This is a genomic window from Meiothermus sp. QL-1, from assembly GCF_003351145.1.
Taxonomy (GTDB): domain Bacteria; phylum Deinococcota; class Deinococci; order Deinococcales; family Thermaceae; genus Meiothermus.
In genome coordinates, this window is the sequence record NZ_QQSV01000008.1 from 55,669 (window position 1) to 106,616 (window position 50,948).

General features: G+C 66.9%; 49 protein-coding genes (1 of these 49 running past the window's edge). 26 read left to right on the plus strand and 23 right to left on the minus strand.

Annotated elements, in window-relative coordinates:
• Positions 1–92, plus strand: partial view of an acyl-CoA carboxylase subunit beta gene (locus DV704_RS09100; protein ID WP_114799264.1) — the end only. It extends 1,567 nt beyond the left edge of the window; only the last 92 of its 1,659 coding nucleotides appear in the window; its start codon lies off the left edge, out of view; its stop codon occupies positions 90–92.
• On the opposite strand, the gene dnaE is transcribed toward DV704_RS09100, so the two are convergent.
• Complete coding sequence (gene dnaE, locus DV704_RS09105) at positions 89–3,814, minus strand: DNA polymerase III subunit alpha (protein ID WP_114799265.1); 3,726 nt, start codon at positions 3,812–3,814, stop codon at positions 89–91. The two genes, DV704_RS09100 and dnaE, sit on opposite strands and share 4 nt — an antisense overlap.
• A gap of 49 nt (positions 3,815–3,863) precedes the next feature.
• Here dnaE and asnS point away from each other — a divergent pair, with 49 nt between their 5' ends.
• The 5 genes from asnS to DV704_RS09130 are packed head-to-tail and all read left to right on the plus strand — an operon-like array spanning position 3,864 to position 9,164.
• Positions 3,864–5,189 (plus strand): asparagine--tRNA ligase, encoded by a 1,326-nt coding sequence (asnS, locus tag DV704_RS09110; protein ID WP_114799266.1) that lies wholly within the window; start codon positions 3,864–3,866, stop codon positions 5,187–5,189.
• 20 nt (positions 5,190–5,209) lie between these two features.
• Positions 5,210–5,959, plus strand: coding sequence for a triose-phosphate isomerase (gene tpiA, locus DV704_RS09115; protein ID WP_114799267.1), 750 nt, complete (start codon positions 5,210–5,212; stop codon positions 5,957–5,959).
• Between the two features lie 10 nt (positions 5,960–5,969).
• Positions 5,970–7,124 (plus strand): pyridoxal phosphate-dependent aminotransferase, encoded by a 1,155-nt coding sequence (locus DV704_RS09120; RefSeq protein WP_114799268.1) that lies wholly within the window; start codon positions 5,970–5,972, stop codon positions 7,122–7,124.
• Between the two features lie 10 nt (positions 7,125–7,134).
• Positions 7,135–8,169, plus strand: coding sequence for a pyruvate dehydrogenase (acetyl-transferring) E1 component subunit alpha (gene pdhA / locus DV704_RS09125; RefSeq protein WP_114799269.1), 1,035 nt, complete (start codon positions 7,135–7,137; stop codon positions 8,167–8,169).
• Positions 8,166–9,164, plus strand: a complete 999-nt coding sequence (locus tag DV704_RS09130; protein ID WP_114799270.1) for an alpha-ketoacid dehydrogenase subunit beta — start codon at positions 8,166–8,168, stop codon at positions 9,162–9,164. Before pdhA ends, DV704_RS09130 begins: the two co-directional genes overlap by 4 nt.
• A gap of 112 nt (positions 9,165–9,276) precedes the next feature.
• Here DV704_RS09130 and DV704_RS09135 read toward each other — a convergent pair whose 3' ends face one another.
• The gene (locus tag DV704_RS09135; protein WP_114799271.1) at positions 9,277–9,681 is read right to left on the minus strand and encodes a thioesterase family protein; all 405 of its coding nucleotides are present in this window, start codon (positions 9,679–9,681) and stop codon (positions 9,277–9,279) included.
• 37 nt (positions 9,682–9,718) lie between these two features.
• On the opposite strand from DV704_RS09135, the gene hisG reads away from it, so the two are divergent.
• A complete protein-coding gene (gene hisG, locus DV704_RS09140; RefSeq protein WP_114799272.1) occupies positions 9,719–10,351 on the plus strand; it encodes an ATP phosphoribosyltransferase in 633 nt (210 codons plus the stop codon).
• On the opposite strand, the gene DV704_RS09145 is transcribed toward hisG, so the two are convergent.
• Positions 10,342–11,304: an NADPH:quinone oxidoreductase family protein gene (locus DV704_RS09145; RefSeq protein WP_114799273.1), complete on the minus strand. Its 963-nt coding sequence runs from the start codon at positions 11,302–11,304 to the stop codon at positions 10,342–10,344. The genes hisG and DV704_RS09145 overlap by 10 nt on opposite strands.
• 32 nt (positions 11,305–11,336) lie before the next feature.
• Between DV704_RS09145 and trmH the strand changes: the two genes are divergently transcribed.
• Positions 11,337–11,966 carry a tRNA (guanosine(18)-2'-O)-methyltransferase TrmH gene (gene trmH / locus DV704_RS09150; RefSeq protein ID WP_114799274.1) on the plus strand — a complete coding sequence of 210 codons (630 nt, stop codon included), beginning with the start codon at positions 11,337–11,339 and terminating at the stop codon, positions 11,964–11,966.
• A gap of 53 nt (positions 11,967–12,019) precedes the next feature.
• On the opposite strand, the gene DV704_RS09155 is transcribed toward trmH, so the two are convergent.
• From DV704_RS09155 to DV704_RS09165, 3 genes are read right to left on the minus strand one after another with little or no spacing between them, the layout of a single operon-like run.
• On the minus strand, positions 12,020–13,249 hold the full coding sequence (locus tag DV704_RS09155; protein WP_114799275.1) for a 2,3-bisphosphoglycerate-independent phosphoglycerate mutase: 1,230 nt from the start codon (positions 13,247–13,249) through the stop codon (positions 12,020–12,022).
• A gap of 9 nt (positions 13,250–13,258) precedes the next feature.
• On the minus strand, positions 13,259–14,077 hold the full coding sequence (locus tag DV704_RS09160) for a Fumble domain-containing protein (RefSeq protein WP_114799276.1): 819 nt from the start codon (positions 14,075–14,077) through the stop codon (positions 13,259–13,261).
• A 1-nt stretch (position 14,078) separates the two neighbouring features.
• Complete coding sequence (locus tag DV704_RS09165; protein WP_114799277.1) at positions 14,079–15,005, minus strand: DMT family transporter; 927 nt, start codon at positions 15,003–15,005, stop codon at positions 14,079–14,081.
• Positions 15,006–15,129: 124 nt separating this feature from the next.
• On the opposite strand from DV704_RS09165, the gene DV704_RS09170 reads away from it, so the two are divergent.
• The 17 genes from DV704_RS09170 to DV704_RS09245 all read left to right on the plus strand — a co-directional run bounded on the left by DV704_RS09170 (position 15,130) and on the right by DV704_RS09245 (position 34,043).
• Entirely contained in the window at positions 15,130–16,254 is a 1,125-nt protein-coding gene (locus tag DV704_RS09170) for a Re/Si-specific NAD(P)(+) transhydrogenase subunit alpha (protein WP_114799278.1), read from the plus strand.
• A gap of 2 nt (positions 16,255–16,256) precedes the next feature.
• Positions 16,257–16,547, plus strand: coding sequence for an NAD(P) transhydrogenase subunit alpha (locus tag DV704_RS09175; protein WP_114799279.1), 291 nt, complete (start codon positions 16,257–16,259; stop codon positions 16,545–16,547).
• Between the two features lie 23 nt (positions 16,548–16,570).
• On the plus strand, positions 16,571–17,929 hold the full coding sequence (locus tag DV704_RS09180; RefSeq protein ID WP_114799280.1) for an NAD(P)(+) transhydrogenase (Re/Si-specific) subunit beta: 1,359 nt from the start codon (positions 16,571–16,573) through the stop codon (positions 17,927–17,929).
• 157 nt (positions 17,930–18,086) lie between these two features.
• Positions 18,087–19,373, plus strand: coding sequence for an ABC transporter substrate-binding protein (locus DV704_RS09185; protein ID WP_114799281.1), 1,287 nt, complete (start codon positions 18,087–18,089; stop codon positions 19,371–19,373).
• A 54-nt stretch (positions 19,374–19,427) separates the two neighbouring features.
• Positions 19,428–20,303 (plus strand): carbohydrate ABC transporter permease, encoded by an 876-nt coding sequence (locus tag DV704_RS09190; RefSeq protein ID WP_114799282.1) that lies wholly within the window; start codon positions 19,428–19,430, stop codon positions 20,301–20,303.
• Positions 20,300–21,142, plus strand: a complete 843-nt coding sequence (locus tag DV704_RS09195) for a carbohydrate ABC transporter permease (protein WP_114799283.1) — start codon at positions 20,300–20,302, stop codon at positions 21,140–21,142. Before DV704_RS09190 ends, DV704_RS09195 begins: the two co-directional genes overlap by 4 nt.
• A 9-nt stretch (positions 21,143–21,151) precedes the next feature.
• Entirely contained in the window at positions 21,152–23,398 is a 2,247-nt protein-coding gene (locus DV704_RS09200) for a TIM-barrel domain-containing protein (protein ID WP_114799284.1), read from the plus strand.
• A 208-nt stretch (positions 23,399–23,606) separates the two neighbouring features.
• The gene (locus tag DV704_RS09205; RefSeq protein ID WP_114799285.1) at positions 23,607–25,046 is read left to right on the plus strand and encodes an FAD-linked oxidase C-terminal domain-containing protein; all 1,440 of its coding nucleotides are present in this window, start codon (positions 23,607–23,609) and stop codon (positions 25,044–25,046) included.
• Positions 25,047–25,061: 15 nt separating this feature from the next.
• The gene (locus DV704_RS09210; RefSeq protein WP_114799286.1) at positions 25,062–26,147 is read left to right on the plus strand and encodes an FAD-binding protein; all 1,086 of its coding nucleotides are present in this window, start codon (positions 25,062–25,064) and stop codon (positions 26,145–26,147) included.
• Positions 26,131–27,396 (plus strand): glycolate oxidase subunit GlcF, encoded by a 1,266-nt coding sequence (gene glcF / locus DV704_RS09215; RefSeq protein WP_114799287.1) that lies wholly within the window; start codon positions 26,131–26,133, stop codon positions 27,394–27,396. Before DV704_RS09210 ends, glcF begins: the two co-directional genes overlap by 17 nt.
• Before the next feature lie 98 nt (positions 27,397–27,494).
• Complete coding sequence (locus tag DV704_RS12170; protein WP_158539618.1) at positions 27,495–27,659, plus strand: hypothetical protein; 165 nt, start codon at positions 27,495–27,497, stop codon at positions 27,657–27,659.
• Between the two features lie 490 nt (positions 27,660–28,149).
• Positions 28,150–29,412, plus strand: coding sequence for a glycerate kinase (locus DV704_RS09220; RefSeq protein ID WP_114799288.1), 1,263 nt, complete (start codon positions 28,150–28,152; stop codon positions 29,410–29,412).
• Between the two features lie 59 nt (positions 29,413–29,471).
• Entirely contained in the window at positions 29,472–30,182 is a 711-nt protein-coding gene (mntR, locus tag DV704_RS09225; protein WP_114799289.1) for a manganese-dependent transcriptional regulator MntR, read from the plus strand.
• On the plus strand, positions 30,172–31,092 hold the full coding sequence (locus DV704_RS09230; RefSeq protein WP_114799290.1) for a metal ABC transporter solute-binding protein, Zn/Mn family: 921 nt from the start codon (positions 30,172–30,174) through the stop codon (positions 31,090–31,092). Before mntR ends, DV704_RS09230 begins: the two co-directional genes overlap by 11 nt.
• Positions 31,089–31,829 carry a metal ABC transporter ATP-binding protein gene (locus tag DV704_RS09235; RefSeq protein WP_199489970.1) on the plus strand — a complete coding sequence of 247 codons (741 nt, stop codon included), beginning with the start codon at positions 31,089–31,091 and terminating at the stop codon, positions 31,827–31,829. The genes DV704_RS09230 and DV704_RS09235 overlap by 4 nt, the downstream gene beginning before the upstream one ends.
• Before the next feature lie 5 nt (positions 31,830–31,834).
• Positions 31,835–32,959, plus strand: a complete 1,125-nt coding sequence (locus DV704_RS09240) for an iron chelate uptake ABC transporter family permease subunit (protein WP_114799291.1) — start codon at positions 31,835–31,837, stop codon at positions 32,957–32,959.
• 1 nt (position 32,960) lies between these two features.
• Positions 32,961–34,043, plus strand: a complete 1,083-nt coding sequence (locus tag DV704_RS09245) for a metal ABC transporter permease (RefSeq protein ID WP_114799292.1) — start codon at positions 32,961–32,963, stop codon at positions 34,041–34,043.
• Here DV704_RS09245 and DV704_RS09250 read toward each other — a convergent pair.
• From DV704_RS09250 to polA, 13 genes are all read right to left on the minus strand, one after another.
• The gene (locus tag DV704_RS09250) at positions 34,040–34,684 is read right to left on the minus strand and encodes a hypothetical protein (protein WP_114799293.1); all 645 of its coding nucleotides are present in this window, start codon (positions 34,682–34,684) and stop codon (positions 34,040–34,042) included. The genes DV704_RS09245 and DV704_RS09250 overlap by 4 nt on opposite strands.
• A gap of 21 nt (positions 34,685–34,705) precedes the next feature.
• The gene (locus tag DV704_RS09255; RefSeq protein ID WP_114799294.1) at positions 34,706–35,170 is read right to left on the minus strand and encodes a hypothetical protein; all 465 of its coding nucleotides are present in this window, start codon (positions 35,168–35,170) and stop codon (positions 34,706–34,708) included.
• Between the two features lie 47 nt (positions 35,171–35,217).
• The gene (argJ, locus tag DV704_RS09260; protein WP_114799295.1) at positions 35,218–36,360 is read right to left on the minus strand and encodes a bifunctional glutamate N-acetyltransferase/amino-acid acetyltransferase ArgJ; all 1,143 of its coding nucleotides are present in this window, start codon (positions 36,358–36,360) and stop codon (positions 35,218–35,220) included.
• 155 nt (positions 36,361–36,515) lie between these two features.
• Positions 36,516–37,058, minus strand: coding sequence for a ribosome hibernation-promoting factor, HPF/YfiA family (hpf, locus tag DV704_RS09265; protein ID WP_114799296.1), 543 nt, complete (start codon positions 37,056–37,058; stop codon positions 36,516–36,518).
• Positions 37,059–37,187: 129 nt separating this feature from the next.
• The gene (ftsE, locus tag DV704_RS09270) at positions 37,188–37,874 is read right to left on the minus strand and encodes a cell division ATP-binding protein FtsE (RefSeq protein WP_114799297.1); all 687 of its coding nucleotides are present in this window, start codon (positions 37,872–37,874) and stop codon (positions 37,188–37,190) included.
• Positions 37,875–37,892: 18 nt separating this feature from the next.
• Entirely contained in the window at positions 37,893–38,522 is a 630-nt protein-coding gene (locus tag DV704_RS09275) for a rhomboid family intramembrane serine protease (protein WP_114799298.1), read from the minus strand.
• A gap of 67 nt (positions 38,523–38,589) precedes the next feature.
• Complete coding sequence (locus tag DV704_RS09280) at positions 38,590–39,003, minus strand: Hsp20/alpha crystallin family protein (protein WP_114799299.1); 414 nt, start codon at positions 39,001–39,003, stop codon at positions 38,590–38,592.
• Between the two features lie 163 nt (positions 39,004–39,166).
• Positions 39,167–39,589 carry a thioredoxin gene (gene trxA / locus DV704_RS09285; RefSeq protein ID WP_114799300.1) on the minus strand — a complete coding sequence of 141 codons (423 nt, stop codon included), beginning with the start codon at positions 39,587–39,589 and terminating at the stop codon, positions 39,167–39,169.
• A 16-nt stretch (positions 39,590–39,605) separates the two neighbouring features.
• Positions 39,606–42,170 (minus strand): ATP-dependent chaperone ClpB, encoded by a 2,565-nt coding sequence (gene clpB, locus DV704_RS09290; protein ID WP_114799301.1) that lies wholly within the window; start codon positions 42,168–42,170, stop codon positions 39,606–39,608.
• Positions 42,171–42,220: 50 nt separating this feature from the next.
• A complete protein-coding gene (locus DV704_RS09295; protein ID WP_114799302.1) occupies positions 42,221–43,702 on the minus strand; it encodes a leucyl aminopeptidase in 1,482 nt (493 codons plus the stop codon).
• Positions 43,703–43,759: 57 nt separating this feature from the next.
• Complete coding sequence (locus tag DV704_RS09300) at positions 43,760–44,647, minus strand: phosphohydrolase (protein ID WP_199489971.1); 888 nt, start codon at positions 44,645–44,647, stop codon at positions 43,760–43,762.
• Positions 44,648–44,699: 52 nt separating this feature from the next.
• Positions 44,700–45,494 carry an enoyl-CoA hydratase/isomerase family protein gene (locus DV704_RS09305; protein WP_114799303.1) on the minus strand — a complete coding sequence of 265 codons (795 nt, stop codon included), beginning with the start codon at positions 45,492–45,494 and terminating at the stop codon, positions 44,700–44,702.
• 30 nt (positions 45,495–45,524) lie between these two features.
• Positions 45,525–48,038, minus strand: coding sequence for a DNA polymerase I (gene polA, locus DV704_RS09310; RefSeq protein ID WP_114799304.1), 2,514 nt, complete (start codon positions 48,036–48,038; stop codon positions 45,525–45,527).
• Between the two features lie 74 nt (positions 48,039–48,112).
• On the opposite strand from polA, the gene DV704_RS09315 reads away from it, so the two are divergent.
• Positions 48,113–48,790 carry a hypothetical protein gene (locus DV704_RS09315; RefSeq protein ID WP_114799305.1) on the plus strand — a complete coding sequence of 226 codons (678 nt, stop codon included), beginning with the start codon at positions 48,113–48,115 and terminating at the stop codon, positions 48,788–48,790.
• 2 nt (positions 48,791–48,792) lie between these two features.
• Here the strand turns inward: DV704_RS09315 and DV704_RS09320 are convergent, their stop codons facing one another.
• Genes DV704_RS09320 through DV704_RS09335 form a run of 4 tightly spaced genes read right to left on the minus strand, consistent with a single transcriptional unit; the run spans position 48,793 to position 50,717 of the window.
• The gene (locus DV704_RS09320) at positions 48,793–49,542 is read right to left on the minus strand and encodes a PilW family protein (protein WP_114799306.1); all 750 of its coding nucleotides are present in this window, start codon (positions 49,540–49,542) and stop codon (positions 48,793–48,795) included.
• 10 nt (positions 49,543–49,552) lie between these two features.
• Positions 49,553–49,978, minus strand: coding sequence for a prepilin-type N-terminal cleavage/methylation domain-containing protein (locus DV704_RS09325; protein WP_114799307.1), 426 nt, complete (start codon positions 49,976–49,978; stop codon positions 49,553–49,555).
• The gene (locus DV704_RS09330) at positions 49,975–50,391 is read right to left on the minus strand and encodes a Tfp pilus assembly protein FimT/FimU (RefSeq protein WP_369911149.1); all 417 of its coding nucleotides are present in this window, start codon (positions 50,389–50,391) and stop codon (positions 49,975–49,977) included. The genes DV704_RS09325 and DV704_RS09330 overlap by 4 nt, the downstream gene beginning before the upstream one ends.
• Positions 50,388–50,717 (minus strand): hypothetical protein, encoded by a 330-nt coding sequence (locus DV704_RS09335; RefSeq protein WP_114799308.1) that lies wholly within the window; start codon positions 50,715–50,717, stop codon positions 50,388–50,390. Before DV704_RS09335 ends, DV704_RS09330 begins: the two co-directional genes overlap by 4 nt.
• Positions 50,718–50,948: the final 231 nt, after the last annotated feature.

Here is a 50,948-nt window from a genome sequence, read left to right on the forward strand (position 1 = left end):
ACGAAACCCGCCAGCGGCTCATCCGCAGCCTCGAGGTCTGCGCCCTCAACCCGGAGCGCGAGACCATGCGGGTCGGGGTCTTCCAGGTTTAGAAGGGCACCACCGAATCGGTCTCCTGCGCCCCGCCCCCGCTCTTGGGGTAGCTGAGGAGCACCTCGCGGTCGGGTACCAGCCGGACCCGCAGCCAGTCCAGCCCCTCCAAAGCCGGAAGGGCCTCCTCCGCCGCCCGCACCCCGCGGGCCTCCACCAAAGCCCATCCCCCGGGCCCCCGCACCTTGAGCTGCACCGGGAGGAGCCCCGTGTGCTCGTCCAGCCGGCTCCTCAAGTCGAGCAGCCGCTCCTCGTCCACCAGGGCCAGGTCGACCTCGAGCTCCAGCACCTTAGGCAGACCCTCCAGCTCGTGGTAGGGGTAGACCTCCTGGGCCACCACCCGCAGGCTCTCCCCCTCGCCATCCGGCTCCACCTCGGCCACCACCAGCACCGCGGCGTCCTCGCTTAGCCGGGGCGAGATGCGCTCGTAGGCCCGGCCAAAGGCCACCACCTCGACAGCCCCGGTCTCGTCGGCCAGGGTGAAGCGCACCAGCATCCCCCCGGACTTGGTGGGCTTGCGCTGGATGCCCTCCACCATCCCGGCCAGAAGCAGCCGCACCTGGCTGCGCTCCCCCTTGAGCTCGCTATAAACCTGGGGCAGCTCCTCGATGGTGCAGCTCGCCGCCTCCCGCAGCCCCGCGTAGCGCGAGAGGGGGTGGCCGGTGACGTAGATGCCCAAAGCCTCCTTCTCCATCCTGAGCTGGGTGAGGGCGTCCAGCCGGGGGCCTTCGGGCAGGGGGGGTTCCTGCGGCTCGCCAAACAGGCCCACCATGCCCGAGTGGGCCCGCTCCCGCTCGGCCTGGGCCCACTTCAGGAGGTCGTCCAGCGCGGCCAGCATGGGGCCCCGGGGGCCAAAGGCGTCGAAGGCCCCGGCCTTGATTAAGGACTCCGCCACCCGCTTGTTGGCCACGGTGCCATCGAGCCGTCTGAGGAAGTCGGCCAGCGACCTGAAGGGCCCCCCGCGCTCCCGCTCCTCCAGGATGAGGCGGGTGGGGGTCTCGCCCACGTTTTTCACCGCCGAAAGCCCGAAAAGCACGCCCTTCTCCAGGGCACGGAAGCTGAAGCCCGAGCGGTTGATGTCGGGCGGCAAAACCTCTACCCCGGCCGCCCGGGCCGCCCGGATGTACTCGGCCACCTTGTCCGAGTCGTGGCGCTCCACCGTCAGCAGGGCAGCGAAAAACTCCACCGGGAAGTGGGCCTTCACATAGGCGGTCTGGTAGGTGAGCAGGGCATAGGCCGCCGCGTGGCTCTTGTTGAAGCCGTAGTTGGCGAAGGCCTCGAGCAGGTCGAAAAGCCGGTCGGCCTCCTCAGGAGGAATGCCCCTCTCCGCCGCGCCCGCCTTGAACTGGGCCCGGTGCTTGACCATTTCCTCCATCTTCTTCTTGCCCATGGCCCGCCGCAGCAGGTCGGCCTCGCCCAGGCTGTACCCGGCCACCGCGGTGGCAATCTGCATAATCTGCTCCTGGTACACAGGAATCCCGTAGGTCTCCTCCAGGATGGGCCTTATGTACTTCTCGGCGTGGGGGAACTGCGGGTAGCTCACCTCCTCGCGCCCGTGGTGGCGGCGGATGTAGGTGGGGATGTTCTCCATGGGGCCAGGGCGGTACAGGGCCCCCAGGGCGATGATGTCGTGGATGCGGCGGGGCTTGATGCCCCGCACCGCGTTGGTCATCCCCGCCGAGTCGAGCTGAAAGATGCCCTTGGTCTCGCCCCGGCCCAAAAGCTCGAAGGTCTTGGCATCGTCCAGGGGCAGGGTATCGAAGTCCAGGTCGATTCCCTTGGACTCCCGTACGATGCGGCGGCACTCCTCGAGCTGCGATAGAGCGCGCAGGGCCAGGAAGTCCATCTTCAAGAAGCCCAGGGCCTCCACCGAGTTCATGTCGTACTGGGTGACCTTGGCCCCGGTATCCCCTGCCCGCATCAGGGGGATGTAGTCCTGCAGGGGCACATCGGCGATGACCACCCCGGCTGCGTGAACGCTGGACTGGCGCGAAAGGCCCTCGAGCCGCTGGGCCACCTCCAGCACCCGCCGCACCAGCGGGTCCTTCTCCATCTCGGCCCGAAGGTCGGGCACCGCTTCGATGGCCTTCTCCAGCGGCATGGGCTTGCCGAAGATGACCGGGATGAGCTTGGCCAGCTCATCGGCCCGCCTCACCGGCAGGCCAAAAACCCGCGCAGCGTCCTTGATGGCGGCCCGGGCCGCGATGGTGCCAAAGGTGCCAATCTGGGCCACCTTATCGTCGCCGTAGCGGGAGCGCACATACTCAATCACCTCACCCCGCCGCACATCCGAGAAGTCGGTGTCGATGTCGGGCATGGAGACCCGGGCCGGGTTCAAAAAGCGCTCGAAAAGCAGGTTGTAGGCCAGCGGGTCCACGTTGGTGATGCGGGTGGCGTAGCAGACCAGACTGCCCGCTGCCGAACCCCGCCCCGGCCCCACCGAGATGCCCGCCTCCTTGGCCCAGTTGATGTAGTCGCTCACCACCAGAAGGTAGCCCGGGAAGCCCATCCGCTCGATTACCGTGAGCTCGTAGACCGCCCGCGCCAGAATGGCCCAGCCGTCCCATTCCTTCACCTGCCCCAGCTCGGGCAGATGGGCCCGGGCCGCCTCCAGGTCCTCCAGGCGGGCCAGCTCGAGGGCCAGCACCTCCCCATCCCCATGGGGCACCGGCCGCCCCAGCCGGCGAAGAAACTCGCGGTAGAGCTCCGGGGTCACCCGGTCGGGGTAGCGCTTCAGCAGCCCGCTGAAGGTCAGCTCGCGCAGGTAGACCGCCTCGGTGCGCCCCTCGGGCAGGGGGTACTTGGGGATGCGGTACTGCACCTTCTTGGGCACCAGCTCCACCTCGCACATCCGCCCAATGCGAAGGGTGTTGTCGAAGAGCTCCTCGAAGCGGCTTCCCCAAAGCTCGCTCTCCTTGGCAAAGGCCTGGCGCATCTCCTCCGGGGTCTTGACGTAGAACTCATCGCAGGGAAACTTCCAGCGGTCGGGGTCCTCCCAGGTGCTTTTGGACTGCACCGCCAGCACCACCGCGTGGGCCTCCGCGTCCTCCTTTCGCACATAATGGCCGTCGTTGGTGGCCACCAGCCCCAGACCGTACTTGTCGGCCAGCTCCTTCAGGACCCGATTCACCTTGCGCTGCTCGGGCAGCCCGTGGTCCTGCACCTCGATGAAGTAGCGCTCCGGGCCAAAGATGGAGAGGTACTCCAGAAGGCGCCTTTCGGCCTCCTCGTAGCGCTCCTGGAGGATAAACTGGGGAATCTCGGCCCCTAAGCAGCCCGAAAGCACGATGAGGCCCGCGTTGTGCTCCCGCAGAATCTCGCGGTCAATGCGCGGCTTGCCGTAAAAACCCTCCAGATAGGCCCGGCTCGCCAGGCGCGAGAGGTTGCGGTAGCCCTCCATATCCTTGGCCAGCAGGGTAAGGTGAAAATACCCCCCATCCAGCCCCTTCCCCTGCTTGCGGTCGAAGCGGCTCTCGGCGGCCACGTAGGCCTCGTAGCCGATGATGGGCTTGACCCCCATCGCGGTGGCCAGCTTGTAGAACTGCACCGCCCCAAAGAGGTTGCCATGGTCGGTCATGGCCAGCATGGGTTCCTCGGGAGAGACCTGCTTGACCCATCGCAGCAGGTCCTCGAGGCGGGCCGCCCCATCCAGCAAGCTGAACTGGGTGTGCTGGTGCAGGTGGGCAAAACAGCAGGCATGGGAAGGGTGGGCATCGCTTCGCATTACGCGCCCATCATAACCCGGCCGGCCTCGTCTTTGCTAAAATCATCCGGTGCAAAGGGTTTTCATCGAAGATATCGCCCGCTACGAGGGCCAGGAGGTTCTGCTGCGCGGCTGGCTCACCAACCGCCGCTCCAAGGGCAAGATTCACTTCCTGCAGCTAAGGGATGGTACCGGCTTCCTCCAGGCCACCGCCCTCAAGGGGGAGCTGGCGGAAGCAGAGTTCGAAGAGGCCGACCACCTCCCCCAGGAGACCGCGCTGGAGGTGCGGGGGCTGGTGCGGGCCGACCCCCGGGCCCCGGGGGGGTACGAGCTCGTCCTGCGGGGGCTCAGGGTAATCGCCCGGCCCAGCCAGGAGTACCCCATCACCCCCAAGGAGCACGGGGTGGACTTCCTGATGGACCACCGCCACCTTCACCTGCGCCACCGCCGGGCCTGGGCCGCCCTGCGGGTGCGGGACGAGCTCGAGCGGGCCATCCACGACTTCTTCCACCAAAGGGGCTTCGTCCGCTTCGACGCCCCTATCCTCACCCCCAACGCCGTGGAGGGCACCACCGACCTCTTCGAGGTGGACCTCTTCGACGGCGAGAAGGCCTACCTCTCGCAGTCGGGCCAGCTCTACGCCGAGGCCGGGGCCCTGGCCTTCGGCAAGGTGTACACCTTCGGCCCCACCTTCCGGGCCGAACGCTCCAAGACCCGCCGCCACCTGCTGGAGTTCTGGATGGTGGAGCCCGAGGTGGCCTTCATGACCCACGAGGAGAACCTGAAGCTCCAGGAGGAGCTGGTGGCCTATCTGGTGGGGCGGGTGCTGGAGGAGAAAAAGCGGGAGCTGGAGCTGCTGGAGCGCGACACCCGGGCCCTGGAGGCCACCGCAGCAGGCCAGTTCCCTCGCCTTACCTACACCGAGGCCGTCGAGCGCATAAACCAGCTGGCCCAGACCAGGCCCGAGCTGGGGCTTGCACCGTTGGCCTGGGGGGAGGATTTCGGGGCCCCCCACGAGGCTGCCCTGAGCCTGGAGTTTGACCGGCCCGTGTTTGTGGAGAAGTACCCCGCTGCGGTCAAGGCCTTCTACATGCAGCCCGACCCCCAGGACCCCCGGCTGGTGCTCAACGACGACCTGCTGGCCCCCGAAGGCGCGGGGGAGATTATCGGCGGTTCCGAGCGCATCCACGACCCCGAGCTTTTACGCCGCAAAATTCAGGAACACGGGCTGCCGGAGGCCGTCTTCGACTGGTACCTGGACCTGAGGCGCTTTGGCACCGTTCCCCACGCCGGCTTCGGGCTGGGCCTGGAGCGCACCGTGCGCTGGATTTGCGGCCTGGAACACATCCGCGAGGCCATCCCCTTCCCCCGCATGTACACGAGGATGCGCCCCTAGCCCGGTATGATTGGGCCGCTATGCGCAGACGGCTGGTGGCAGGAAACTGGAAGATGCACAAGACCCCCTCCGAGGCCCTGGTCTGGTTCCAAGCACTGTTGGAGAAACTCCCCCCTACCGGGGCCGAGCCGGCCCTGCTGGTGCCCTTTACCCACCTGCCCTACGCGGCCCAGACGCTGAAACAGAGGGTGGCCTACGGAGCCCAGGACGTCTCGGCCCACACCGAGGGGGCCTACACCGGCGAGGTCTCAGCCCGGATGCTGGCCGACCTGGGCTGCCGCTACACCATCGTGGGGCACTCCGAGCGCCGCAGCTACCACGGCGAGACCGACGCTTTGGTAGCCGAGAAGGCCCAGCGCCTCCTGGAAGTGGGCATCGTGCCCATCCTCTGCGTAGGGGAGCCTCTGGCGGTGCGCCAGGTGGGTGGGCACCTCGAGTACACCCTGGGGCAGCTCGAGCGAAGCCTGGCAGGGGTCTCTCTCCCCTCCCCCGCGCACCTGGTGGTGGCCTACGAGCCGGTCTGGGCCATCGGCACCGGCCAGACCGCCACGCCTGAGGATGCCGAGGCCATGCACCGGGCCATCCGGGGCTGGCTGGGCGAACGGTACGGAGAGGCCTTCGCCGAAGAGGTGCGGATTCTCTACGGGGGTTCCATCAAGCCAGAGAACGCCGGGGCTCTTTTCCGGGCCCCCAACGTGGACGGGGGGCTGGTGGGGGGGGCCAGCCTCATGCTGGAGGACTACCTGCGCTTGCTTTCGGCCCTGGAGTAAACTCTTGGGCATGGCCCGGCTTCACCCCCGCACCGAGCTTTCCCAGGAAAGCATCTTCGCCCAGATGAGCCGCCTGGCTGCCCAGCACGGCGCCATCAACCTGGGGCAGGGTTTCCCTTCCAACCCGCCGCCCAGTTTCTTGCTCGAAGCAGCCCGGCGCGCCCTGGGTCAGGCCGACCAGTACACACCCCCCACAGGGCTGCCCCGCCTGCGCGAGGCGGTGGCCGCAGACCTCGAGGTCGAGCCCACCCAGGTCATCATCACCGCCGGGGCCACCGAGGCCCTTTTCGCCCTGGCCCAGGCCCTCTACGGCCCCGGCGACGAGGTGGTGATGCTGGAGCCCTACTTCGACGTCTACCTCCCCCAGGCCCGCCTGGCCGGGGCCCAGCCGGTGCTGGTGCCGCTGCGCCTTGGCGAGCGGTGGGAGCTGGACCTGAAGGCCCTGGCCGAGGCCATCACCCCGAGGACGAAGGCCCTTCTGCTGAACCACCCCTACAACCCCACCGGCTCGGTCTTCTCCCACGCCGAGGCCGAGCAAATCGTGGCCCTGGCCCGCCGGCACGACCTATGGATTGTGAGCGACGAGGTCTACGACGAGCTCTACTTCGGCGAGCCGCCCGTCCCGTTCCGCACGCTGGCCCCTGAGCGCACCTTTACCGTGGGCTCGGCAGGCAAGCGGCTCGAGGCCACCGGCTGGCGCATCGGCTGGATCATCACCCCCCCGGGCCTGGCCCCCCAGGTGGCCGGCATGCGCCAGTGGTCCAGCTTCTGCTCAGCGGCCCCGCTGCAGGCCGCGGTGGCCGAGGCCCTGCCCATCGCCCGCCGGGAGGGGTTCTACCAGCAGCTCCGCGAAAGCTATCGAAAGCGCAAAGCGCTGCTCGAGGGAGGCCTCCGGGCCCTGGGGCTCAAAACCTTCTCCCCTGCCGGCACCTACTTCCTCACCGCCCTTCTGCCCGGGGTAGAGGCCGAGGAGCTGGTGAAGAAAGCTGGGGTAGCGGCCATCCCCGGCTCGGCCTTCTACGCAAAACACCCGGCCCCCCCGGGCCTCTACCGCTTCGCCTTCTGCAAGACCGAGGCCGAGATCGAGCAGGCCCTGGAGCGCCTGGCCCACTACCTGTACCGCACGGGGGCTGCGGCTCACCCTGGGCCACCGGGGTTGGGCTAAACTGGGGAGCGTGGACACAGTTCAGTACCTGGACGATACCGGCCGGCCCCTGCAGGCCCTGCCCCTGGGCCCCGAAGAGCTCATACAGGGCTACCGGGCCCTGCGCCGGGCCCGGCACTTCGACGAGAAGGCCGTGCTCCTGCAACGGCAGGGGCGGCTTGGGGTCTATCCCCCCTTCCGCGGCCAGGAGGCGGCCCAGGTGGGGGTGGCCCTCTGCCTGCGGGCTGAACATGACTGGCTTTTGCCCAGCTACCGCGAGACGGCCGCCGCCCTCACCTTTGGCATGCCCATCCACAAGCTCATTCTGAGCTGGCGGGCCGACCCGGCAGGCTGGGGGGCCCCTCCGGGGGTGAACATGGTGCAGTTCTACATCCCCATCGCCACCCAGATCCCCCAGGCCGCAGGGGTGGCCTACGCCCAACGGCTTTTGGGCAAGGATGCGGTGGCCGCGGTTTTCATCGGCGATGGCGGCACCTCGGAGGGCGACTTCCACGAGGGGCTCAATTTTGCCGCGGTGTTCAGCGCCCCCCTGCTGGTGGTGGTGCAGAACAACGGCTGGGCCATCAGCGTGCCCACCCGGAAGCAGATGAAGGTTGAGCGCATCGCCCTGCGGGCCCAGGGCTACGGCATCCCTGGGGTGGTGGTGGACGGCAACGACCTGGTAGCGGTCTGGAGCGTGGCCAAAGCCGCCGTGGAGCGGGCCCGGCGGGGCGAGGGCCCCACCCTGATCGAGGCCCTCACCTACCGTGTGGCCCCCCACACCACCTCGGACGACCCCAGCCGCTACCGCAGCGAGGAGGAAGCCCGCCGCTGGGAGGCGCGCGACCCCATCCGGCGGATGAAAAACTGCCTGCTGCACCTGGGGCTTTGGAGCGAGGAAGAGGAGGCGCGATTGAACGAGGAGCTGGAGGCCGAGTTCGAGGCCGAGCTGGCCCTGGCCGACCGGGCCCCTGAGCCCAGGCCCTGGGAAATTGTGGAACAGGTCTACCAGGAGATGCAGCCCGACCAGCTCGCCGCCTGGCGCTACCTGAGGGGGGAAGCATGATTGCCGAGCGGGAAACGCGGGTACTGAACACCGTTCAGGCCATCAACGAGGCCCTAGACCTGGCCCTGGCTAAAGACCCCCGGGTGGTCCTCTTCGGCGAGGATGTGGGCGCCATGGGGGGGGTCTTCCGGGCCTCGGACGGCCTGCAGCAAAAGTACGGCGAGAAGCGGGTCTTTGACACCCCCCTGGCCGAGAGCGCCATCGTGGGCTTCGGGATTGGGCTGGCCATGGCCGGGCTGCGCCCCATTGCCGAGATTCAGTTCGCGGGGTTCCTCTACCCTGCCCTCGACCAAATCCTCTCCCACCTGGGCCGGATGCGCCACCGTACCCGGGGCCGCTTCACCATCCCCATGGTCATCCGGGCGCCCTACGGGGGGGGCGTGAGAACCCCTGAGCAGCACGCCGACAGCCCCGAGGCCCTGCTCTGCCACGTGCCGGGGGTGAAGGTGGTGATTCCCTCGAGCCCCGAGCGGGCCAAGGGCCTTCTGCTTGCAGCCGTCGAGGACCCCGACCCGGTCTTTTTCCTAGAGGCCATCAAGCTCTACCGCGGGGCCAGAAGCGAGGTGCCCGAGGGCTACTACACCCTGCCCATAGGCAAGGCCCGGGTGGTGCGGGAGGGCCGCGCGGCCAGCCTCTTTTGCTATGGAGGGATGGTGGAGGTCTGCCAGAAGGCCGCCGAGGTGGCAGCGCGAGAGGGGGTGGAGCTTGAAGTGGTGGACCTGGAAACCCTGGTACCCCTCGACACCGAGACCCTTCTGGAATCGGTCAGGAAGACTGGCCGCGCGGTGGTGGTCTACGAGGCCATGCGCACCGGCGGCTTCGGGGCCGAGGTTGCAGCCCGCATCGCCGAAGAAGCTCTGGACTACCTGCAGGCCCCCATCGTGCGGGTGGCTGGCTGGGACGCCCCATACCCACCTTTCAGTGCGGTAGAAAACCACTACCGCCCCGATGCCAAGCGGGTGCTGGAGGCAGTGCGGCGGGTGCTAACCCATTAGCAGGCTCAGGGCGCCGGCAGCAACAAAAGCCCGCCGGGATGCGGCTGCATGTGCGCGAAAGTCTGAACGCGCTGAAGCAGAGCCTAGCCACGGGGCTGGGGCCCCTGGCGGTCTAAAGACCCTCCACCGGGTCCTGCTCCAGGGCCCGTATTCCTGCCCGCAACCAGTCGGGAATGCGGGCCGGCCGGCCCTCCTCCAACCAGACCACCACCACCCGGGTACGCGCGGCCAGGCAGCCCTCAGCCCAGATCTCGCCTAGGGTACGGAGGCTCGAGTGCCCCACCCGCTCCACCCGCAAAGCCACCTCCACCGGCTGGCCGAAGAGGATGGGCCGGAGGTAGTCCACCTCGGCCCGGGCTACCACGAAATGGCCGCTTTCGATGGCCGCGCCGGCCCGGCGCAGGTAGTGGCCCCGGGCCACCTCATCGTAGGTCAGGTAAACCGCATTGTTGACGTGCTTGAGGATATCCAGGTCGCTAAAACGCACCTCGATGGGCACGCGTACCGGGAAGTGCATGGCCACGATTCTAACTGTTTGTGATATAAGGGGCAGGATGGTCCGCGGACGCTACGCCCTGGTGGTGGCCCTGCCCAAGGGGCGCCACTTTGCCGACGGCTACCAGGCCTTGCTAGGGGCCGGCCTGCCCCTCCCCCCCATAGAGAACGGGCGGGCCCTGCTGCACGGCCGGGAGGGGGGCATAGCCCTTCTAGAGCTGCGCAACCACGACGTACCCACCTACGTGGACCTAGGCATCGCCGACGTGGGGGTGGTAGGGAAGGATGTGCTTCTGGAGTCGGGGCGGGATGTGTACGAGCCGGTGGACCTGGGCACCGGGGCCTGCCGCCTTTCCCTTATCCGCCACCCAGAGGCCACCGGCCCCATCCGCCGCATCGCCACCAAGTACCCCCGTTTCACTGCGCAAATCCTGCGGGAGCGGGGCTGGGCCGCGGATATCATCGAACTGGCCGGTAATGTGGAGCTGGCGGCCCTGACCGGGCTGGCCGATGCGGTGGTGGACGTGGTGCAGACCGGGGCCACCCTGAGGGCTGCTGGACTGGTGGAGCTAGAGGTCCTGGCCCACTCCACCGCCCGCTTCATCGTGAACCGCCAGGCCCTGAAACTCAAACGCGACCTTTTACGCCCCCTAATAGAGCGCCTGCGAACCGGGGCCAGGCCTCAGGGGTAGAGCAGTATCTTGCCCACGCTCTGGCGGCTTTCCATCAGGGCATGGGCTCGGGCTGCCTCTGCCAGCCGGAAGCGGGCCCCTACTGGAAGCCGCACCCGGCCCTTTAGTAGCTCGAAAACAGCCTCCACGCTGTGGCGCAGGCGCTCAGGGCGGCTGCGCCGGTAGTGTCCACTGCTGTAGCCGATGATTGCCTTGGTCTGGCGGTGAAGAGGGCGGGTCTCAAAATGGCCCGGCTGCCCGCTGGCATGGCCGTATATCACCAACCGACCAAAAGGCGCCAGGCAGCCCAGGCTTTGGTTGAATACCTCTCCCGCCACCGAGTCCAGGATTAGATCCGCTCCTTCCCGGGTTAGCTCGAGCACCCGCTGGGCAAAGTCCTCATAGCCCATCACCTCATCAGCCCCCAGCCCGCGAACAAACCCAGCCTTGGCCGCATGCCCCACCGTACCCAGCACCCGCCCGGCCCCCAGCGCCCGGGCCATCTGCACCGCCAGGCTGCCTACCCCGCCCGCTGCAGCGTGGACCAGCACCGTCTCCCCCGGCTGCAGCCTTCCTGCCCAGGTGAGAACGTTGTAGGCCGTGACCAGAGCAGTCAGACCTGCAACAGCCTCATCGGGAAGCTCATCGGGCACCGGATAGGTGAGCACCGCCTTTGCCAGCACCTTCTCCGCGTAAGACCCCCCTGCCGCAAAGGCCGCCACCCGCTGCCCCACCCTGAGGCCCTCCACCCCTGCCCCCAGGGCCTCCACCACCCCCACCACATCCAGCCCCGGGATAAAAGGAAGCGGCGGGGCCGCCTCGTACCCGCCGCGCCGGGCCAGCACATCGGCGAAGTTAAGGCTGGTGAGGAGGGTGCGTATCCGCACTTCTCCCGCCTGCAGCGAAGGCTCGGGTACTTCCCGGTAAACAAGGTTCTCTGGAGGACCGTTGCGCTCGAGCACAACCGCTTTCATGCCGGTATTCTTACACGCTAGAATGGGGCCTCGTGACGCCAGAGCGCCTTGCCCGGATGCGCGCCGTCCTCGACAAACGCCAGCCCGACCTCACCGTGCTCCTGGAGCGGGTGCACAAGCCCCACAACTTCTCGGCCATCCTGCGCTCCTGCGACGCGGTAGGAGTGCTGGAGGCCCACGCCATCCCGCCCAAACACGGCTTGCCTTCGCTGGAAGAAGATGGGCTGGACCTCGACGATAAGACCCACCGCGAGACCTCCGGCTCGGCCACCAAGTGGGTGGGGGTACGGGTTCACCCCGACCTACCCTCGGCCCTCGCCCACCTGCGGAGCCGGGGCTTCCAGGTCCTGGCCGCCCACCTTTCCGAGCGGGCCATGGACTACCGCCAGGCCGACTACACCCGCCCCACCTGCATCCTGCTGGGCACCGAGAAGTGGGGGGTTTCGCCGGAAGCCGCGGAAGCCGCCGATGGGCATATCCGGATTCCCATGCTGGGCATGGTGCAAAGCCTGAACGTATCGGTGGCCGCAGCGGTGATTCTCTTCGAAGCGCAGCGCCAGCGGCTAGAAGCCGGCTTTTACGACCGGGTGCGCCTTAGCCCAGAGCAGTACCAGGCGACGCTCGAGGAGTGGGTTGCCCGGCATGCGCGCGGTAAGGGTTGAATTGCGCAGCCGGCGTGCGCTCTGGAACAGGGAAAGTGTGCACCCTCCAAAGCTCAGGCCCCATACTTTTGCAGCTTGCCGGCGTGGGCTAAAAGCAGAGGCATCAGCTCCACCCCCCGCAGGTGCCCCAGGCTTCCCCGGGCGGCCTCGTCCTCGGTGAAGCGCTGGGCAAGGTCGTGGCGCAAGAAGGGGGCATGGAGCAACACGGGCACCGGGTGCCAGGCGTGGGCCCTGAGGGCGGCCGGGGTAGAGTGGTCGCCGGTAATGGCCAGCACATCGGGGGCAAGGGCCAGGATCTCCGGCAGTAGCTGGTCGAAGAGTTCGATTTTTCTCACTTTTTCGGCAAAGTTGCCGTCCTCCCCGGCCGCGTCGGTCTTCTTGAAGTGCAAATAGAAGAAGTCGAAGCGCGACCAGTTTTCCCGCAGGGCCCTGAGCTTGCCCTCGGGTGCGTCCCCCTCCCCCTCCACCGGCAGCACCTCCATCCCCACCAGGCTGGCCAAGCCCTTGTACATGGGGTAGCTGGCGATGCAGGCCGGGGTGAGCCGGTAGACCTCGGCCATGCTGGGAAAGCGGGGCCTGAGGGAGACGCCCCGGAAGAGGGCCCCGTTGACCTGGGGCTCGCCCGAAAGGGCCACGCGGATGCTTGCGGAAAGCTGGTTGAGCACCGCGGCGGTGCGCTGGCTGGCCCGGTCGCCCGGCTCCTTGGCCCAGGCTGGCAGGGGCAGCACCCCGCTCTTCTGCGGGTCGGTATCGGTTACCTGATCGCCCAGGTCTTCTCCACGCAAAACCACCACGAAGCGGTGTTCGCTTTCGGTGTAGAAGTTCACCTTCACCCCTTCAATCTCCGGGATAGCCTTTCTGAGCTGCTCCACCACACGCTGGTTTTCCGCATCGCTGGGGCGACCGGCCCGGCGGTCGAGCACCCGTCCTTCGCCATCCAGGGTGGCGAAGTTGCCCCGCACCGCCACATCCCCCTCCCTAAACTCGGCCCCAATACCGATGGCCGAAAGGGCCCCGCGCCCCACCACGTAGCGGAAGGGGTCGTAGCCGAAAAGCGCCAGGTGGCCAGGGCCGGAACCGGGGGCCAAGCCCGGGTAGACCGGGGTAAGAAGCCCCAGGGCGCTTCGCTGTGCCAGGGCGTCTAGGTTCGGGGTCCGGGCCGCAGCCAGCTCGGTGGGGCCTCCTGGCTCGAGCGGCAGTCCTCCTACGCCGTCCAGCACGACAAGGAGGATTTTAGAGGGGGTCTTCTGGCTCAGTTCGGAGATGATGGAAAGCAGGTCCATGCGGCTATTCTAAGAGGAAACGCAGAGCACCGCCCCGTAGGCCGTGGCGAAGCCCGCTTTGGGAGGAATGAGGGGGCGGGGCTCCACCTGGTAGAAGCGCCAGACCCGCTCCAAAGCAGCCCGTACAGGGGCTAGATCGGTCAGGTGGCCCACCAGCACCATCTGGGAGAGCCCCGCGGCCTTGAGGGCGTTGAGGGCGATGACGCCGATTACCTGGCCCACCAGCGTGACCAGGCCCGCGGCCAGATCCTCGGGCCGGGGCTGGACGGCCCCCACCAGGCGGCCCAGGTTGACCGCGGTGGCCTCGGGCGGCAGGTGGCCGATGCCGCCCCCAATCACGTCCTGCAGCACCGTATCCACCCGGCTGGGGTCGCCCCGCTCGGCCAGACGGGCCAGCTCGAGGGGGTCGGCCGTGCCCAGGAGCAGCCTGGATAGGGCCAGAAGCGTGCCGCCCCCCACCGCCGAGCCGGTGAAGTGAGCGGCCTCGAGGCCCCGCGCCGCCACCATGGCGGTGCCGGTGCCGGCCGAGACCACCAGGGCCTCCCGCAAGCCCGCCAGGGCCAGCCCCCCGCGCCCTATGGCCTGGATTTCCTCGACCCGCTCGAGCCTCAGGCCCAGGAGGCACTCGGGCAGGTTGCGCGAAAGCCCCCCCACGCAGACGACGGTCTCCAGCTGGCCAGGCCGAACCCCTAAGCTCCGCAACACCTCCTCCAGCGCCTCGGGGCTGGCGGGCCCGGTCTTCAGCATCTGCTCGGCCACTATGGTCTGGCCCTCCACCAGCACGGCATCGGTATTGGAAAGCCCGAAGTCTACGCCGAGCTTCAACATGCTAGGGGCCCTCCTCTGCAGCGGCCTTTTCCCGGGAGGAGTTGCCGAGCACCGCCAGGCCTACCCCCGCCAGCAGAAGTAGCCCGCCCCAAACCACCTGGACCGAGGGCACCTCGGCGAAAATCAGCAGGGCCAGAAGGCTGGCCCCAACCGGCTCAAGGAGGGCCACCAGGCTTACCAGCACCGGGTGAGCGTGCCGCATGGCCCAGTTCAGGCTGGTATGCCCGATGAGCTGGGGAAAGAGGGCCATCAGGGCAATCCAAAGGTAGGTGAGGGGGGGATACCCCAGGTAGCCACCCCCCAGCAGCCAGGGCAGGGGCAAGAGCAGCAAGGCCGCGGTGGTGTAGGCAGTAGCGATATAGACCCCAATCGGCAGGCCCCGCCGCTGGGCCTCCCGCCCCAGCAGCAGGTAGGCCGCCGCTGCCACCGCCCCACACAGGGCCAAAAGGTTGCCCAAAGGTGGGTCAGGCGCAGGCGCACCGCCAGAATCGGCCAAAGCCACCACAACCGCTCCTCCGAGGGCTATACCGATGGCGAGGAGGGTGAGGCGGTTGGGCGCCAGCCCAAGCCAGAGCCAGGCCAGAAGGGCCATCCAGATGGGGGTGGAGGTCACCAGCACGGTGCTGGCGGCAATGCTGGTGAGACCCAGGGAGGTGATCCAGGTGGCGAAGTGCAGGGCCAGAAAGGCCCCCGCCCCCAGGGCGAAAGGCCAGGGGTTGGCAGAGGTCTTTAGCCGCCGAAGCCCCTGCCAGGCCGGCAGCAAAAATAAACTGGCGAAAAGCATGCGCAAAGCGCTCATCACCAGGCTAAAAGCCACGCCGCTGTCCCCCGCGCTCTGGCTGGCCAGGCGCACGAATATAGAGCCGAAGGAGATGGCCGCCACACCTGCCGAAAGCACCGCTGCCACTGCCAAAACCGAGGGCCGCATGGCGCGATTCTAACTGAACGCTTATGACCGTGGAGCGACGTTTTCTGCGCAGCTTGGTATACTGCCGCCTGTGTTCCAGTGGGGAACCCCTTGGGCTTCGGCCTGAGGGCCTGGTGGAGGTGGAATGGTTCAGATTGCAGTGCCCAAAGAGACGGCGCCTGGCGAACGCCGGGTGGCCCTCACCCCGGAGGTGGTGGCGCGGTTGGTGAAGGAGGGGTGCCGGGTGCGGCTCGAGACTGGCGCCGGTGCGCAGGCCTATTTTTCCGACGAGGCCTACCGCAACGCCGGGGCCGAGGTGGTAAGCCGCGAGACCCTCTTCCAGGAGGCCCAGGTGGTCTTCACGGTGCAGCCCCTCGAGGTGGCCGATCTGCGCCGCCTGGCCGCAGGTACCCTGGTGGTAGGGCTGATGTACCCCCACCGCGACCCCGAGCGGGTCCGCGCCATGGCCGAAGGCGGGATTACCGCCCTGGCCATGGAGCTCATCCCCCGAATCACCCGGGCCCAGAGCATGGACGTGCTCTCCTCCCAGGCCACCGTGGCCGGGTATATGGCCGCCCTGATCGCAGCCCGCGAGAGCAGCCGCTTCTTCCCCATGCTCACCACCGCCGCCGGCACCATCCGCCCTGCCCGGGTCATGGTGATGGGGGTGGGGGTGGCCGGGCTGCAGGCCATCGCCACCGCCCGCCGGCTGGGGGCCAACGTCTGGGCTTACGATGTCCGCAAGGCCGCGGCCGAGCAGGCCCTTTCCCTGGGGGCCAAGGTAATCGAGCTGCCCATCAGCGCCGAGGGCGAGGGGGGGTATGCCCGCGAGCTGACCGAGGAGGAAAAGCGAATCCAGCACGAGGCCCTGGCCAAAGAGGTGGGGAGCATGGACGCGGTCATCACCACGGCGCAGGTGCCAGGCCGCAAGGCCCCCCTGCTCATCACCCCGGACATGGTCGAGCGGATGGGGCCGGGCTCGGTCATCGTGGACCTGGCCGCAGAATCGGGCGGCAACTGCGCCCTGACCCGGCCAGGAGAGACGGTAGAGGTCAACGGGGTCAGGATCGTGGGGCCGCTGAACCTACCGAGCGCGCTGGCGGTGCACGCCAGCGAGATGTACGCCAAGAACCTCTACAACCTTTCCAAGCTCCTCATCAAGGAAAAAGCCCTTGCCCCCGACTGGAGCGACGAAATTCTGGCCGGGGCCCTGCTCACCCACCAAGGCGAGATTGCCCACGCGCCCACCCGGGCGCTTTTAGGAGGTTAGCCATGGACTCGACCTGGGCAGCTTTGTACATCTTCTTGCTGGCAGCCTTTACCGGCTACGAGGTGATCAGTCGGGTGCCGGTCATCCTGCACACCCCCTTGATGTCCGGCTCCAACTTCATCCACGGCATCGTGGTGGTGGGGGCCATGGTGGTGCTGGGCCACGCGGAGACACCCCTCGAGCAGGCCATCGGCTTCTTCGGGGTCATCCTGGGAGCGGCCAATGCAGCGGGGGGCTACGTGGTCACCGAGCGGATGCTGGAGATGTTTGAGCGAAAACCGAAAGGAGGCTAGTAGCCCACTCGCTGCTTTCAGCTATGGAAAACTTCGTCCAGCTCGTGTACTTCCTGACGGCCCTGCTCTTCATCCTGGGCCTCAAGCGCATGGCCTCCCCCGCCACCGCCCGCAGCGGGGTGGTCTGGGCCGGGGCAGCCATGGTGGCGGCCACCTTGGTCACCTTCTTCCTGCCCGACCTGCACAACCGGGGCCTGATGCTCCTGGCCATTGCGGTGGGCACGGTGGTGGCCTGGATTGCGGCCAAGCGGGTGCAGATGACCGACATGCCCCAGATGGTGGCCATCTACAACGGCATGGGGGGCGGTGCGGCGGGGGCCATTGCTGCGGTGGAGCTCTTGCGGGGCGAGTTCGAAGGGGCCCAGGGCCTGAAGCTTCTGGCCATTTTGGGGGCCCTCATCGGCTCGGTATCCTTCACCGGCAGCCTGATTGCCTTCGCCAAGCTCCAGGGCCTGATGTCGAGCCGGCCCATCCTCTTCCCCACCCAGCAGCTGGTGAACGCCGGTGTGGGGGCGGCGGCTTTGCTGCTGGGGCTGGTGGTCCTCCTCACCGAGCCCAACCCCCTTATCCTGCTTTTCTTCCTTCTTGCCCTAAGCTTCGGGGTGCTGATGACCCTCCCGATTGGCGGAGGGGATATGCCGGTGGTCATCTCGCTCTACAACGCCTTCACCGGGCTGGCGGTGGGTTTTGAGGGCTTCGCCATTGGGAATGCGGCCCTGATTGTGGCCGGCACGGTGGTGGGGGCAGCAGGCACCCTCCTCACCTTCCTGATGGCCAAGGCCATGAACCGGAGCCTCTGGAGCGTGCTGGTAGGTGGCTTTGGGGTGGAACAGGAGGCAGGCGAGGTCAAGGGAAGCCTCAAGCCCATCGACCTCGACGATGCCGCGGTTATGCTGGCCTATGCCTCCAAGGTGATCTTCGTGCCCGGCTACGGCATGGCCCTGGCCCAGGCCCAGCACAAGCTGCGGGAGCTCGCGGATGTGCTCGAGGCCAAAGGGGTGGAGGTCAAGTTCGCCATCCACCCCGTGGCGGGCCGGATGCCCGGCCACATGAACGTGCTGCTGGCCGAGGCTGGGGTGGCCTACGAAAAGCTCTTCGACCTGGAGGACATCAACCCAGAGTTCCCCCAGGCGGATGTGGCCGTGGTCATCGGGGCCAACGACGTGGTCAACCCCGCCGCCCGCCGCAAGGGCTCGCCCCTCTACGGCATGCCCATCCTGGAGGTGGACAAGGCCAAAAACGCCATCGTTATCAAGCGCGGCCAGGGCAAGGGTTTTGCTGGGGTAGAAAACGAGCTCTTCTATGCCGACAATACCCGTATGCTCTATGGCGATGCCCAGAGCGTGCTGGGGCAGTTGGTGCAGGCCCTGAAAAAACTTTAGAGCGCTGGCCGGGCCTTAGGGCCCGGCCTGGCGTTGACACTCCCATGAGGCTAGGGTAAATTCCAAGGCGGAGGTCCTTCCAAAGAGCCGCTGTTGAGCGTAGTTTGCTACGTTCACTGTCCCTTTTGGAAGCACTTCCAAAGCTTGGGGAGGAAGCATGAAGCGTAGAGAATTTCTCAAAAAAGCTGGCGTTGGTCTGGCCACGAGCTGGCTGATGAGCCGGGGGGTAGTGCGCGCGCAGGGCCAGGTCACCCTGCGGGTCTCCTTGGGTGGAGGCGTGGGAGAAGGGCCGCGCTGGATGCGCACCCGCCTGGCCGAGTTCACCCGCCGCACTGGCATCCGGGCTGAGGTCTTCGAGGCCCCCACCGACACCGACGCCCAGTTGGCGCTTTACCAGCAGTACTGGGCCGGCCGCAGCGCCGACATCGACGTCTACATGGTGGACGTGATCTGGCCGGGAATCATCGCCCCGCACGCTCTCGACCTCAAGCCCTACTTCACCGAGGCCGAGATGCGGGAGTTCTTCCCCCGCATCGTGCAAAACAACACCATCCGGGGCAAGCTCACCTCCATCCCCTTCTTCACCGACGCTGGGTTGCTCTACTACCGCACCGACCTCTTGCAGAAGTACGGCTACCGCAACCCCCCCCGCACCTGGGCCGAGCTGGAGCAGATGGCCCAGCGGGTCATGGAGGGGGAGCGCCGGGCCGGCAACCGGGACTTCTGGGGCTTCGTCTTCCAGGGCAAGCCCTACGAGGGTCTGACCTGCGATGCGCTGGAGTGGATCTACTCCTTCGGCGGCGGACGTATTGTTGAACCCGATGGCCGCATCAGCGTGAACAACGGCCGGGCTGCCCTGGCCCTCAACACCGTGCGCCGCTTCGTGGGCACCATCGCCCCCCAGGGGGTGACCAGCTATGCCGAGGAAGAGGCAAGGAACGTCTGGCAGCAAGGGAACAGCCTCTTCATGCGCAACTGGCCCTACGCCTACGCCCTGGGCCAGGCCGAAAACAGCCCCATCCGCGGCAAGTTCGCCGTCACCGTTCTGCCCCGGGGCGGGGCCGATGCCCCCAACGCCGCTACCCTTGGGGGCTGGCAGCTCATGGTCTCGGCCTACAGCCGCCATCCCAAGGAGGCCGCCGAACTGGTGAAGTTCCTGACCTCAACAGAAAGCCAGAAGGACTTCGCCCTCACCCTCTCCTGGCTGCCGACCCGCCCGGCCCTCTACAACGACCGGGATATCCTGGCCAAGACCCCTTGGTTCCGCGATCTCTTGCCTGTCTTCCAAAACGCGGTCTCCCGCCCCTCGGATGTGGCTGGAGCCCGCTACAACCAGGTCTCTGAGGCCATCTGGACCGAGACCCACAGCGCCCTCACCGGCCGCAAGACCGGCGAGGCCGCGGTGCGGGACCTCGAGGCCCGCCTGCGCCGCATTCTGCGCTAGGATTTGGCCCCCCCGGGGAGCCCGGGCTCCCCGGGATTGCTGTAAAGGGAAAGTATGCTCACCCAAAGACAGGTTCGGCTGGCCTGGCTGCTGGTGCTGCCCACCCTTTTGGTGGTGGTCTTCGTCGCCGGCTACCCTTTGGCCCAGGTCTTCTACTGGTCCTTTTACAAGGCCGACATCGCCCTGGTAGAGCCGCCGGAGTTCGTGGGTTTTGAAAACTACCTCTTCTTGCTGCGCGACCCCGACTTCCGCGAGGCTTTGTGGAACACCATCAAGTTCACCGTGTTCTCGGTGAGCATCGAGACCGTGCTGGGGCTGGTCATCGCCCTCATCATCCACTCCAACTTCAAAGGCCGGGGCCTGGTGCGCACCGCCATCCTCATCCCCTGGGCCATCCCCACGGTGGTCTCGGCCAAGATGTGGCAGTGGATGCTCAACGACGTGTACGGGGTAATCAACATCCTGGGGGTAAAGCTCGGCATCCTTTCGCAAAAGGTGGCTTTTCTGGCCCGGCCCGAGCTGATGCTGCCAGCCATCATCGCCGTGGACGTGTGGAAGACCACCCCCTTCATGGCCCTTCTGCTTTTAGCCGGGCTACAGCTCATCCCCAACGAGCTCTACGAGGCCGCCAGCATCGACGGGGCCTCCCGCTGGCAGCAGTTCTGGACCATCACCCTGCCCCTTCTGACCCCTGCGCTGGTGGTGGCCCTCGTCTTCCGCACCCTGGACGCTTTGCGGGTCTTTGACGTCATCTACGTGATGACCGGGGTCAACCCGGCCACCCGCACCCTGGCCGTCTACAACCGGCAGAACCTCATCGACTTCCAGGACCTGGGCTACGGCTCAGCCATCAGCGTGGCCATTTTGGTGGTCATCTTCGTTTTTGTAATTCTCTACATGCGCAGCATCGGAAGGGAGGCCCTGAAATGAAGACAGCCTTGCGCTGGCTCAACCGGGGGCTTTTCTATCTGCTGGTGGCTTTCGTGGTGGTCTACAGCGTCTTTCCCTTCTACTGGGCGGTGATCTCCAGCTTCAAGCCCTCCAGCGGCCTCTTCTCCCCTGACCCCAGCTTTTTGCCCATCCCCTTCACCCTGGAGCAGTACCGCAACGTCTTCGTGGGTACCGCTTTTGGGCGAAACCTCCTCAACTCGCTTCTTGTGGCCGGGGGGGCCACCCTCCTCTCCCTGGTGCTGGGGGTGCTGGCAGCATATGCCCTGGGAAGGCTGCGCTTTCCCCCCAAAAACGCAGTGCTCTACCTGGTCCTTTCCATGACCATGTTTCCCCAAATTGCCGTGCTGGGGGGCTTCTTCGTGCTGCTGCGCCAGACCGGCCTATTCAACACCCACCTGGGCCTCATCCTCTCCTACCTCCTCTTCACCCTGCCCTTTACGGTCTGGGTGCTGGTGGGCTACTTCCGGGGGCTACCCCGGGAGCTGGAGGAGGCGGCCTATGTGGACGGGGCCACCCCCCTGCAGACCCTCCTCAGGGTCATGCTCCCCCTCACGGGGCCGGGGCTGGTCACCACCGGGCTTCTGGCCTTCATCGCCGCCTGGAACGAGTTTCTCTTCGCCCTCACCTTCACCGTAAGCGATGCGGTGCGTACCGTGCCGCCGGCCATCGCCTTCTTCGGCGGGGCCACGCCGTTCGAAATCCCCTGGGGCTCCATCATGGCCGCCAGCGTGGTGGTCACGGTGCCCCTGGTGATCCTGGTCCTGGTATTCCAGCAGCGCATCGTGGCCGGGCTCACCGCAGGAGCGGTGAAGGGCTAGGAGGGAGTTTTGAACGAGCTGCTTGGTTGGAAGATTCCCTTTGACCGGATGGAGCGCCTGCCCCTCCAGGGGGGGCTGGTGCACATCGAGGTTCAGGCCCTGGAGAAAGAAGGGGTGCAGGCCTGGCGGGTGCTCCTCACCCAGCGCCCGCGCGACCGCTGCAAGGAAGGCCCGGCAATCCGGGGGATGCTCCGGCAGCAAGAGCCCGCGCTGCTGGAACAAGGAGAGGACCGGCTGGCGGTGGGGGGCCTCGAGCTCTCCTTCTGGGGGCTGCCCCACCGGGAGGTGCCGGAAGAACTGCGCCTGCTCGCCGATGGGGTGCCCTACCCCCTGCTGGGGCTGCGCTTTGACCTGGGCACAGCCCGCTACTACGGCCTGGGCGAGCGCACGGGGGGGCTCGAGCGCCGGGGCAGAGCCTACTGGAACTTCACCGCCGACCAGCCGCCCAGACCGGGCAACGACCCCCTCTACCAGGCCAGCCCCTTTCTGCTGCGGCTGGAGGGGGAGCGGGCCCTGGGGCTTTTCCTGGACGAGAGCCACCCGAGCCTGTTCGACCTGGGCCACACCCACCCCGCCGAGGCCCGCATTGCCGTGATGGGGCCCACCCTGGACCTCTACCTGCTGGAGGGGCCGCCGCTTGGGGTGGTCCAGGGGATAACCCGGCTCACCGGGCGCCCCCCCATGCCCCCGCTTTGGGCCCTTGGCTACCACCAGTGCCGCTACAGCTACGCCGACGAGGCAGCCGTGCGGGAGGTGGTGGAAGCCTTTGCCCAGCACGACCTACCCCTCGAGGCCATCTGGTTGGACATTCACTACATGGAGGGGTACAAGGTCTTCACCGCAAGCCCCGCCCGCTTCCCCGCTCTACGGGCCCTTTCGGAAGAGCTGGCTGGGAGGGGGTTGCGCCTGGTGCCCATCGTGGACCCCGGGGTAAAGGTGGAGGAGGGCTACAGGGTGTTCGAGGAGGGCCGCCGGCGGGGGGTGTTCATTTTGGACGACCGGGACGAGCTGCTCGTGGGCGGGGTCTGGCCCCGGCGGGCCGTCTGGCCCGACTTTAGCCGGGAAGAAACCCGCCGCTTCTGGGCTGAGGAGGTCCGCGCCTTCACCGAAACGCATGGTTTTTCGGGCATCTGGAACGATATGAACGAGCCCGCGGTGCTGGAGTTGGGGGGCAAAGAGCCCCCCGACAAGGCCCTGCCCCTCACCGCCCGTCAGGGAGAAAAACACCACCTCGAGGCCCGCAACCTCTACGCGCTGGGCATGGCCGAGGCCACCTACCAGGGGCTGGCGGCCCCGGGCCGGCGGCCCTTCATCCTCACCCGCAGCGGCTTTCCCGGCATCCAGCGCTACGCCTTTGTATGGACAGGCGACAACGAAAGCCGCTTCGAGGACCTGGCCCTCTCGGTCTCCATGCTGCTCTCCTTGGGGCTCTGCGGCATCGCCTTCGCCGGCAGCGACGTGGGGGGATTCGGGCTGGACGCCGAGCCCGAGCTCTTGCTGCGCTGGACCTGGCTGGGTACCCTCTACCCCTTCTTCCGCAATCACAGCGCCCTGGGCACCCGCCGCCAGGAGCCCTACGCCTTCGGTGAACCCTGGACCAGCCGCCTGCGCGAGGCCTTGCGCTTCCGCTATCGCCTGCTGCCCTACCTCTACAGCCTGGCCCGCATCGCCCACGAGGAGGGGCTGCCCCTCTGGCGCCCGCTCTTCCTCTACTGGCCCGAAGCCCGGCACGAGGACCAGTTTCTCCTGGGCGAGGCCCTGCTGGCAGCCCCGGTGCTGCGCCAGGGGGAACGGCGCCGGGAGGTCTACCTGCCCGAGGGGGGCTGGCAGGACTTCTGGAGCGGCCGGTTTTTGGGAGGCGGTCTGCACCGCGTGGAGGCCCCCCCAACGCATCTACCCCTCTTCCAGCAGGCCGGAACGGCCATCCCCCTGACCGAGCCCCGCTGCCCCACCCGCACCGCCCGCTGGCCGGTGCTCTGCTTCCGGGTGGTCCCGGGGCCGGAGATACGGGGCCGGGTCTACGAGGACGAGGGCGAGGGGCAGGATGAAGGGGCCTGGAGCGAGCTTACCGGGCGGTTCGACGGCAAGCGGCTCGAGCTCTCCTTCTCCGACCGCTCTGGCCACCCCCGCGAAGGGGTGTGGGCCGAGGTGCTGGGGGTTGGGCAGCCCAGTGAGGGAGAGAACTTCACCTACCAAGAGGGCCTGTTGCGGCTGGATTTGCGCACGGGCAGCGCCTGGGCTGTGTGGGACTGGTGATGAACCGGGTTCGGGAAAGCCAGACCCTACCACAGCCCGATAAAGCCTACGGCGGTGGGCAGGTTGCCCGGACCTGGAGACCCGCCGGGGCCAAGGACAGGTCCTAGGGGTCCGGCAAAAACCCTGGTTTTTTGTCAAACAAAAAGAGTTTTTGCTTATTGACAGAAAACCCAGCAACGGCTAGCTTCAAAGCACCGCAGGAGGTTGCATGACCCCCGCACTGCGTGAGTTGGCTTCGCTTTTTCCCCCTACCCGCCTGCTAACCCAGCCGGGCGAGCTGGCCCCCTATGCCTCGGACGCCCTCACCGCCTTCCGGGCCCAACCTTTGGCGGTGGTGCTGCCGGAAAGCCACGCCGAGGTGGTGGCCGCGGTGCGCTGGTGCGCCAAGCACCGGGTGCCCTATGTGGCCCGCGGCTCCGGCACCAGCCTCTCGGGGGGCTCGCTGCCGGTGGAGGGGGGCATTGTGATCGGGCTCAACCGAATGAACAGGCTCCTCAGGCTCGAGCCCAAGGAGCGCATCGCGGTGGTGGAGCCCGGCTTTATCAACCTGCAGGTCTCGCTGGCCGCAGCCCCCTACGGCCTGTACTACGCCCCCGACCCCTCCTCCCAACCGGTCTCGACCATCGGGGGCAACCTGGCCTTCAACTCCGGGGGGGCCCACTGCCTCAAGTACGGCATGACCTCCAACCACGTCCTGGCCGCCAAGGTGGTGCTGCCCGACGGCGAGACCGTGGAACTGGGCCAAGAAAGCCTGGAAGGGGTGGGCCCCGACTGGCTGGGCCTTTTCGTGGGCAGCGAGGGGCTTTTGGGCATCGCCACCGAAATTACCCTGCGCCTTCTGCCCAAACCCGAGGCCTTCCACACCCTGCTGGCCGCCTACGACAGCCTGGAAAAAGCAGGGGAAGCGGTGGCGGCGGTGGTGGCCTCGGGCCTCCTGCCGGGGGCCATGGAGATCATGGACGCCCTGGCCATCGAGGCCGCCGAGGCCGCGGTGCAGGCCGGCTACCCCCGGGAGGCCCGGGCCCTTTTGATCGTGGAGCTCGAGGGCGAGACCCCCCAGGTAGAGGCCGAGGCCCGCTACCTAGACGAGGTAATCCGAGCCTCAGGGGCCTACGAGGTACGCATAGCCCGCAGCGCCGAGGAACGGATGAAAATCTGGAAGGGGCGCAAGGCGGCCTTCTCGGCGGTGGGGCGGCTCTCCCCCGACTACATCGTGCAAGACGGCGTGGTGCCCCGTTCCAAGTTGGGGCAGGCTCTAGCCGAGATCGAGCGGCTTTCCGAGCGCTACGGCCTCCGGGTGGCCAACGTCTTCCACGCCGGGGACGGCAACCTACACCCCCTGATCCTCTACAATGGGCGGGTTCCGGGGGAGCTGGAGCGGGCTGAGGCGCTGGCCGGGGAAATCCTCAGGCTCTGCGTGGCACTGGGGGGCTCCATCACCGGCGAGCATGGGGTGGGTATGGAGAAAAGGGCCTACATGCCCGAGATGTTCTCCTCCGAAGACCTTGCGGCCATGCGCCGCATCCGGCTGGCCCTGGACCCGCTGGAGCTGGCCAACCGGGGCAAGATGTTCCCGGGTGAGGCCCCGGCCGCGCATTCCCACGGAGCGCACCCGCTGCAGCGAGCGGGGGTAATCTCGGGTGGGTAAAACCCCGGGAGAGCGATGAGCACCATGGTCCTGCGCCCCACCAGCCCGGCCGAAGTCCAGGAGGCCGTCAGGGCTCACCGCCGCATCCTACCCCGGGGCGGCGGCAGCAAGCCCGCCCTTTCCACCCCTCACCAGGGCCAGACCGTGCTGGATATGACCGGCCTTACCGGGGTCCTGGAGTACGACCCCGGCGAGTACGTCTTCGTGGCCAGGGCCGGCACCCGGCTGGCCGAGGTGGAGGCCCTGCTGGCCCAGCACGGGCAGTACCTCCCCTTTGACCCGCCCTTCGTGGCCCAGGGGGCCACCCTGGGCGGCGCGGTGGCGGCAGGGCTCTCGGGCCCCCTGCGCCAACGGTACGGCGGGGTGCGCGACTTCATCCTGGGGGTGCAGTTCGTGGACGGGACGGGCCAGTTGGTGCGGGGCGGGGGCAAGGTGGTCAAAAACGCCGCCGGCTTCGACCTGCCCAAGCTGATGGTGGGCAGCCTGGGCCGGCTTGGGGTTCTGACCGAGGTGGCCTTCAAGGTCTTCCCCTTCCCCAAGGCCACCGCTACCCTGCAGGTGGACTTCCCCAGCCTGGCAGAGGCCTTGGAAGCCCTCTACCGCCTTCTGGGCTCGGTCATAGAGCTCTACGCTCTGGACCTCGTGCCCCCGGACACCCTGGTTCTGCGCCTGGGGGGCTTGCCCGAAGCCCTGCCGGCGCGGCTCAGGCGGCTGGAGGAGTTTTTAGGCCGGCCCGCCCAGCCGATAACGGGCAGCCTCGAGGCCGCGTACTGGAAGGACCAGAACGACCTCAACCGCCTGGGCGAGGGGTGTTTGGTCAAGGTACCCCTCAGCCCCAAACGCATTCCGGCCTTGGAAGAGGCCCTGCAGGGGGTCCCCCGGCGCTACCTGAGCGGGGGGCAGCTGCTCTATCTGGCCTGGAGCGGCCCTTTGCAGGCCTTAGATGGGCTGCTCAAACGCCAGGGTTTGCCTGGACTCGTTCTAAGGGGTGTTGTAGAGAAACCGCTCATCGGCCTAAACTTGGAGCAGGCTTTCGCCAGGAAAGTCACCGCCGCCCTCGATCCCGAAGGACGCTTCCAACCCTATGCAGCACAAAATTGACACCCAATCCCTAGGCCCCCAGGGCGAGGTGATGGCCCAGGCCATCGAGGCCTGCGTCCACTGCGGCTTCTGCCTGCCGGCCTGCCCCACCTACACCGTCTTGGGCGAGGAGATGGACTCCCCCCGCGGCCGCATCTTCCTGATGAAGGAGGTGCTGGAGGGCAACCTGAGGCTGGAGGAGGCCCAGCCCTACATCGATAAGTGCCTGGGCTGCCTGGGCTGCGTCACCGCCTGCCCCAGCGGGGTGCCCTACGGCGAGCTCATCACCACCTACCGGGCCTACAGCGAGGCCAAACGCCACCGCCCCCCGCTAGAGAAGCTCTTCCGGTTGGGGCTGCAGGCAACCCTGCCCTACCCCCAGCGCTTCCGCGCCGCTGCGGCCTTAGGCCGGCTGGCCCGACCCCTGAAGCCGCTGCTGCCCTCTGCCCTGCGAGCCCCGCTGGAGCTTCTACCCGAACAACTACCCCTCCCCGAACCCCTACCCGAGGTGGTGCCCGCAGAAGGAGAGCGCCGGGCCCGGGTAGCCTTCCTGGCCGGTTGCGCCCAGCAGGTCCTGCAGCCGGGCTTCAACCGCGCCACCCTGCGGGTGCTGGCCCTAAACGGCGTCGAGGTGGTGGTCCCTAGGGACCAGGCCTGCTGTGGAGCGCTGGCGCTGCACACCGGCGAGCGGGCGCGGGCCCTGAAGCTTGCCCGCACCAACCTCAAAGCCTTCGCCGGCGATTACGACGCAATCATCACCAATGCCGCGGGCTGCGGTTCGGGCCTCAAAGAGTATCCCCTGCTGTTCCACGGCGAGCCTGAGGAAGAGGAGGCCAGGGCCCTGGCCGCCAAAGTCAAAGATATCGCGGTCTTCCTGGTAGAGCTGGGCCTGAGGGAGGTCCCCCCCCTGCCGAAACCCCTCAAGGTGGCCTACCACGACGCCTGTCATCTGGCCCATGCCCAGGGGGTGCGAGCCGAACCCCGTCAGCTTCTCAGAAGCATTCCTGGGGTGGAACTGGTGGAGATTCCCGAGGGTGAGCTCTGCTGCGGCTCGGCGGGCACGTACAACCTCGAGCAGCCCCAGATTGCCGCCACCCTGGGCGAGCGCAAAGCCCGCAACATTCTGGCCACGGGGGCCGAGGTGGTGGTCACGGGCAACATCGGCTGCTTTACCCAGATTCAAAGCCACCTCAAAAGGCTTGGGCACGAGCTTCCGGTGCTGCACACCGTGGAGCTGCTCGAGCGGGCCTACCAAAACGCCCCCCGATAACGGTCATATGTCACACCCCAGGCCCCCTGGCTCCTGTATGGTCTGCAGCGGCCCCGGGGTCGATCTCAGCTCAATGGGGCTAACAGAAGGGAGAACCTATGCAGAAAACCATCCCAACCATCCTGGCGTTGACGGGCGTTCTCGCTTTGCTGGCCGCCTGCTCCTCCGGCGGCGGCACCAGTATTCGGATTGAAAACTGGCCAAGCGGCCAGACGGGGCGGGCGGAGTTTTACCTCGGCAACAACACCACAGCCTTTGCCTAGGGCAGCGTCGACGCCAACGGAAACCTCACCTACACCCTCCCGAATCCTCCTGATAGCGCCCTGAACGTCCCCAACGCCGGCTGCCCAACCTTCACCCCTAACAGCGCAAGAATCGCTACTATTCTCTATGCACTAGCCTTTTTCGGCAACAGTTCCAGCGCCACGGGGTCCATACAAATATCCAACCGACCCATCACCGGCAATGTCCAGCCGGGCGACAAGTTTGTCCTCCTTCTCATCTACGCAGACCGCGACGTTACGCTGAACGGCACATGTTCGGGAGGTAATGCGACCTTCACTTTCAACAACGTCGGCTTGCGAAGGGGGTGGAACTACCTGATAGCAACGATCCAAAGCAACACCTTGGTCGAGTTCAGCGCCTCCACCAGCCTTCCCCCCGACCTCAAGTGGCGCTACGTGTCACGGTAGAGACCCACCATCCAGCCCGGGGCGTGGGTAGACCTACGCCCCTTCCTTTATCCTTCGAGGCATGCGCCAGCAGCTTATCGAAAGCTTCTACCACGCCCTGAACAGCACCCACCCAGCCCGCCTCACCGAGCCCCACCTGCCCCAGGAGGCCCCGGCGCTCATCATAGCGGTGGGCAAGGCGGCCATGGGCATGCTGGAAGCGGCCCGGCAGCGCTTCCCCCAGGTCCCCTTCATCGCGGTGCCCAAGGCCGAGGAGGGGCAGACCTGGCCCAGCCTGCCCAACGGGCGCATCCTGCCCGCCGGCCATCCGGTACCGGACGAGCGCAGCGTAGAGGCCGGAGGGGCCATTCTGCAGGCGGTGGCAGGGCTCAAGCCAGAGGAGCTGCTGCTGGTCCTGGTCTCGGGCGGCGGGAGCGCGCTCATCGAAGCCCCCTGGGGGGTGGGGTTAAGCACCCTGCAGGCCCTGAACCAGGCCCTTTTGCGCTCGGGGGCCGACATCCAGGAGATGAACGCGGTGCGCAAGCACCTCTCGGCCCTCAAGGGCGGCCGGCTGGCGGCGGCCACCCCGGCGCGCATTCAGGCCCTTTATCTCTCCGACGTGCCGGGCGATGACCTCTCGGTCGTGGCCTCGGGGCCCACCGTGCCCGACCCCAGCACTTTTGCCGATGCCCTATCGGTGCTGGACAAATACGGCCTGGACTTTCCAGAGGTACGGGCCCACCTCCAGCGGGGCCTGGGGGGGGAGCTTCCCGAGTCGCCCAAGCCCGGCGACCCCCTCTTCGGCCGGGTGGAAAACCGCCTGGTGGGCAGCAACCTGAGCCTGCTCAGGGCTGCCCAGCGCTACTGGCAGCAGCAGGGCTACCGCGCGGTCATCCTCTCGGACCGCTTCCAGGGCGAAGCTCGCGAGCTGGCCCGCTTCCACGCCGCTTTGGTGGAGAGCATCAGACAGCACAAAACGCCCTTTGAACCCCCGGTGGTTCTGCTCTCGGGCGGCGAGGCTAGCGTAACGGTGCGGGGGCAGGGCCGCGGGGGGCGCAACCAGGAATTCGCAGGCTGGCTCGGCTACTACCTGCGCGAAAGGGAAATCTGGGCTCTGGCCGCCGACTCCGACGGCATCGACGGCAACACCGAGGCCGCCGGGGCCATCCTCACCCCCCAGACCTGGCAGCGAGCCCGCCATCTGGGGCTGGACTTCAGGGGCTACCTGGAAAACAACGACGCCCACGGACTTTTTACCGCGTTGGGGGATTTATTCATCACCGGAGCCACCGCCCACAACCTGAACGACTACCGGGCATTGGTGGTGGAGCAGAGCCCGGCTTGACAATTTTTAGGCTTAGCTAAAAAATATGGAACAGCCCTCTAGGGCTGCCTAAACCCGCCATGGCCCAGCACGACGCCCGTCCTCCCCTTTCCGAAGCCCAGGAGGACTACCTCAAACAGGTCCTGCTGCTGGGCTGTGGCTCAGGCTCGGAGCGCCTCGAGGACACCCTGCCGGTCTCCACCCAGGCCCTGGCCGACCGCATGGGGGTGCGGCCGGCCTCGGTCACCGGAATGCTCAAGAAGCTGGCCGAGATGGGGCTGGTGGAGTACGAGGCCTACCGGGGGGTGCGGCTCACCCCGGCCGGCTACCGCGTAGCCCTGGAGGTGTTGCGCCACCACCGGCTTTTGGAGGCCTATCTGCACCAGGCCCTGGGCTACGGCTGGGAGGAGGTCCACCTCGAGGCCGAGCGGCTCGAGCACCACATCTCCGAGGCCCTGGAGGCCCGCATCGCTGAGTGGCTGGGCCACCCCTCCCACGACCCCCACGGCGACCCCATCCCCAGGGCCGACCTAACCCTCCCCCCAGGCCCCCGAGGCCAACGGCTGAGCGCCCTCAGCCCCGGCGCCCGGGGCACCGTGGCCCGGGTGGCCACCCAGGACCAGGACACCCTCAACCTCTTCGCCCACCTGGGGCTGAGGCCCGGGGCCCTGGTGGAGCTCCTCGAGCACACCCCGAAGGGAAGCCGGGTGCGAACGGAACAGGAACGATACTTTTTGCCGAGCAGCCTGGCCGAGCTGCTCTGGATTGACGAGGTAAGCGATGAAGCGTAGATTACTCCTTTTAACCCTACTGGGGCTGACCCCAGCCCTGGCCGCCGATCCCCTGAACCGGCTGGAGCCTGTCCGCCGTACGCCGGTGCAGGTGGTCACCACAGTCAACTTCGTCACCGACCTGGTAGAGCAGATAGGGGGCAGCCGGGTGCGGGTGGAAGGCCTGATGGGCCCGGGCGTGGACCCCCACCTGTACCGGGCCTCAGCCGGCGACGTGCGCCGACTAGCCCGGGCCGACCTGGTCTTCTACATCGGGCTTGGCCTGGAGGGGAAGATGGTTGAACTCCTCGAGCGCCTGCCCAAGGCCATCGCCATCACCGACGCAATTCCCCGCGAGCGCCTCATAAAGACCGACCACGGCTACGACCCCCACGTCTGGTTCGACGTCTCCCTGTGGAGGCTTACAGTAGGCCGGGTAGAGGCTGCTCTGAGCCGGGTAGACCCTGCCGGGGCCGCCTATTACCGGGCCAACGCCCGGGCCTACGAGCGAAAGCTGGACGAGCTCGACGCCTTCATCCGGCGGGAAATCGCCCGAGTCCCAAGGGAACAGCGGGTTCTTATCACCGCCCACGATGCCTTCGCCTACTTCGGGCGGCGCTACGGGCTGGAGGTGCGGGGGCTGCAGGGGGTTTCCACCGTAGCCGAAGCCGGCACCCGTGACGTGCAGGCGCTGGCTGAGTTCATCGTCCAAAGGCGCATCCGGGCCATCTTCGTGGAGTCCAGCGTACCCCACCGCACCCTCGAGGCGGTCGTCGCTGCAGTGCGGGCCCGAGGCGGACAGGTCTTCCTGGGCGGCGAGCTCTTCTCCGACGCTGCCGGGGCGCGCGGAACCCCTGAGGGCACCTACATAGGGATGGTGAGGCACAATGTCCGTACCATCGTGACCGGCTTGCTCGGGGGTGCGCCGTGAAGCCCTGGCCCCTGGAGGTGCGGGACCTCACCGTGGTGTACCGCGAGCGGCCGGTGCTTTGGGACGTAGACCTAACCTTGCCCCCTGGCCAGCTCTGCGCGATCGTGGGGCCCAACGGTGCAGGCAAGTCCACGCTGCTCAAGGCCGTGCTGGGCCTGGTGCCCAGCGCCTCGGGACAGGTACGCTTCTTCGGCCAGCCACTGGAGCAGGCCCGCCAACGAATCGGCTATGTGCCCCAGCGCAACACGGTGGACTGGGACTTCCCCACCAGCGTGCTGGACGTGGTCATGATGGGGCTATACCGGAAGCTGGGCTGGTTCCGCCGGCCCGGCAGAAAAGAGCGGGCCGTGGCCCTGGGGGCGCTGGAGCAGGTGGGGCTGGCCGAGTTGAGCGAGCGCCAGATTGCCGAGCTCTCCGGCGGCCAGCAGCAGCGGGTCTTTCTGGCCCGCGCCCTGGTCCAGCAGGCCGACCTCTACTTCATGGACGAGCCCTTCGCCGGGGTGGACGCGGTGACGGAGGAAGCCATTCTCCAGGTGCTGCGCAGCCTGAAAGCCCAGGGCAAGACCGTGGTGGTGGTCCACCACGACCTGGAGACGGTGCGCAGCTACTTCGACCATCTGACCCTGCTCAACGTCCAGGTCATCGCCAGCGGTCCCATGGGCGAGACCTACACCCCGGAAAACCTGCAAAAAACCTACGGCCGGCTGGGTACAGCCCTGCTCAGCCCGGCCCTTTGAGGGTTATGCCCGAGCTTCTCGGCCAGGTCCTTACCGACTACACCCTGCGCAACGTGGCGCTGGGCTCGGCCCTGCTGGGGGTGATAGGGGGGGTGCTGGGGGCTTTCGCCCTGCTCCGCCGGCAAAGCCTCCTGGGGGATGTGCTGGCCCATGCCGCCCTACCCGGCATCTGCCTGGCCTTTTTGCTCACCGGGGCCAAGGCGCCGCCCGTCCTGCTTTTAGGCGGAGGGATTTCTGGTTGGCTGGCCGCCCTTGTGGTGCTGGCGGTGCTCCGCCATACCCGCCTGCCGGAGGACTCGGCCCTGGGGGTCGTGCTTTCAGGTTTCTTCGCCTTCGGGGTGAGCCTCCTTACCTTCATTCAGCACGCCAGCCCGGCCAGCCCGGCGGGCCTGGAGCGCTTCATTTTTGGCCAAGCCGCCACCCTGCTCGGCGAGGATGTGCAGCACTTCGTTCTGCTGGTCGGGCTGGCCCTGGCCTTGTTGGGCCTCTTCTACAAGGAGTTCAAGCTCATCACCTTTGACCCGGACTACGCCGCCAGCCTAGGCCTGCCGCTGCACGGCCTGAGCACCCTCCTCACCTCGCTCATAGTGCTCGCGGTCATGGTAGGGCTGCAGACGGTGGGGGTGGTGCTGATGGCCGCCATGCTGGTGGCCCCCGCCGCAGCAGCCCGGCAGTGGACCAACCGGCTCGGCCCCATGCTGGGCCTCTCGGCCCTTTTCGGCGCCCTGGCTGGCCTCACGGGGGCTTTGCTCTCGGCCACCCGGGAGAACCTGCCCACCGGGCCGCTCATCATCCTCTCGGTAAGCGCCCTCCTCCTCTTCTCGCTCTTCTTCGCCCCCTTGCGGGGAATCTTCTGGGAGGGGCTGCGCAACCGCCAAAGCCGCCGGCGAATCTACCTGGAGCATCTGCTGCTGGACGCCCACCTGCTTTGCCGCCACCACCGCCTAACCCCCCAAGACCTAGCCCAGCACCGCCGAATTCCCCTTTCCAAGGCCCTGCGAGAGCTAAAGCGGCTTCAAGACCTTGGCTGGGTAAGGGCACACCCGGAGGGCTATACCCTAACCCCCAATGCCCAGGAAAAGGCGAGCGCCCTCGAGCAGGCCCTGCGGCTCGGGCCACGGAGAAGCTGAGATGAACCCCGATCTGGTCATCCTCCTCACCGCCCTGCTGGTCTCCACCGCCTCAGCCTTGCTGGGCAGCTTCCTGGTGCTGCGCCGCATGGCCCTGGTCACCGATGCCATCGCCCACGCGGTCCTCCCCGGCATTGTGCTGGCCTACTGGCTCTCAGGGGGTAAGGCCACCCTGCCCGCCTTGCTGGGGGCAGCGGGGGCAGGCCTCCTCACGGTGAGCCTGGTGGAGGGGCTGGTCCGCACCGGCCGGGTCAAAAACGATGCGGCCATCGGCATCGTCTTCCCGGTCCTCTTCAGCCTGGGGGTGCTTTGGGTGTCCATCTCCTTCCGCAACGTGCACCTCGATCTGGACGCGGTGCTCTACGGCGAGATTGCCTACGCCCCTTTCAACACCCTGGTTCTGCTGGGCCGGGAGGTGCCCGAGTCGTGGTTGATCATGGGGGGGCTGGCCCTTTTGAACCTGCTGTTCGTGCTCCTCTTTTACAAGGAACTCAAGCTGGCCACCTTCGACGCCGGCCTGGCCGCCGCCTTGGGCTTCTACCCTGGGGTTCTACACTACGCCCTGATGGCCCTGGTCTCGCTCACCGCTGTGGGGGCCTTCCAGTCGGTGGGGGCCATTCTGATCGTGGCCTTTCTCATCATACCGCCCGCCACCGCCTACCTGCTCACCCGCCGCCTGCCGGCCATGATCGGGCTGGCGGTGGCCCTCGGGTGGGCCTCGGCCCTGCTGGGCTACGCCCTGGCCCTCTGGCTGGACACCTCTATCGCCGGGGCCATGGCCACGGTGGCGGGGGGGTTCTTCGCCCTGGCCTTTCTCTTCTCCCCCTCTCAGGGCTACCTCACCGCGCGGGCGCGCCACGCCCGCCACCGCCTTTGGGTGGCCGCCCGGCTGCTGGTGACCCACCTGGCCCACCACCCGGGCCCTGTTGCCCGGGAAGAGGTGCAGGAGGAGTTTGGCTGGCGGCCCAGGTTTTTGCAGCGGGTGGAGCAGGAAGCACGGAGGGAAGGGTGGCTCGAGCCAAAACCAGGAGCCCTCCAGCTCACCCTGAAGGGCCTGGAGGAGGGCCGGCGTCCACCGGCCTAGCGGCTCACCACCAGGCTGCTGCGGTTGCCCGCTGCGTCCACCGCGATCAGGGTTACCCGCCGCACCGGCACCTCCACATAAAAGCTCACCTCTTTCCCTTTGGGCAGCGAAAGGGGATCGTAGCGGTTGTTGTACTGCAGCACGACCCGGTCCACCCCGGTGTCGTCCAATACCCGACCCGAGATCTGAAGGACAGAGGCGGTGCGGGCTGGAATTTCCTCTATGGTCCCATCGGGCAGGGTGCGGGTCCGCGCCGGCTGCAGCACCGTCACCACCCACTCGGCCCGTTCCAGGATAATCTGCGGCGGACGGGCATCCAGCACCAAAGGCATCCGCACGGTGCGGGTCTGGCCGCTCATATCGGTGGCCTCCACCTTGAGCTCCACCTGCCCCGACTGGGGGGCCTGCACCCGGAAGCTGAAGTGCACCAGCTTCTGCCCCCGGCTGGCCTCGGGAAGAACCTCCTTCCCCTCCACCCTCACGCTCTTCACCCCCGAGTCGTCCAAGACGTACCCCTGCACCACGAAGGCCCGCTGGGCGATGACCCCACCCCGGGGCTGGGTGATGCCGATGAGGGGCGGCTGGGCATCCACCGGCCGCGAGCAAGCCACCAATAGAAGAAGAAGGGGTGCGTACCGCACCCCCCCATACTATCCGAGCCGCTAGCGGAAGTTTAGGCCCAGCCGCCCTCCTGGATAAAAGGCCACCGTGGGCAACAGCCGAGCCCCAAGCTGAATTTCAGCGTAGACGCTGTAGGGCATGCCAGGCAGTCTGTACTCCAGCCCCACCAGCCCGTGGGCATCCGCCACCAAGCCACCCCCGCTGGTGAAAAGGTAACTGTTGAAGTAGTAACCGGCGTTGGCGCCAGCCCCAAAGTAACCCTCTAGCCGCACCTCCGGAGCGGGGGCGAGGCTGAAGCCGCCCAGCTTGACGTCCACCGCCCCCGTCAGGCCAAAGCCGTACCAGAACGGATCGAGTCCCACGCTGAAGCGAATGGGCTCGGCAGTGTACTGCACCCCTATCGCCGCGTAGGTGCCGGTATAAAGGCCCAGGTAGCCGGCCTGGGCGTGGGCCAAAGAGGCCCAAAGGAGAGAGAAAGATACCACCAGGGGGACTAGGCGGTTCATAATTTACCTCCACGCCCAGTCTAGCACCTGCCCCTCACCCTCGCCACTCAGGTGGTGTAAAGCGCGTTGATGCGCACGTACTCTTCGGTCAGGTCGCAACCCCAGGCCATGCCCTCGCCCTGGCCAAGGCCCAGGTCGGCCTCTACCAGAACTTCTTCAGCCTGCATAGCCCGGCTGACGCTTGGCCGGTCGAACCCAAGCACCCTCCCCTGGTAAAGGGGAATCCCCTGCAGGCTGATGCGGAGTTTTTCCGGCTCGAGCGCCACCCCAGACTTGCCCAGGGCCATCATGATCCGGCCCCAGTTGGGGTCGTTGCCGTAAACCGCGCTCTTCCACAGGGGGCTCGAGGCCACTGCCAGGGCCGCCTTGCGCGCCTCGGCGTCGCTCAGGGCCCCGGTTACCCTCACCGTGAGCAGTTTGGTGGCGCCCTCGCCGTCGCGGGCCAGCTTGCGGGCCAGCTCTATGCAAACCTGTTCCACCGCCCGCCAGAACTCGCCCAGATCCACCGGCCCCGCAGCGCCATTGGCCATTAGAACGGCCATGTCGTTGGTGGAGGTGTCGGCGTCCACCGTGACCTGGTTGAAGCTTTTGTCCACCACCTCCTTCCAGCCCCGGCGCAGCTCCTCCTGGGAAACTTGGGCATCGGTGACAATGTAGGCCAGCATGGTGGCCATCTGGGGGGCTATCATGCCGCTGCCCTTGCACACCCCCACCACCCGGGCCCCGCCCCCCAGGGTGGCCTCGGCCATCTTGGGCACCAGGTCGGTGGTCATGATGGCCTCGGCGAAGGGGTCCAGCTCGAGGCCCAGCCGAATCTGCGGCAGGCCCGCGGCAATTCTCTCCAAAGGCAGGGGCTGCCCTATCACCCCCGTGGAGGCGGTCAGCACCGCCTCGGGAGGAAGCCGAAGCTCCTCGGCGGCCAGCTCTGCCATTCGTCGGTCGGCCCACACACCCTGTTCACCGGTAGCACAGTTGGCGTTGCCGGCGTTGACCACCACAGCCTGCAGCGGCCTGTTGCCCGCCAGCAGTTCGCGGCCCCGCACCACACAAGGAGCGGCGGCCTTGTTGAGGGTTCCTACGAAAGCCCAGTTGCATGGGGTTCCCGAGACCAACAGGGCCAGATCCGGCTTGCCCGAGGGCTTGATGCCTGCCCGGGTGGCCCCAGCACGAAAACCAACGGGAAGTCGCATGGTAGCAGGATATCCTTTCCAACGCCAGGATTCACCACCTATCGCCGGCCTTTTGCCCCTGGCCATGGAGCAGGTTGCTGGGGAGGGCACCAGGAGCGCTCAAAGCCCCGGACGCACCCCAGAAACGCTGCGAGCGTCAGCGGGCTGGGGCGTGACTAGGTCGTTGGCTCGATCAAACCGTAGTTGCCGTCGCGGCGGCGGTAAATTACATTGATCTGCTCGGTGGCAGCGTTGCGGAACACGAAGAAATCGTGGCCCAGGGCCTCCATTTCAAAGGCTGCGTCCTCCGGGGTCATGGGCTTCATGACGAAGCGCTTGGTGCGCACAATGCGAGGTGCTTCTTCTTCTGGCTCCTCCATCCGGGGCGCCGCAGGCACCGAGGCGAGCTGGCGGGCCCGCTGGAAGTAGCGCTCCTTGTAGCGCTTGAGCTGGTACTCCAGCCGGTCGATGGCCCGGTCAATCGCCGCGTACATGTCGGGGTCAGCCTCCTCCACCCGCACGATACCCCCAGGCACGTTGACCTGAATCTCGGCCTTGGCCCGGCGCTCGATGCGGGGGCCCTGGGCCAAAGAAAGCACCACCTTTGCCTCGGCATTGTCGTTGAAGTGGCGGTCCAGCCGGGCCATCTTTTTGTCCAGGTAGTTCTTGAGGGCCTCGGTAATCTCGATCTGACGACCGACCAGTTTATAAACGTTCATGCTTGCCCTCCAACCAGGCGAAGCCCAACCTGTAGACCCGAAGACACCCCCTCGCCTGGTGAACCCATACTATCACCTGGGGTGAGGGATGGATGTCCGAGCTGACTATGGGCTGACCCAGATGGTCTACTATGTTAGGCTATAGCGCCCATCGCGCTCGTCCCGCACCAGCTGGCCTGCCCTGAGCACCACCACCCGCTGAGGATAGGCCTCCACCAGGTCGCGGGCGTGGGTGGCCACCAGCACGGTGGCCCCCCGGGCGTGGGCCCCCTTGAGGATCTCCAACACCGCCAAAGCGTTGGCCGGGTCCAGGTTGCCGGTGGGTTCGTCGGCCAGCAGGACCGGCGGGTCGCCTACCAGCGCGCGCGCGATGGCCACCCGCTGGGCTTCCCCCACCGAGAGCTCCTCGGGGTAGGCCCGCTTCTTGTGCACCAGCCCTACCTGGCGCAAAGCCCGGGTCACCCGAGGAGCCCACTCAGCCGCGGGTACCCCCAGCACCCGCAGCACGAAGAGCAAATTCTCCTCCACGGTTCGGTCCCTGAGCAGGCGATGGTCCTGGTAGACCACCCCAATCCGCCGGCGGTGCAGCGCAATCCGGTCGCCCCGCAAGGCCTTGAGGTTCTCCCCAGCGAAGTAGACCGCCCCCTGGGTGGGCTCGAGGCGCTTGAGGATGAGGTTCAAAAGGCTCGACTTTCCAGCCCCCGAATGCCCCACCAGAAAGACGAACTCGCCCTTCTTAATCTCCAGGCTCACATCGAACAGGGCCTTGGTCCTGGTGCGGGGGTACTCCAGCGTCACCCGGTGGAAGTGAATCATACGCCCCTGCCCCCCAGGCTACACCACAGAGCGCGGGCGAGGATCGAAGCGGCGGATGAGCAAAGCCCCCACCACAAACCCACCGATGTGGGCCCAGAAGGCAATACCCTCCTGGCCCATAAAGTCGCCCAAAAACTGGATCAGCAGCCAATACCCCAGGTAGATGAAGGCCGGCACCGGCACGGGAATCCAGCCAATCAGGGAAAGAATCAGAGCCCGGGGGTAGAGCACGATGTAGGCCCCGAGCAGGGCCGAGATGGCCCCCGAGGCCCCAATCATGGGCACATCGGCAAAACCGCTCATCAACCCCTGCACGAAGGCCGCGGCCACCCCCCCCACCAGGTAGAAGAGAAGGAAGCGCCCATGGCCCAGGCGGTCCTCCACGTTGTCCCCGAAGACCCACAAAAACCACAGGTTGCCCAGCAGGTGGAGCACCCCCCCGTGCAGGAACATGCTGGTAAAGAGGGTGGGCCAGTCCCCCCAGGGGTCGGCCAGGAAGCGAGCGGGCACAAAACCGTAGGTCTGAACGACGTAGGCGGGGTCGGTGAGAAAGTAGGTGTAGAAGAAGCCCAGGAGGTTCAGAACCACCAGCCCGTAGACCCCATAGGGCCGCCGCCGGGCCCGGTTGATGTCGTGCAGGGGAAACATGGCCCTAGGTTACCCCAAGGCAAGGCGAAACCCCCCACCAAGGGGGGCTCGCCGGGGCACGCTGGGGTTAGGGATTGACCCGCACCTCGATGCGGCGGGGCTGGGCTGCTTCGGCCTTGGGGATGTCGAGATAAAGAATCCCGTGCTTGAAGGTGGCCTCGATCCTGGTGAGGTCGTAGGTGTTGGGAATGACGAAGCTCCGCTCGAACTTGCCGTAGGCCCCCTCGAGCCGCCACTGGTTGGCGTTCTCAGGCTTTTGGAAGGGCCGCTCGGCCCGGATGGTGAGGGTGTTGTTCTCGGTGGTCACCTCCACCTGCCCGGGCTCCACCCCTGGCAGGTAGACCAGGAGGTGCACCCCCTTCTCGTCCTCCAGGGCGTCCACCAAAGGCGTGTTGGCGCTTTCTGACGCCGGGCTCAGGAGGCTGCGCAGCAGGGCATTCTGGAGCTGCTCAATCTCGCGGAAAGGGTTGTAGCGAATCATCCTAACCTCCTCTACAATCACAAATATAAAAGTTGAGTAACTTGTTGTCAAGTGTTCTGAAAAAACCATGAAGATTCGTCCGGTCAGCCCCCGGGAAAAGCCCGCGCCCGGGTCCGCATGGACCCGGGCGCTCCTGTTTCCGGGCCACCCCGGCTAACGCTTCTCACAGGTGCGGCTCCAACCTCTGCACCAGCATGGGCTTGGGCGCAGCCCCTACGATGCGCTCTACCGGCTGGCCGTTTTTGAATAGGATGAGGGTGGGAATCCCCTGCACATGGTAGGCGGCCTGGGCCAGGGGGTGGTGGTCCACGTTGAGCTTGACGATCTTGAGCCGGCCCGCGTACTCCCGGGCCAGCTCCTCCAGTATGGGAGCTATGAGCCGGCAAGGACCGCACCACTCCGCCCAGAAGTCCACCAGCACCGGCACGCTGGCCTGCAGCTCTGGGGTAAGCCCCTGGGTGGCGTTCACCAGCCAGGGCAGGGGCTTCTTGCAAGCTCCGCAGACCGGCACCTGGCCCGCAGGGGGGTTGCCGAGGCGGTTCTTGGCACCACACTGAACGCAAGCGACAACATTCTCACCTGGCATAGGCGCCTCCTAGCAGCTAGGCCGCTGCCGCTGTACGGGTCTCGAAGGTAAGGCCCAGAGGGCCGAGGCCTACGTAGACGTGGGCCCCATCGGGCACTTCGCCTGCGAGGATTTTGCGCGAAAGCGGGGTCTCGAGCTCCCGCTGGATCACCCGCTTCAGGGGCCTGGCGCCAAAAACCGGGTCGTAGCCGCGGCTGGCCAGGAAGTCGAGGGCCTCCTGCGAGAGCTCCAGGGCAACACGGCGCTCGCTCAACCGGCGCCGCACGGCCTCGAGCTGAATCTGCACGATTGCGGCAATCTGCTCCCGGGCCAGAGGCCGGAAGACCACGATCTCGTCCAGCCGGTTGAGGAACTCAGGGCGGAAGTGCTGCTGCAAAACGCCAAAAACCCGCTCCCGAATGCCCTCGTAGCTCAGGCCGGACTGGATGCCCTCCAGAATCAGGGGGCTTCCCAGGTTGGAGGTGAGGATGATCACGGTGTTGCGGAAGTCCACCGTGCGGCCCTGGCCATCGGTGAGGCGGCCGTCGTCCAGAACCTGCAAGAGCACGTTGAACACATCCGGGTGGGCCTTCTCAATCTCATCGAAGAGCACCACCGAATAGGGCCGCCGCCGCACCGCCTCGGTGAGCTGCCCTCCCTCTTCGTAGCCCACATACCCCGGCGGGGCCCCGATGAGACGGGCCACGGTGTGCTTCTCCTGGTACTCCGACATGTCCAGGCGCACCATGTTGTTCTCGGTGTCGAAGAGGGTGGCGGCCAGGGTCTTGGCCAGCTCGGTCTTGCCCACCCCGGTGGGCCCCAGGAAGAGGAAGGAACCGATGGGCCGGTTGGGGTCTTTGAGCCCGGCGCGGGCCCGCCGGATGGCATCGGCCACCGCCCGGATGGCCTCGTCCTGGCCCACCACCCGCCGGTGCAGCTCGTCCTCCAGCCGCAAAAGCTTCTCCCGCTCGCCCTCCATCAGCTTGGCCACCGGGATGCCAGTCCAGCGCGAGACGATGGCCGCGATGTCCTCCTCAGTAACCATGGGCCGTACGAACTGCGCTCCGGCCATCTGGTCGGCCAGCTCGTTGACCTCCTGCTCCAGCCTGGGCAGCTCGCCGTAGCGGAGCTGGGCGGCCTTGTTCAGGTCGTAGGCCCGCTCGGCCTGCTCAATTTCCCTGCGCACCTCGTCCAGGCGCTGCTGAGCCGCGCGAAGCTTCTGCATCACCTCGCGCTCGGCCTCCCACAGGGCCTGCTGCTTTTTAATCTCGGCCTCGAGCCCGGCGATCTCCTTCTCCAGCTCGCCCAGGCGGAACTTGCTCTCGGCGTCGGTCTCCTTCTTGAGGGCCTCCCGCTCGATCTCGAGCTGGAGCTTCCTGCGGTTCAGGGCATCGATGCTCTCAGGCGAGGACTCCAGCGCCATGCGGAGCCGGGCCGCGGCCTCGTCCACCAGGTCGATGGCCTTGTCCGGCAGCTTGCGGTCGGCGATGTAGCGGTGCGAGAGCTGGGCTGCGGCGATGAGGGCCGGGTCGGAGATGCGCACCCCGTGGTGCACCTCGTACTTCTCCTTGATACCCCGCAGGATGCTCACCGTCTCCTCCACCGTGGGCTCGTCCACATAAACCGGCTGGAAGCGCCGCTCCAGGGCCGGGTCCTTCTCAATCTCGCGGTACTCGTCCAGGGTGGTGGCCCCGATCAGGTGCAGCTCGCCCCGGGCCAGCGCCGGTTTGAGCATGTTGCCCGCGTCCACCGCCCCCTCGGCCTTACCTGCCCCCACCACGGTGTGGAGCTCGTCAATGAAGAGGATAATCTGGCCTGCGCTTTGGACGGTTTCCTGGATGACCGCCTTGAGCCGCTCCTCGAACTCGCCCCGGTACTTGGCCCCAGCCAAGAGGGAACCCATCTGCAGGCTCACGATGCGCTTGCCCTTGAGCCCTTCGGGCACATCGCCCTTCACGATGCGCTGGGCCAGCCCCTCGACCACCGCCGTCTTCCCCACCCCGGGCTCACCGATCAGTACGGGGTTGTTCTTGGTGCGGCGTAGAAGAATCTGGATGACCCGCCTTATCTCTTCGTCCCGCCCGATCACCGGGTCCAGCTTGCCCTGCTCGGCCTGGCGGGTCAGATCCAGGCCGTACTGCTCCAGGGCGTTGTAGGTTCCCTCGGCATGCTCAGAGTTCACGTTCCGACCTCCTCTCACCTCGAGCATCGCCCGGCGCACCCCCTCCGCCTGCAGCCCCCCGTAGCCGGTCTCGGCCAGGGCCAGCAGGAGGGTGTCCAGAGCCACAAAGCGGTCCTTGAGCTCCGAGGCCAGCTTCTCGGCGCGCTCCAGAACCGAGGCCAACCGGGCCGACAGGTACTGCCCTCCTGGCGCGCCCGAGACCCTGGGCAGCCGGCCCAGTTCGGTCTGGGCGGCCTGGTAGATGCTGTGGGGGTCCTGCCCGGCCCTTCGCAGCACCTGCGCCGCCAAGCCGGCCGCATCGCGCAACAAAACCGTCGCCAGGTGGGGCAGGTCGATCTGGGCGTGCGCGGACTCCCGCGCCAGCACCTGGCTCTGGGCGATGGCCTGGCGGGCCTGTTCGGTGAAACGCTCGAGGTTCATACTAAGAGTAGTATGAAAGTTGAGCGTAATATTGTCAAGATTAGCCGGGCCTAGGCCTCCGACCCGCCAGCAGCCTCCAGCAACTCCACCAGCGTGCGCACCCCAAAGCCCGTGCCCCCCGCAGGGCCCAGGGCGTGGGGCTTCTCGCTGTAGGCCGGGCCGGCGATATCCAGGTGGACCAGCGGCTTCTCGGTGAACTGGGCCAAAAACAAAGCGGCGGTGATGGCCCCAGCGGCCCGGCTGCGCCCGTGGGTGTTCTTGAGGTCGGCGGTTTCCGACCTGAGCAGCTCAAGGTACTCCTCCTCCAGGGGCAAGGGCCAGACCTTCTCCCCGGCCCGCTCAGCGGCCTCCTGTACCTCGCGCCCAAAGCGGGGGTCGTTGGTGAAAAGCCCCGCTATCCTCTCCCCCAAGGCCACCACACAGGCCCCGGTCAGGGTAGAAAGCTCCACAATGGCCTCGGCTCCCTGCCGATCGGCATAGGCAATGGCATCGGCCAGGGTCAGCCGCCCTTCGGCGTCGGTGTTCATGACCTCGATGGTCTTGCCGGCCAGGCTCCCCAGGACATCCGAGACCCGGTAGGCCTGCCCCGAGATCATGTTCTCCGCTGCCGCCACATAGGCCCGCACCTCCACCCCAGGCCTGAGGCGGGCAACGGCCCGCATGGCCCCCAGCACGGCCGCTGCCCCGGCCATATCGCTCTTCATGGTGATCTGGTCGGCAGCGGGCTTCAGGGAATAGCCCCCTGTGTCAAAGGTAAGCCCCTTGCCCACCAGGGCCAGCACCCGCCGGGCCGGTCCTTCAGGCTTGTAGGTGAGCTGAATGAAGCGGGGCGGGTTGGCCGAGCCCTGGGCCACGGCATAGAAAGCCTCCATGCCGGCCTCCCTGATCTTTTTTTCATCCCAGACCTCCACCCCAAGGCCCAGCTCCGCCGCCAGCGCCTCGGCCCGGCGCGCAAGCTCTGCTGGGGTGAGCCGGTTGGGGGGTTCGTTGACCAAGTCCCGCGCATAGTTAACCGCCTCGGCCACCACCTCGGCCCGGTCCACCGCCGGGCCTGAGGAGCGGGCCAGCCACAGGCGCAGCCGCTCTGCTCGCCGCTCGGTGGTCTTGTAGCGGCCCCAGCTATACCCCCCCAGCAGGGCCCCCTCGGCCAGGGCGTAGCTGGCCTCCTTCTTGCCCAGCCGTTCGGCCAGGAAGGTCTCGCTTACGGCCTCGCGAAAGCCCAGCCGGGCCACCTCCTGCACCAGCTTGGCCCCGGCCTGCCGCACGGTCTCGAGGCTTACCCCTCGCCTTTTGCCCAGGCCAAAGAGCAGGGCAAACCTGGGCTCCGCCGAGGAATTGAGACTTACCAGCGCGCTTTCGCCCAGGTCTCCCTTAAAGCGCAGGGCCTCCATCACCCGGGACAAAGCCCCCTGGTACTTTTGGTCCAGCTTCTGGCCTTCCTCGCTCAATTCACCGCCCCAGACCCCCACCACCGCCAAAGGAGCAGGAATCTCGTCCAAAAAGCGCCGCGCCGAATTAACCTTTAGCTTCATATTCCCGCGAAATATACCACAGGATGGCCCAAAGGGCCCAGAAGCCCCCAAAGCCACCTAGTCCAGCCGGAAACGGGGCTCGGTCTCGTGCAGGCGCACCCGCTGGATGATGCGCTGGTCGTGTTCGCCCTCGTGGGTGCTGGCAATGACCGTAACGTAGTCGCGAATGGGGCTGCGGAGCACCTTTTTGGTGAGGACCTCCTCTACCTGGAAGATGCCGGCGGAATTGTTCATAATCACCCGGATTTCCACCGGAACCCGCTCACCCTTCAAAATCTGCACCTCGTCCACGGCCAAGGCGCTGATGGAGTGGATGTCCACCGAGCCCAGGGCGAAGGCCTTGCGCCCCCGGCCCTTGGTGATGTCGGTGCCGTCGGCCACCGCGGTGATGCCGGCCTCGATGGTGAGGGGCTCGGGGTCGAGGTCGTGGCAGTGGATGGCGTGGAGCATAAAGGCCCGCAGCTCGGTGCGCTGCTCGGGGTCACGGTAAATCTTCTCCAGGATGCGGTCCAAGATAGGCATGGCCAGCATCACGCTGAAGGCCTCGTGGCGCACGCGGTGGACCTGGTTGCCGATGTCGTGCAGCATGGTGGAGAGGAGAACCACCAAAAAAGCGTCGTCCAGGTCACCCACCCCGCTTTCTACGATGTCGGGGCGCACCCCATGGTCGGAGAGAAGCTGCAGGATGGTCACGCTGGCCGCGCCGGTCAGAAGAGCATGCACCCGTCCGTGGTCGTTGTAGCCCAGCTTGCGCACGGTGATGTAGTTGGCCATGTCCCAGTGGCCCCGGGCCTCGGGGTCTCCGCTCAGCATCTCGTAGGCCGAGAGGGCCTTGGGGTAACGCTGCAGCCCCTCGCGGATGGCCAGGTCGGCCTCCACGTAGAGCTTGGCCTTGGGCTGGGTGACCTGGACGGTGCGCTCGTTCATGACCGAACTGCCTTCCATGCCCTGATGGTAGGGCTGGTGCCCGGGAAGGGCCGTGACAAAAGACACACGCCTAGGCTCCCTTGAACTCAGGGGTGCGCTTCTCCAGGAAGGCCCGGGTGCCCTCCCGCATATCCTGGGTGGCGCAGGCCATGCCAAAGAGGTCGGCCTCGATCTCCAAAGCCTCCTGCAGATCGAGGTTTTCTCCCCGGCCCACCGCCTCCTTGGCCAAAGCCAGGGCCACCGGCGCGTTCTTGAGGATGAGCGCGGCCAGCTCCCGCGCAGTCTCCAGGGCATCCTCCCCCACCCGGTTCACCAAGCCCAGGCTGAGGGCCTCCTCCGCGGTCACATGCCGCCCGGTGTAGATGAGGTCAAGGGCCCGGCCCCGCCCCAGCAAGCGCGGCAGGCGCTGGGTGCCGCCGAAACCGGGGATGATGCCCAGGCCCACCTCGGGCAGGCCCAGCCGGGCCTTGTGGCTCGCCACCCTGAGGTCGCAGGCCAGGGCCAGCTCGAGCCCCCCGCCCAGGGCATACCCGTTGATGGCTGCGATGGTGGGCAGCGGCAGCGCGGCGATTTCGTTGAAGACCGACTGGCCCAGAATAGCGAACTCCCGCGCGGCAAAGACATCCTCCAAAGCAGCAATCTCGCCGATGTCGGCCCCTGCTACAAAAGCCCGCCCCTCCCCGGTGAAGATGGCCACCCGCACCCTAGGGTCCTGGGCGATGACCTCGGTAACCTCGGCCAGCTCCAAGAGGACATCCTGGTTGAGGGCATTGAGGGCCTGGGGCCGCCGAACGGTCACGAGGGCCACCTGGCCCTCCACCTCGTAGCCCAGATACTCGAACTCGGGTACCTCGAACTCGGACATAGACCACCTCCAGCCGGCCCCAAGCATACCCTACTTGGCCTCCAGCCAGTTCTCCCCTATGCCCACGCCCACCTCGAGGGGCACCGCAAACGACCAAGCCCCCTCCATGACCTCCCGCACCACCCCCGCCACCTCCTCGGCCCGCTCGGCCGGGGCTTCCACCAAAAGCTCGTCGTGGACTTGCAGGATTAGGTGGGCCCCCAGGGCCTCCAGCCGGGGGGCCAGCCGGACCATGGCCAGCCGCATCAGGTCCCCGGTGGCCGTGCCCTGGATGGGCATGTTGAAGGCCATGCGCTCGGCCGCCTCGCGCACGCTTTTCACCGGGGCGTTCAGATCGGGCACGTAGCGGCGGCGGCCAAAGAGGGTCTCCACATACCCCCGCTCCCGGGCCTCGGCCAGCGTTTTTTCGATCCAGGCCCGCACCCGGGGGTACGAGGCAAAGTAGCGGGCGATGAACTGCTCGGCCTCGGCGTGGGAAATGGAAAGCTCGCCGGCCAGCCGGTGGGCCGACATCCCGTAGAGTACCCCGAAATTGATGGTCTTGGCCGCCCGCCGCTGCTCGGGGGTCACCGCCTCGGGGGCGACGCCAAACATCCAGGCCGCGGTCTGGGTGTGGATATCCTTTCCCTCGCGGAAGACCCGGATGAGGTTCTCATCCTCCGAGAAGTGGGCCAGCACCCTAAGCTCAATCTGCGAGTAGTCGGCGGCGATGAGGCGCATGCCCGGAGCGGCCACGAAGGCCCGGCGAATCCGGCGGCCCAGCTCGGTGCGCACCGGGATATTCTGCAGGTTGGGGTCCTGGGAGGAAAGCCGCCCCGTGGCGGTGCCGGTCTGGATGAAGCGGGTGTGCAGCCGGCCTGTGCGGGGGTGGATGAGGCGGGGCAGGGGGTCGAGGTAGGTGTTCTTGAGCTTGGCCAGCTCGCGGTAGGCCAGGATGCGCTCGACAATCTCGTGCTGGCCGCGCAGCTCCTCCAGGGCGCTGGCCGCGGTGGAGCGCTTGCCGGTCTGGGTCTTGCGCCCAGGAGCCCTCAGGCCCAGCTCGTCGTAGAGGACGACCTCGAGCTGGTCGCGCGAGTTCAGGTTGAAAGGGCGCCCGGCCAGGCGGTGGACGGCGGCCTCGAGGTAGCCCATCTCCTTGCTCAGCTCCTCCGAAAGGGCCTGCAAATAGGCCGTATCGAGCTGCACCCCCCGGGCCTCCATGCGGGCCAGCACCGCGCCCAGGGGCCGCTCTATCTCGCGATAAAGCCAGACCAGCCGGGCATCCTCCTCGATGCGCGGCCAAAGCGCCGCCCAGAGCGCCTCGGCGGCCTGGGCCCTCTGGGCGGGGTCGTCGCCCCAGTCCCCCACCCCATAACGCCGCAGGGTGCTGGCCGGATCGGTATTGGAAGGGTCGTAGAGGTAGGCCAGCAGCAAAGGGTCGTCGCCCGGGGGCACCCAGAGGCCCTCGCGCAGGGCCAGCGCCGACAGGTCCTTGGCCAGCAGGGCCCTGAGCTCGGGGAACCGCCCGAGCTCCCCCACCTCCGGCCGGGCGCGGTAGACCCGGGCCCCCGCAGCAGCAGCCAAGCCGGTGAGACGGGCCCACATGGGCTGGGGCCGGTCCAGGGTGTAGCCCAGAAAGGCCCCCGGAGGCGGCGGCCAGGAGGCCTCCTCGGCCTGGGGGGGTGCGGCCAGCAGGCCCAGCTCGCGCAGGATGGAGCCAAACTCGAGCCGCTCCAGCACCTCCCTCAAAGCAGCCCAGTTCGGCTCACGGCGGTGGCACCCAGAAAAATCAAATTCGATGGGCAGGTCGGTCTGAATCCGGGCCAGGCGGCGCGAAAGCTCAACGCTTTCCCGGCTCTCCTCTAAGCTCCTCTTCACCTTGGGCGGCAGCTCGGCCAGGTGGGCCCAAAGCCCCTCCAACGAGCCCCAGGCCGACAAAAGCCTGGCAGCGGTCTTCTCCCCAATCCCCCGGGCCCCAGGCAGGTTATCGGAGGCATCGCCCACCAAAGCGCGGAAGTCCACCCACTGGTCCACCCCCACCCCGTACCTCTCCACCACCGCCTCCGGGGTCATGACCCGGCCCTCCGGGAGCACCACGCTCACCCGGGGCGAGAGGAGCTGGAAGCTGTCCCGGTCACCGGTGAGAATCCGCACCGGGTAGCCGGCCTCCTCAGCCCGGCGGGCCAGGGTGCCGATAACGTCGTCGGCCTCGTAGCCGCCCAGCTCGAAGCGCCTGAGCCCCAGAAGGTCCACCAGCTCCTTGATGCGCTCGAGCTGCAGGGGAAAGTCCTCCGGGGTGGGGGCCCGGCCGGCCTTGTAGCCCTGGTAGGCCTCATGGCGAAAGGTCTTGGCCGGGGCGTCGAAGACCACCACCACGCAGTCGCCGTCCTCGCGCAACAGCTTGAGGAGGCTGCGCAAAAACCCGTAGATGGCCTGGGTGGGCTCCCCGCGCGAGGTGGTGAGCTTGCCAAAAGCGAAGTAGCTGCGGTAGGCCAGGTGGTGGCCGTCCACCAGCCAGACGCGCTGGGGGCCCTGCCCTTCCGCGAAGAGGCTAGGCTGCTCCACCCGGCCATTCTATCCTGATGACACCTGGACAACCTGGACGGGTTAGACTGCAGGTGCGCAGAAAGGGGCAGAAGATGAGAAAAATCATGCTGCAGGCGGGGCTTTTGCTGGCTTTCGGGCTGGCCCAAAACGAGGCTCGAGTGGAGGTTGTGGCCCACACCTGGCGCATCCAGGACGGTTTTCTCAAAGTAGCGGGCGAACTGCGCAACCCTTACCGCGAGGCGCTCTGCTTCGTAGAGGTCAACTTCCGCTACCTGGACGAAAAAGGACAGCCCATCGAGGTGGAGCGCTTCACCGCCCGCGAGGCCGGCTGGATGCCCAGCGACGGGGTGATGGCCGATCGAGACGTGGTGCCGCCCGGTGAGACCAGCTCGTTCTACCGCTCGCGCGATCTAACCAAGCTCAAGACCAGGCCCGTTCAGGTGGAGATCCGGGCCTACGGCCTGCGCCTCAGGTCCATGCCCACCACGGCGGCTTTGAGCGAGGTCGGGGTCGAGAAAACAGGGTCCAACTTCCGGGTCCGGGGGTTCTACACCGCCTCCGGCCAGCCTGCCCGAAACCCCTCGGTGGTCGCCGTGGGCTACGATGCAGCTGGCAAGCCCCTGATCTCCTCCCGAGTATACTTCACCCAAAATGGCTCGGCCCTGCGCCAGGCTGTACCCGGCCAGCGCTACCCCTTCAGCCTCCTGCTTTCCGGCGAAACCGGCGCCGTGCAACAGGTTCGCGCCTACCCCTCCTGGGAGTGCGAGTAGCCCTAGATGCCTGGCGGCACGCTCCTTGGGATGCTGCGCGCGTAAATCTCGGCCTGCCGTGCGGCTTGGGGACCGTTGGTATAGCGAACCGCAACCTCTACCCGGACCGCACCGATCAGGGCGTTGGGGCTGCTCGTGGTAAGCCCACTTACAGAGCCCAGGACAGCCAAAACCCTATCCACAGAACTCTCGCTGCCGGCGAAGTAGAGCGAGCCGAGGTTGGTCCGACCTGGGTCTACAGAGTCGGCGATTACCCCCCGGGCGTGCAGGGGCAGGCTCAACCAGTTCTGGGCTATCTGGGCAGGATTGGTGTTGGCAGGCCAGCTTACCCCCCGCACCTGGTACTCTGCCAGCACAAAGCCGCTGTTCCCCTGGGTCTGGCCCAGGTCCGCTACGAAGGGTGCGCGGGGCTCCACGCGGAATACGAACCCACAGTACAGCGCACCCGCGACAGGGCAGTAGGCGCTGTTTGGCGGCAGGAGCACGGCCAGCGCCTGGCTACCTGTGGTTACAACCAGCCCCCCAGGCAGGATGATGGGAACATTGTTCGGATAGATGTAGGCCGCCTGGGCAACGATATCGGAAAGCCTCAGCGTAGCCAGGCGCACGTCCTCGTGGACCTGGCCCGCCAGGACCTGCCGGCTGGTCAGGTTCTGGTTGTTGAAAAGCAGGCTGCTGGCCAGGGTCAGGACCACACTGAAGATGGCCATGGCCACCAGAAGTTCCACCAACGAAAGACCCTTGTTGCGCATAAAAAACCTCCTAACGCAAGGCCGAGGAGTTGGGGTTGCCCACGTCCACCACCAGCCGGGTCCTGAGCTCACCGCCCCGGAAGACCGAGATCACCACCCGCCTCAAAGGAGGCTGCCCGCTGCCGGTGTAGGCGGTCCCGTCGGGGTTGAGGCGGGCGGTGGCATCGACGGTGGCCGAGAAGCCCGCAGCGGTGAGGCGGGCGTTCAGGGCCGAGAGGTCCGGGGACGTGCCGGCTATGAAGTTAGCCGGTACGCTCCAGTGCGTGCGGTAAAGCTCGGCCACGGCCTGGGCATACTCGGTGGCCACCGCGTTCCGCCGGCTCTCCTGGGCTATGCGGAGGCTGCCCCCGAAACTGCTGGCCAGAACCCCCAGGGCCACGGTCAGGATGGCCAGGGCCACCAGCACCTCCACCAGCGTAAATCCCCTCCAGCTCACGGCAGCACCACCTTTCCTGTGGGCAGGAGAACCACGGAGCGGCTCCTGTTGCCAAGCGCCAGCTCAATCCGGTACTGGCTCAAAGGAAAGCCCCGACCCGCAAACTGGATGGGGCCCGCAGGGCTCACCGAAACGATGCGCGCCCCGTGGGGCAGGGTTCGGCTTCCCAGGGGCCCGTCGCTGCTAGACCAGGACAGGCTACCTCCCCCCACCGCCAGGTCCACCCGGTACCCCCGGCTTTCGGTAAGGGCCCGCTGGCTCACCTGCTTGAGCACCTCGGCCAGTTCCATCCGGGCCTGGTTCAGGCGCTGGCCCTCCAGATACCGGACCAGGCCGACCGCGGCAATGGGGGTCAAAATGCTCAAAACCACCAGCGCGACCAGAAACTCCACTAGCGTAAAACCGGTCCTCATGGCCCACCCCGCCTGTAGTCCATCCTTAGGCGGATTTCTTCGGGCAGGTAGCCCACCTCAAAGGGATAGACCTCCCGCTCGCTGCCATCCACGAACCGCAGCACCCAGCGCCCATCCCGCCGGGTCACGTAGTCCACGGTTGAGGGAGCAATCCTCTCCAAGGATTGTTCGGCCAGCCTGGACGGGACCGAAGAGGAAGGGTCCTCGTCCTCCACCAGCACCGCCGGGCGGGCCTGGGAAGTCACCGCAGAAGCCTCTTCCCGGGGCCTCAGCCACCACAAAACCCCTAGCAGCAAGACCGCCAGTACAACCAGCCACCTCTCCATTAGCGCACCCTCTCGCTCGGATCGGCCGATACACGCCAGCCGATGGTCTGCCCTGGATTGCCAAGCACCATGTTGTAGCCGTAGCCGCCGTTGCGCAGCCGGTGGTCGTGACGACTCCCCGTTCTTCAGAACGGGGCTTCTCGGTTCACGCGGAAGCGGCTACCCGCTGTCCATCCCCGAGGGCTCCGTCCAAGCCCAACGCCAGAATAACCTTTGCGGCAGCCACGTCCC

Coding starts and splice junctions, on each gene's coding strand:
- argJ (WP_114799295.1), bottom strand. CDS start 36,360: ATGCGACTTCCCGTTGGTTTTCGTGCTGGGGCCACCCGGGCAGGCATC.
- DV704_RS09220 (WP_114799288.1), top strand. CDS start 28,150: ATGCGCCAGCAGCTTATCGAAAGCTTCTACCACGCCCTGAACAGCACC.
- DV704_RS09275 (WP_114799298.1), bottom strand. CDS start 38,522: ATGTTTCCCCTGCACGACATCAACCGGGCCCGGCGGCGGCCCTATGGG.
- DV704_RS09255 (WP_114799294.1), bottom strand. CDS start 35,170: ATGAACCGCCTAGTCCCCCTGGTGGTATCTTTCTCTCTCCTTTGGGCC.
- DV704_RS09240 (WP_114799291.1), top strand. CDS start 31,835: ATGCCCGAGCTTCTCGGCCAGGTCCTTACCGACTACACCCTGCGCAAC.
- DV704_RS09160 (WP_114799276.1), bottom strand. CDS start 14,077: ATGTTGAAGCTCGGCGTAGACTTCGGGCTTTCCAATACCGATGCCGTG.
- DV704_RS09320 (WP_114799306.1), bottom strand. CDS start 49,542: ATGCGCAACAAGGGTCTTTCGTTGGTGGAACTTCTGGTGGCCATGGCC.
- ftsE (WP_114799297.1), bottom strand. CDS start 37,874: ATGATTCACTTCCACCGGGTGACGCTGGAGTACCCCCGCACCAGGACC.
- DV704_RS09195 (WP_114799283.1), top strand. CDS start 20,300: ATGAAGACAGCCTTGCGCTGGCTCAACCGGGGGCTTTTCTATCTGCTG.
- DV704_RS09120 (WP_114799268.1), top strand. CDS start 5,970: ATGGCCCGGCTTCACCCCCGCACCGAGCTTTCCCAGGAAAGCATCTTC.
- mntR (WP_114799289.1), top strand. CDS start 29,472: ATGGCCCAGCACGACGCCCGTCCTCCCCTTTCCGAAGCCCAGGAGGAC.
- hpf (WP_114799296.1), bottom strand. CDS start 37,058: ATGAACGTTTATAAACTGGTCGGTCGTCAGATCGAGATTACCGAGGCC.
- DV704_RS09175 (WP_114799279.1), top strand. CDS start 16,257: ATGGACTCGACCTGGGCAGCTTTGTACATCTTCTTGCTGGCAGCCTTT.
- DV704_RS09165 (WP_114799277.1), bottom strand. CDS start 15,005: ATGCGGCCCTCGGTTTTGGCAGTGGCAGCGGTGCTTTCGGCAGGTGTG.
- DV704_RS09295 (WP_114799302.1), bottom strand. CDS start 43,702: ATGAAGCTAAAGGTTAATTCGGCGCGGCGCTTTTTGGACGAGATTCCT.
- DV704_RS09155 (WP_114799275.1), bottom strand. CDS start 13,249: ATGGACCTGCTTTCCATCATCTCCGAACTGAGCCAGAAGACCCCCTCT.
- DV704_RS09190 (WP_114799282.1), top strand. CDS start 19,428: ATGCTCACCCAAAGACAGGTTCGGCTGGCCTGGCTGCTGGTGCTGCCC.
- DV704_RS09135 (WP_114799271.1), bottom strand. CDS start 9,681: ATGCACTTCCCGGTACGCGTGCCCATCGAGGTGCGTTTTAGCGACCTG.
- DV704_RS09130 (WP_114799270.1), top strand. CDS start 8,166: ATGATTGCCGAGCGGGAAACGCGGGTACTGAACACCGTTCAGGCCATC.
- DV704_RS09145 (WP_114799273.1), bottom strand. CDS start 11,304: ATGAAAGCGGTTGTGCTCGAGCGCAACGGTCCTCCAGAGAACCTTGTT.
- DV704_RS09335 (WP_114799308.1), bottom strand. CDS start 50,717: ATGGAGAGGTGGCTGGTTGTACTGGCGGTCTTGCTGCTAGGGGTTTTG.
- clpB (WP_114799301.1), bottom strand. CDS start 42,170: ATGAACCTCGAGCGTTTCACCGAACAGGCCCGCCAGGCCATCGCCCAG.
- DV704_RS09210 (WP_114799286.1), top strand. CDS start 25,062: ATGAGCACCATGGTCCTGCGCCCCACCAGCCCGGCCGAAGTCCAGGAG.
- trxA (WP_114799300.1), bottom strand. CDS start 39,589: ATGCCAGGTGAGAATGTTGTCGCTTGCGTTCAGTGTGGTGCCAAGAAC.
- DV704_RS09185 (WP_114799281.1), top strand. CDS start 18,087: ATGAAGCGTAGAGAATTTCTCAAAAAAGCTGGCGTTGGTCTGGCCACG.
- glcF (WP_114799287.1), top strand. CDS start 26,131: ATGCAGCACAAAATTGACACCCAATCCCTAGGCCCCCAGGGCGAGGTG.
- DV704_RS09305 (WP_114799303.1), bottom strand. CDS start 45,494: ATGTCCGAGTTCGAGGTACCCGAGTTCGAGTATCTGGGCTACGAGGTG.
- tpiA (WP_114799267.1), top strand. CDS start 5,210: ATGCGCAGACGGCTGGTGGCAGGAAACTGGAAGATGCACAAGACCCCC.
- DV704_RS09315 (WP_114799305.1), top strand. CDS start 48,113: ATGAGAAAAATCATGCTGCAGGCGGGGCTTTTGCTGGCTTTCGGGCTG.
- DV704_RS09245 (WP_114799292.1), top strand. CDS start 32,961: ATGAACCCCGATCTGGTCATCCTCCTCACCGCCCTGCTGGTCTCCACC.
- DV704_RS09170 (WP_114799278.1), top strand. CDS start 15,130: ATGGTTCAGATTGCAGTGCCCAAAGAGACGGCGCCTGGCGAACGCCGG.
- dnaE (WP_114799265.1), bottom strand. CDS start 3,814: ATGCGAAGCGATGCCCACCCTTCCCATGCCTGCTGTTTTGCCCACCTG.
- DV704_RS09205 (WP_114799285.1), top strand. CDS start 23,607: ATGACCCCCGCACTGCGTGAGTTGGCTTCGCTTTTTCCCCCTACCCGC.
- DV704_RS09280 (WP_114799299.1), bottom strand. CDS start 39,003: ATGATTCGCTACAACCCTTTCCGCGAGATTGAGCAGCTCCAGAATGCC.
- DV704_RS09230 (WP_114799290.1), top strand. CDS start 30,172: ATGAAGCGTAGATTACTCCTTTTAACCCTACTGGGGCTGACCCCAGCC.
- DV704_RS09180 (WP_114799280.1), top strand. CDS start 16,571: ATGGAAAACTTCGTCCAGCTCGTGTACTTCCTGACGGCCCTGCTCTTC.
- DV704_RS09330 (WP_369911149.1), bottom strand. CDS start 50,391: ATGAGGACCGGTTTTACGCTAGTGGAGTTTCTGGTCGCGCTGGTGGTT.
- DV704_RS12170 (WP_158539618.1), top strand. CDS start 27,495: ATGCAGAAAACCATCCCAACCATCCTGGCGTTGACGGGCGTTCTCGCT.
- DV704_RS09300 (WP_199489971.1), bottom strand. CDS start 44,647: ATGGAAGGCAGTTCGGTCATGAACGAGCGCACCGTCCAGGTCACCCAG.
- hisG (WP_114799272.1), top strand. CDS start 9,719: ATGGTCCGCGGACGCTACGCCCTGGTGGTGGCCCTGCCCAAGGGGCGC.